This window comes from Robertkochia solimangrovi, from assembly GCF_007279655.1.
Taxonomy (GTDB): domain Bacteria; phylum Bacteroidota; class Bacteroidia; order Flavobacteriales; family Flavobacteriaceae; genus Robertkochia; species Robertkochia solimangrovi.
Genome location: NZ_QKWN01000002.1, coordinates 115344 through 173014, shown reverse-complemented (window position 1 = coordinate 173014; position 57671 = coordinate 115344). Strand labels below are relative to the sequence as shown.

At 41.1% G+C, this 57671-nt stretch carries 35 protein-coding genes (2 of these 35 cut by a window edge); 15 read left to right on the top strand and 20 right to left on the bottom strand.

Annotation, left to right across the window (positions count from 1 at the left end; all coding sequences use genetic code 11):
* A protein-coding gene (locus DMZ48_RS04720) for a tetratricopeptide repeat protein (RefSeq protein ID WP_143953966.1) crosses the window boundary here: on the top strand, window positions 1-1034 show its 3' portion. The gene continues 250 nt to the left of window position 1, outside the view; 1034 of the gene's 1284 nt are visible here — the last part of the coding sequence; the start codon falls outside the window, past its left edge; it ends in the stop codon at window positions 1032-1034.
* A 274-nt stretch (window positions 1035-1308) separates the two neighbouring features.
* On the opposite strand, the gene DMZ48_RS04715 is transcribed toward DMZ48_RS04720, so the two are convergent.
* The 7 genes from DMZ48_RS04715 to DMZ48_RS04685 all read right to left on the bottom strand — a co-directional run bounded on the left by DMZ48_RS04715 (window position 1309) and on the right by DMZ48_RS04685 (window position 11323).
* A complete protein-coding gene (locus DMZ48_RS04715) occupies window positions 1309-2106 on the bottom strand; it encodes an anti-sigma factor (protein WP_143953965.1) in 798 nt (265 codons plus the stop codon).
* Window positions 2106-2636 carry an RNA polymerase sigma factor gene (locus DMZ48_RS04710; RefSeq protein ID WP_143953964.1) on the bottom strand — a complete coding sequence of 177 codons (531 nt, stop codon included), beginning with the start codon at window positions 2634-2636 and terminating at the stop codon, window positions 2106-2108. Before DMZ48_RS04710 ends, DMZ48_RS04715 begins: the two co-directional genes overlap by 1 nt.
* Before the next feature lie 156 nt (window positions 2637-2792).
* The gene (locus tag DMZ48_RS04705; protein ID WP_143953963.1) at window positions 2793-4595 is read right to left on the bottom strand and encodes a prolyl oligopeptidase family serine peptidase; all 1803 of its coding nucleotides are present in this window, start codon (window positions 4593-4595) and stop codon (window positions 2793-2795) included.
* A gap of 261 nt (window positions 4596-4856) precedes the next feature.
* Window positions 4857-5981: a glycoside hydrolase family 88/105 protein gene (locus DMZ48_RS04700; RefSeq protein WP_143953962.1), complete on the bottom strand. Its 1125-nt coding sequence runs from the start codon at window positions 5979-5981 to the stop codon at window positions 4857-4859.
* A 29-nt stretch (window positions 5982-6010) separates the two neighbouring features.
* Entirely contained in the window at window positions 6011-8740 is a 2730-nt protein-coding gene (locus DMZ48_RS04695; protein WP_242009125.1) for a glycosyl hydrolase, read from the bottom strand.
* On the bottom strand, window positions 8709-9965 hold the full coding sequence (locus DMZ48_RS04690) for an oligogalacturonate lyase family protein (protein WP_199287938.1): 1257 nt from the start codon (window positions 9963-9965) through the stop codon (window positions 8709-8711). The genes DMZ48_RS04695 and DMZ48_RS04690 overlap by 32 nt, the downstream gene beginning before the upstream one ends.
* Before the next feature lie 29 nt (window positions 9966-9994).
* Entirely contained in the window at window positions 9995-11323 is a 1329-nt protein-coding gene (locus tag DMZ48_RS04685; RefSeq protein ID WP_199287937.1) for a rhamnogalacturonidase, read from the bottom strand.
* A gap of 405 nt (window positions 11324-11728) precedes the next feature.
* Here DMZ48_RS04685 and DMZ48_RS04680 point away from each other — a divergent pair, with 405 nt between their 5' ends.
* The 4 genes from DMZ48_RS04680 to rhaM all read left to right on the top strand — a co-directional run bounded on the left by DMZ48_RS04680 (window position 11729) and on the right by rhaM (window position 19002).
* Complete coding sequence (locus DMZ48_RS04680; RefSeq protein ID WP_143953961.1) at window positions 11729-14884, top strand: SusC/RagA family TonB-linked outer membrane protein; 3156 nt, start codon at window positions 11729-11731, stop codon at window positions 14882-14884.
* 47 nt (window positions 14885-14931) lie between these two features.
* Window positions 14932-17031, top strand: coding sequence for a RagB/SusD family nutrient uptake outer membrane protein (locus tag DMZ48_RS04675; RefSeq protein ID WP_143953960.1), 2100 nt, complete (start codon window positions 14932-14934; stop codon window positions 17029-17031).
* A 265-nt stretch (window positions 17032-17296) separates the two neighbouring features.
* On the top strand, window positions 17297-18664 hold the full coding sequence (locus DMZ48_RS04670; protein WP_143953959.1) for a glycoside hydrolase family 28 protein: 1368 nt from the start codon (window positions 17297-17299) through the stop codon (window positions 18662-18664).
* Between the two features lie 23 nt (window positions 18665-18687).
* The gene (gene rhaM / locus DMZ48_RS04665) at window positions 18688-19002 is read left to right on the top strand and encodes an L-rhamnose mutarotase (protein WP_143953958.1); all 315 of its coding nucleotides are present in this window, start codon (window positions 18688-18690) and stop codon (window positions 19000-19002) included.
* 21 nt (window positions 19003-19023) lie between these two features.
* Here the strand turns inward: rhaM and DMZ48_RS04660 are convergent, their stop codons facing one another.
* The 5 genes from DMZ48_RS04660 to DMZ48_RS04640 all read right to left on the bottom strand — a co-directional run bounded on the left by DMZ48_RS04660 (window position 19024) and on the right by DMZ48_RS04640 (window position 28760).
* Window positions 19024-21876, bottom strand: coding sequence for a glycosyl hydrolase 115 family protein (locus DMZ48_RS04660; RefSeq protein ID WP_143953957.1), 2853 nt, complete (start codon window positions 21874-21876; stop codon window positions 19024-19026).
* 20 nt (window positions 21877-21896) lie between these two features.
* A complete protein-coding gene (locus DMZ48_RS04655; RefSeq protein ID WP_143953956.1) occupies window positions 21897-23441 on the bottom strand; it encodes a rhamnogalacturonan acetylesterase in 1545 nt (514 codons plus the stop codon).
* Window positions 23442-23455: 14 nt separating this feature from the next.
* Window positions 23456-26302, bottom strand: coding sequence for a glycoside hydrolase family 2 TIM barrel-domain containing protein (locus tag DMZ48_RS04650; RefSeq protein WP_143953955.1), 2847 nt, complete (start codon window positions 26300-26302; stop codon window positions 23456-23458).
* On the bottom strand, window positions 26302-27630 hold the full coding sequence (locus tag DMZ48_RS04645) for a rhamnogalacturonan acetylesterase (protein WP_162558665.1): 1329 nt from the start codon (window positions 27628-27630) through the stop codon (window positions 26302-26304). Before DMZ48_RS04645 ends, DMZ48_RS04650 begins: the two co-directional genes overlap by 1 nt.
* 80 nt (window positions 27631-27710) lie before the next feature.
* On the bottom strand, window positions 27711-28760 hold the full coding sequence (locus tag DMZ48_RS04640) for a GntR family transcriptional regulator (RefSeq protein WP_422395434.1): 1050 nt from the start codon (window positions 28758-28760) through the stop codon (window positions 27711-27713).
* 182 nt (window positions 28761-28942) lie between these two features.
* On the opposite strand from DMZ48_RS04640, the gene DMZ48_RS04635 reads away from it, so the two are divergent.
* The 8 genes from DMZ48_RS04635 to DMZ48_RS04600 all read left to right on the top strand — a co-directional run bounded on the left by DMZ48_RS04635 (window position 28943) and on the right by DMZ48_RS04600 (window position 43254).
* A complete protein-coding gene (locus DMZ48_RS04635; protein WP_143953952.1) occupies window positions 28943-31039 on the top strand; it encodes a bifunctional aldolase/short-chain dehydrogenase in 2097 nt (698 codons plus the stop codon).
* Window positions 31040-31150: 111 nt separating this feature from the next.
* On the top strand, window positions 31151-32431 hold the full coding sequence (locus DMZ48_RS04630; RefSeq protein ID WP_143953951.1) for a sugar isomerase: 1281 nt from the start codon (window positions 31151-31153) through the stop codon (window positions 32429-32431).
* Between the two features lie 9 nt (window positions 32432-32440).
* Window positions 32441-33814 carry an FGGY-family carbohydrate kinase gene (locus DMZ48_RS04625; protein WP_143953950.1) on the top strand — a complete coding sequence of 458 codons (1374 nt, stop codon included), beginning with the start codon at window positions 32441-32443 and terminating at the stop codon, window positions 33812-33814.
* 6 nt (window positions 33815-33820) lie between these two features.
* Window positions 33821-34966: an alpha-hydroxy acid oxidase gene (locus DMZ48_RS04620; RefSeq protein WP_143953949.1), complete on the top strand. Its 1146-nt coding sequence runs from the start codon at window positions 33821-33823 to the stop codon at window positions 34964-34966.
* A 28-nt stretch (window positions 34967-34994) separates the two neighbouring features.
* The gene (locus DMZ48_RS04615; protein WP_143953948.1) at window positions 34995-36419 is read left to right on the top strand and encodes a purine-cytosine permease family protein; all 1425 of its coding nucleotides are present in this window, start codon (window positions 34995-34997) and stop codon (window positions 36417-36419) included.
* Window positions 36420-36489: 70 nt separating this feature from the next.
* A complete protein-coding gene (locus DMZ48_RS04610) occupies window positions 36490-40113 on the top strand; it encodes a DUF4450 domain-containing protein (protein ID WP_242009124.1) in 3624 nt (1207 codons plus the stop codon).
* A gap of 6 nt (window positions 40114-40119) precedes the next feature.
* Window positions 40120-42258, top strand: coding sequence for a hypothetical protein (locus DMZ48_RS04605; RefSeq protein WP_242009122.1), 2139 nt, complete (start codon window positions 40120-40122; stop codon window positions 42256-42258).
* The gene (locus DMZ48_RS04600; protein ID WP_143953947.1) at window positions 42259-43254 is read left to right on the top strand and encodes an exo-alpha-sialidase; all 996 of its coding nucleotides are present in this window, start codon (window positions 42259-42261) and stop codon (window positions 43252-43254) included.
* A 67-nt stretch (window positions 43255-43321) separates the two neighbouring features.
* Here the strand turns inward: DMZ48_RS04600 and DMZ48_RS04595 are convergent, their stop codons facing one another.
* From DMZ48_RS04595 to DMZ48_RS04565, 7 genes are all read right to left on the bottom strand, one after another.
* Window positions 43322-44560, bottom strand: a complete 1239-nt coding sequence (locus DMZ48_RS04595; RefSeq protein WP_143953946.1) for a patatin-like phospholipase family protein — start codon at window positions 44558-44560, stop codon at window positions 43322-43324.
* Entirely contained in the window at window positions 44557-44859 is a 303-nt protein-coding gene (locus DMZ48_RS04590; protein ID WP_143953945.1) for a hypothetical protein, read from the bottom strand. Before DMZ48_RS04590 ends, DMZ48_RS04595 begins: the two co-directional genes overlap by 4 nt.
* Window positions 44856-45530 carry a hypothetical protein gene (locus DMZ48_RS04585; protein ID WP_143953944.1) on the bottom strand — a complete coding sequence of 225 codons (675 nt, stop codon included), beginning with the start codon at window positions 45528-45530 and terminating at the stop codon, window positions 44856-44858. Before DMZ48_RS04585 ends, DMZ48_RS04590 begins: the two co-directional genes overlap by 4 nt.
* Window positions 45531-45570: 40 nt before the next feature.
* Complete coding sequence (locus DMZ48_RS04580; protein ID WP_143953943.1) at window positions 45571-50061, bottom strand: hypothetical protein; 4491 nt, start codon at window positions 50059-50061, stop codon at window positions 45571-45573.
* A 90-nt stretch (window positions 50062-50151) separates the two neighbouring features.
* Window positions 50152-51750 carry an FAD-linked oxidase gene (locus DMZ48_RS04575; protein ID WP_242009121.1) on the bottom strand — a complete coding sequence of 533 codons (1599 nt, stop codon included), beginning with the start codon at window positions 51748-51750 and terminating at the stop codon, window positions 50152-50154.
* The gene (locus DMZ48_RS04570; RefSeq protein WP_143953942.1) at window positions 51725-52075 is read right to left on the bottom strand and encodes a hypothetical protein; all 351 of its coding nucleotides are present in this window, start codon (window positions 52073-52075) and stop codon (window positions 51725-51727) included. The genes DMZ48_RS04575 and DMZ48_RS04570 overlap by 26 nt, the downstream gene beginning before the upstream one ends.
* A gap of 678 nt (window positions 52076-52753) precedes the next feature.
* The gene (locus DMZ48_RS04565) at window positions 52754-54568 is read right to left on the bottom strand and encodes a Xaa-Pro dipeptidyl-peptidase (RefSeq protein ID WP_143953941.1); all 1815 of its coding nucleotides are present in this window, start codon (window positions 54566-54568) and stop codon (window positions 52754-52756) included.
* A 429-nt stretch (window positions 54569-54997) separates the two neighbouring features.
* On the opposite strand from DMZ48_RS04565, the gene DMZ48_RS04560 reads away from it, so the two are divergent.
* Window positions 54998-55666 (top strand): LuxR C-terminal-related transcriptional regulator, encoded by a 669-nt coding sequence (locus DMZ48_RS04560; RefSeq protein ID WP_143953940.1) that lies wholly within the window; start codon window positions 54998-55000, stop codon window positions 55664-55666.
* Window positions 55667-55819: 153 nt separating this feature from the next.
* Here the strand turns inward: DMZ48_RS04560 and DMZ48_RS04555 are convergent, their stop codons facing one another.
* Entirely contained in the window at window positions 55820-56983 is a 1164-nt protein-coding gene (locus DMZ48_RS04555; protein ID WP_143953939.1) for a TlpA family protein disulfide reductase, read from the bottom strand.
* A 368-nt stretch (window positions 56984-57351) separates the two neighbouring features.
* Here DMZ48_RS04555 and DMZ48_RS04550 point away from each other — a divergent pair, with 368 nt between their 5' ends.
* On the top strand, window positions 57352-57671 hold the start of the coding sequence (locus DMZ48_RS04550; RefSeq protein WP_143953938.1) for a SusC/RagA family TonB-linked outer membrane protein. It continues 2692 nt past the right edge of the window; 320 of the gene's 3012 nt are visible here — the first part of the coding sequence; its start codon is at window positions 57352-57354; the stop codon falls past the right edge of the window.

The following is a 57671-nucleotide window of genomic DNA, read 5'->3' as shown; positions in this document are numbered from 1 at the left end:
ACCTGCATAAAGCAACAATGTTACTGGAAAAAGCAAATGAGCAAACGTGTTATGAAAACCCCGGATTCTTACGCGGACTTGCACGGAATTATATTTCCCAACATCGATTCAGAGATGCTCTTGAACTATTAAAAATTGCAGAAATAAATGGCGAACATCTGTATGATACCGAAAAGATGTTGTTCGATGTATACCTGGAATTAGGAAAGGATAAATTGGCAGAAATATACTTAGAAAAAATAAAGGATTTTCGAAAGTTCGATTATCTCATTCGACTTGCTAAATGGAGTGATCATCAGGGGAAACTAAACAGTGCTATAAAATATATGGAAAAGGCCCTGGTAAAGGCAAAAGCTTCAAAAAATGAATCCCTCATTCAATGGACCTATTCCAATCTGGCCGATTATTATGGCCATGACAATAGAATTAAAGATTCCTACCACTGTTATTTAAAGGCACTGGAATTAAATCCTGGAGATACACATTCAAAGAAAGGTATCGCATGGATAACCTATTCATATGAAAACAACCCCAAATTGGCATTATCCGTTTTGGATAAGATTACCGAAAAAGTACCCAATCCTGAATTCTTTCTTTTGAAAGCCGAGATCGCATCCTACAACGGGCAGCAGGAATTATCCAACATCTACAAACGCACCTATGCTCACTTTATCCGATCGAAAGACTATGGGAACATGTACAACAAATACAGTGTCGAGCTTTATACTTCAGAGAAAGATTCATTGGATCAGGCACTGGAAATTGCCCGAAAAGAAATTGAAGAACGCCCTACCGCTCAGTCATACGATCTTCTTGCGTGGACTTATTTCAGGCAAAATCGATTTAAGAAAGCTTATGAAATCGTAAAAAACGAACTGCATGGTAAGACTTCTGAGCCTCATATTCTTTACCATATGGCAGAAATATATAATGCGATGGGCTTATCGAAAGAGGTAAGTTCATTAAAAGAGCAGTTGGCAGAAAGTAGTTTTGAACTCGGACCCGTGATCTCTCGAAAAATCATGATGTTTTAGGTTTTTGGTTGTTTAGATTTCTTCTGAAAGATCCGGTTGCTGATAAAATACTTTAATCAGATCTGGTTCAAAACGGAAAGCCCGATTAATTTCGGGCTTTTTCATTTTACGTTATGAATATGCACACGATTACAGCTGAAATTAAAAGATTCTACAACCATAGAATTTGTCAGGGCTTATTCCCTAAATTTTGAATGAATCTGTGAAAAATATGCACCGGAAATAAGGCAGGAACCGTTTTAGTATATACTACGGATTAACCTTTTTTTAAAGATTAGCTTGCACTCACAACTCCAAGAGCATAGAGTTGATCCATCGTAGGAGTAGCACTTCCACCTTCCGGTTCCAGTGTAATTCCGAATGCTTGTGACTGGTTTGGATTGGCAAGAGCGAAAATTTTATTGTTATCGCTATCATATTGATCCAGTATTCCCATACTTGTTGGTGTTAATGGATCGAGTTTTAAAGACCATACCTGATAGACCTTTCCTTCCGGTGGCTCCGGTAAACCTGAAACATCCACATAGGCGATCTCGTCCTTTTTATTCCAGAAGACTCTTGCAAAAGACTCCGGAGCAATAGCCTGACCTCCTAATGTTATGGTAACGATATCCTTTTGTCTTAAAATTTCTATCAATTCCTCTGTTGCCTCCGCATCTTTCCTAACATCAGAGATCTGTTGTTCCAATTGTATATTCTGATCTCCTGCTCTCTTGATGTCCTGTTGTAAATTGTTGATACGATAATACATAAAGAACATACCTGAAGCCAGTACAATGGTAGCGGCCCAGCCGGTATAGGTGATCCATGAATAAGTCTTTTTACTTTGCAGTGAACGTACCGGAACTTGCTTTCCTGCTGTATGAGTTTTAATGAACTCAAATGAAGGCACAGTTCCCGGAGCCAAAGCCGCAGTATGTCGTACTATCGCTTTTTCGATTTGTTCAATTTCTTCTCTGACCTCCGGATGCTTCAGGATCATAGCATGAACATCACGGTTCTCTTCTTCAGAAAGAACTCCCGCAACGTATAATTCCAGTATTCCGGATGCTATGTACTCTTCAACATTCATCACGTTTGTATTAGTTTTCTAAGTTCAGAGATACAATTTCGATTGTTGGTTTTCACAGTCCCCAGGGGAATATCCAGTTCTTCTGATACTTCCTTTTGTGTAAAACCCTTAAAATACAGTAATTCGATCAACTTTACACATCTTTCTTTAAGCCTTCCCAACATCGATCTTATATAATTAACATCGATATCGATTTCTGTTTTATCCCTGGTTTCTAATATATCTACGTAAAAAGAACTGTCAGAGTTTTTATTTTTATTTTTAAATCCCTTTGATCGCGTCTTGTCAATTGCGCTATTTCGGGAAATATTCAAAAGCCATGTAAACAACCTGCCTTTTTCAGCGGAATAGGTTTCAGCCTTATCCCAGGCCTTAAAAAACACATCCTGAAGTACTTCTTCCGCTATTTCTCTATCCCTCACAATACCAAAGATCACACCGAACAAACTATCGCTGTAGTCACTGTAAATTCTTTCAAAGGCTTTGATATCCTTATTTCGAAATTTAGCTGCAAGTTCTGCCTGATCCATAGGTTCCTATTGTGAATCAATGATAATCAAAATAAATCGGATATACTAATTAAGATACCCATTACAATTCTTGTAATGCTTAACGCATAAAAATAAACGACTTTCTACGATATGCCTTCCAAAGTCAAATTGCCTGAATCAATCGGTATTATAAGGTTACATTTGCCTGATGAGTCTTCGAAATTCAGCATTACTGATTTTGAAAACAGTTCCATGCCGAATCCCTTTTGGAAAAAATACTTCATCAGAAATATCCTTCCAGGTTTTTAGATCATCAGAAGTTACGGCACCATACTTTTTATCGATGTACTTATCAAAGTATACAACCCAGGAACCATTTTTGGTTCGTAATGTTGTTGGACCTTCAGCCCAGTAATTACCGGTGATCGGATTCCCAGCATCTGAATAAGGACCTGTTAATTTTTCAGCAAAGGCAACCCTCAGATTTTTTTTAGCTACGGGGTCTCGGGTTTCATCTTTCAGAAACATCACATAGCGATCTTTATCCTTTATAATACTCGCATCGATCACATTGAAACCAGGCTCATACAATAGCGCTGTCGGAGAAAATTCTTTAAAATCCTTTGTGGTGGTATAGTACATCCTGTGGTTATATCCTGCTTCCTGCTCCGATTGTGTTTCCGGAAACTTACCGGTTATCGTCGTTGCCCAATAGATCATATACTCTTTTTTCGCCGGATCATAGGTTATCTCAGGTGCCCAGGAATTTCTGGCTCCCTCTTCATGCTCCATCACCGGAATGAATTTCTGATAACTCCAATGGATCAGGTCTTCTGAACTCGCATAACCAATCCCTTTGTCTGTCCACCCTGTGGTCCAAACCATATGAAATTTGCCATCACCACCTCTGATAATACAAGGATCTCGCATTAGCCTGTGTTGCCCGATCGCAGGAGTCAGAAAAGATTCATCATTCTTTAAAGCTTCCCAGGAAAGTCCATCTTCACTCCAGGCAAAATGCAATCCGTCCTCCCCGTTACCTTTGAAATAAGAAAACAGGTAAACTTCCTTCTCTTTTAAAATACCATTTTTATAGAACCATTTTTCACAAGCATCCGGCCATTGTTCCGTCATAGGATCTCTTCCCAGTCCGAAACCATGCCCTCCTTCCTGATAAATATGCATCTCCACCTTGCCGGTCTTTTTTTTCACCTCCCCGTAAAGTTCGATGCTATTCTCAACAGGAACAGCTCCATCATCGGTTGCATGTACTAAAAATACCGGTGGCGTATTTTCATCGATATGATAGTTTGCAGAATATTTTTTCATATCGCTTTTTGATGCAGATTTACCCAATAGATTTACCTGTGAACCCTTATGAGTATAGGTATTCTCCATGGAGATCACCGGATAGATCAAAACGGAAAAATCAGGTCTTGCACTATTTGCTGACTTCAATGGATAAACCGGTTCATCGTATTGTACCGTTAATGTAGATGCCAAGTGTCCGCCGGCAGAAAAACCAACGACACCAACCTTTTCTACATCGATATTCCATTCCTCAGCATTATCTCTGACCAACCTGATCGCTCTTTGGGCATCCTGAAGCGGACCAATTCGTTTATCCTTCATGGTTTCATCATTAGGCAACCGATTCTTGAGTACAAAAGCAGCCATCCCGATTGAGTTCAACCATTCCGCCACCATATACCCTTCTTTGTCGATGGACAGATAACTATAACCTCCACCAGGGCATATAACAGCTGCCGGAATTTTACCGGTAACATATTCAGAATCCGGTAAGAATACGGTCAGTGTCGGTTCCGTGATCTTAGAAACTTTAGTGGGGATACCCGCTTCATTCAATTCCACTTTTTCTGAATAAGTATCAGAATATTGAAACCCCGGAACCTCTTCCCAAAGTGGTAACTCCAGCGTTTCCTGAGCATTAGTGAAACTGATTACTGCGATCATGAACAATCCTGTTATATATTTCATGTTTATTATTATTAATAGATTATAGAGGAATTATAGACTCTTTTATAAACTAAATGGTACGAAGTTATTTGTTACGTTGTTACATGTGGCAGAAAGTAGTAACACAGTTAGTTGTAATGCAGTATACTGTTCTGCAATTTCTATAATCTGTTCATTTATCAATTACAATTTACCATCCACTTTGATGTAGCTTTCGGCACCTATAAATCTCCTTTGAAATGAAACCAGGACCGATAACTTAAAATTTATCATCGCGAATAATCATTCAACTTCCAATCGATACAATTCCGTTCCCGCCAATAAGAAGCAGCCTAAACCGTAATCTTCAAAGTCCGGAATCTTGTCATAAGATAATGGTTGTCCGTCCTTAGGTTCTTTTCCGGTCGATTGAACCCAACCGAGAAATCCACTTTCGTGAAGGCTATCTTCAATAACTGCATTCCATGCTTTTTTAATGACCGGAATAAAAGTTTCTCTATCCAGTATTCCCTGATTCACCCCATAGGCCATTCCATAGATGAACAAAACGGTTCCCGTGGTTTCCTTTCCTCCAAAATGCTTCGGATCATGAAGGCTGACATTCCAAAATCCATCCTTTCGCTGAATCGGCACCAGAGCTTTAGCCATGGTTTCCAGGTCAGAAACATATTGATCTCTATGCGGAGCATCATGAGGTATAATTGCCAGTACTCTTGCCAGAGCTGCGATCACCCATCCATTTCCTCTGCTCCAGTAACTATCCTCCCCATTGGGTTCTTTATAAGGAGGATCAAAATCTGCATCTCTCCACCATAACCCGTCTTCGGGATTGAAAAGTCCATTTTCACCCTCCTTATTTCGGGTAAACATATACATTTCATACATCTTCTCAAAATAACGGTCATCACCGGTCAGGACACCCATTTTGGCAAATACAGGCATCCCCATCTGGATGGCATCGATCCAGTCCCAGTCGTTATTTTGCGGGGTTGCCAACAACATATTCATGTTCGCTCTCGTATTCTTTAGTTTTTCCGATGAAGGATCGAGATTATATAGATCGATATAAGTCTGAGCAGCACAATAGTTATCAGCATTTCTGGTCGTATTACCATCCCGAAATCCCCACTGGTGAAAAATTGCCCAGTCTTCTACATATTTATAATAGCTTTCCTTTGGGTAGATCTCATGCAGTGCCATTAACCCTTCATAATACACACCTCGAGTCCATATATTACTGGGGCGTTCCTTATTGGTTATGATCGTCTTACCTACATCCGGCCATTTTTTCATAAAATATCCATTAGCGAGGACCATATCCTTTAAAATTTTATCTCTGTCATAAATATCCTGAGCATTTACCTGGCTCAGCATCATTATAATCCCTAATAAAAAGAGTTTCTTCATGTTATTTATTTAAGTTGGCAGTATTTAAATCAATAAGAGCGCTTTAATGGCTTTACCACCACAGGTCCCAGTAAGCCCGACGGGGTTAAATCCCAGGGAGCCGCATCGAACTTCTGATAATCTTTATTGACCATATTGATCTCATGGAAGATCTTCCATTCCTCACCCCTCAATTCCAGTGCTCTGATACGATTCGCAGGAAGGTTAACTATCTGAATCTTTACTTCATTCACCCCCTTTTTAAAGAGATCGGTCTTCAATCGGAAGGGTACAGACCAAAGCATACCCGCATATTTACCATTGATCCAGACCTTTGCACTTTCCCGAACTATTCCAAGATCAAGTTCCCATAATGGGGCTGATTCCGGTAAGTCTATCGTTGTGGTATATTCCACCATACCCGAAAAAGATTCAGCCTCTTTATTAACCAAAGTCCATGTTTTTAATGTGTCTAATTCAGCATTCGGCGGTAAATCAGGTCCGCCTGTTCTGAATTGAAGCTTCCAGGGACCATCCAGACTATAAAAATCATAATCATTCGCTTCCGCATAGGCCCAGGTCGCTGCGACCGGTCTTTCTGAAGTTTTCAGAAAATAACTCTCTCCGGGTGCAATATTCAATTTCAAAGTAGTTCCTCCCCCATTTTCAATGACCATGGCTTGTCCTTCTTTTCCGGTTAAAGGATCATAGATCGAAACATAGGATACCTTCTCTTTTAAAGTGACCTCCTCGACATTGATTCCTGTGTGATTAACGATAAAGTATATTTTTTCACCATCGAGATCCCTGCGTATGAATTTCAATCCTGACTGCACCATCGGTTCTCCGTAAATAGCATTGTTCTTTAAACTCGCAATAGGATCACCACTAACTTTAAGATCCTTCAACAGTTCTTTCAACTTTCCTTCTCTGACCTTGTAATCATGAAATCCGGGTACAGATCCGGGATAATCTTTAAAAATTATGCGCGCTCCCTGTGACTTAAGTTCCAGTAATTTCTGTAAGGTTTCCAAAGGAATGTATTGACACGCCGGTATCACCATAGCCTGATATTCACCTCCTGGTGTTAGGATACGATCATTCTCAAATCTCAACGTTTGCGTAAATCTGTCGGAGATAAAATCGACTCCATAACCTTCATCCATTAAAGCTCTATTGATCGTATAGAAAGAAGTATCCAACAACCATTCATCCAGCGAATGGATCTTAAATTGAAAGAAGGTATTTCCCTTTAAGAATGAGTTCCAGGTATCATATACCGGATAATATAACAATACTTCATTGTCAGGTGTTCCCTGCTGCAAATATTGCTGGCAATTCTCGATATAGGAAAAGAGTCCGTCAGCATGTTCCCATATCGAATTATTATAATTGAAATTCACCGAAGCATAGAACTTCCAACCCGGCCATTGAGCAGAAGGCGGTGAATAAGTGGATCCGTGTAGAAAAACATGATTTATCCCGTTGAGAAAAAGATCCTCGACTTCAGGTTTACATTGAGAAAGAGCAGTCATGAAGTGCTCTCGTAACCAGGTAAATGTTTCTGAGGAAACCAAAGGCTTTCCTGAAATATGTGCTGCAGAGGATGAGAATTTCAACATAGCAGGATCTGCATCTCCCGGTCTGATATTCGCTGCTTCGCGTCTTAACCCGGGGATATCATAAGGCATAGATCCAAAGGTTTCACACTCCGGGATATCTGCTGCGGCATAGAGGTCGATTAGATTTCCTGGTGATCCATGCGCCTGAAGCCTCGATTTCAATTGATGTTCGTTTGCCCAGGCGGTCCAGGGACGATCGAATTCCTCTAAAAGGAGATCGGATATGGTTTCCCGGTAATCCCCAAGAATCCTATTACTTTCAGGATCATCCCTTTTTTCAAATATGATGTTTAGGTGAGGTTTCAGATCATAACCCCGACGTTTTTCAAATTCAGTCAGGAAAAGCGGTGTAAAATCAGTTCCATAGACTTCATAGCTATCATTAAAAACACTACGCAGGCTACCGTCCAGTTTACTGAACGCTTCATCAAAAGGTTCTACATAATCTTCCAAAGCAGCTTTTGAATAGTGATCGACAGTGTAACCCTCACTTCCCGGGGCCGCACGTTTAACCTGCTGCCCTGTCAGGGCTTCATATACCTTATACAGCACATAAGCTTCCTTTTTTGCTTTGAACTTTAGTTTACTGTTTTTGATCTCGGATGTCAGATCGATATACGATCCTGATTTTCCATAAGCATAGATTCCCAATAATTTCATAGGCCTCCCCTTTTCCACCGAATCACCAACAGCTGCTTTAAAGCTTTGTCCTTTATCCAGTATGGTTTTGACACCGATCAGCTTTCGGGCTGCGAATTCCGGTTCCACCTGCGGACCACCATAAGGCCAGCCGGTTCCCAGCGTCATATCAACACCCATATGAAGACTATCGGCTATTTTTAGCGTGAAATTTAGCATGGCGATCCATTCATCAGATAAATAAGGTATGGTATTCCCTTCCTGCCCTTTAACTCCATAAATGGGAGTGATCTCCACTCCGCCTATCCCTGCTTTTGCAAGCATCTCCAGGTTATACCGAATGCCGATGGAATCAACTGCATTGCCCATCCACCACCATCGTGTCCAGGGTTTCCTGCTATTTGATTCATTTTCCACTGAATGCTGTGCACGGATACCACTTAAAGGTACACACATCATCAGTATTAAAAAGATTACTGTTATGGTATTAATCGATCGTTTTCCGGAGTTTAACCTCATAGATTTGGGATTTACCTTCAAAATTTGCCCTAAATATAATTGCTTTACCGTCTGGTGTAAAATGAACATTGGGTTCCAGATCGTAATTGTGATATTTCATATTCACCAGTTTTTCGGAGCGGAAACTGTTCCCATCAGGAACAAAATGATACAACCACATCCCATCCTTCGCATGAGCCACCTGAGTACTATCGCCTCCATCTCCTGCAAAACTTTGCCTATCAGGAGCCATGGCATAGTGAATTGACCATTCATTTCTTTTGAGTTCGTAGCGGGTTTCCGTAGAGTCCGTTAATTGACGACCTGCCAGATAAAAGGTTTCTCCTCTGGGAATCTGCAGATCGAACCAGATGTGTTCACCATCCGGACTGAAGAATTCATGACCGGCAATCTCCCTGTAGACCGATCGTTTATGCATAAGTTTCGATTTACCGGAATTCAGGTCCAATGTCCAGATTCGGTCAACCTTATGCCAAGGGCCTTCATGACAATACATCAGCAGATTAGGATCCGAAGGAGAAAATTGTAAATGGTTCAGCCAGGCATTCTCTGTATACACAATCCTGAGTGTACCGGATTCCGGGTCCAGCGTAAAAATATGTCGGAGAATCTTTGCCTCATAAATGTTATCAAAGTTTCTTCCTCCTTTCATGGTATCCAGTACCTTATGATCTGCTTTTAAGGCCATTACTCCAGCCAAAAGATTTTCGGTAGCATTTAAGGCAGCAACACTGGCATAGGTGCTATCCGGGAACGTATAGACTAATTTTTCTTCACCCGTATCTACCGAACTGGAAAACAACTTATTTCCTTTATGAAAATAAATTTTATGCGTCTTCTTTCCAAGAATCTCTCCGCGTATTTCACCTGGTGATCCGGTAATTTTACGGGTATCACCATTGGTAAGATTCACACTGAATAACTGTCGTCCATCAGCGGTATCTCCATAGAAGACCATCAGGGTATCCCCTTTGATTTTATCAAAATAGAAAGGATAATTATGAAAATAAAAACTACGGTTGTCACCTTGCCGGTTTGTTACTTTTCTAATCTCATGACCGGTATCGGCATCGATCCATATTTCGGGCATTTCAACCCCGGGAAAGCCTGTTTTCAAGACCGGTAACTCATTTTTAATTTCCGTTTTACAGGAAAACAGACAACCGATCAGGAATAAACCCAATACATTTTCAAAAAATTTCCTGAATTTTAATAGTACCATCATTTATCGGTATTAACGCTCACAGGGTTGGACTATTCCGCTCGTATATTCACCTTTTTAAGGGTAACTCCCTTAATCGCTTTTGTATTTTCTTCTGCACCCTTATCCGATTTCAGTGAAAGATCCTCGAAGTTAAAACCGGAAAGTCCATATTGATCGGAATCTACAATATTGAATACAATATCGCAGCTAAGCTCAAGATTCTTCATAGTGATATGAGCGGCTTCCGATTTTCGTATATCCTTTTCTCCTTTAAGATCGAAAAACTGAGTCCACGGTTTTATAAAGATCATACTCCCCGCATTACCGGTAATATTCTCCACGGTGATGTATTCATATTTCTGAGTGGTATCCGGACGCATTTTTAACCAAAGTACGCGGGTTGCATTCTTTACTTCAGACCTTCTGAAGAGTACATTATAATTATGGATAGATTCGCTTCCGCAGGTAAGTGCACTATGGCAAAAACCATAGGTATTGTCTTCAATGAGAATATTTCTGTTCTCCCCATTCGTCGGATCCTCATGGGCAAATGGTCCTTTACCACCTTTTAAAGATACCGCATCATCATTCACAGACATATAACAGCCTTTGATCAGGAAGTTGGTGCAGACATCGATATCCACTGCATCGGTACTGGGAGCCTTTACAGGTTCCGATGGTGAGGTAATCGTCAGATCCAGCAATTTAACATTTTCACATTTATAGAAATGTGTGGTCCAAAAGGGAGAGTCCTTTAAATGAACATCAGAAATCATGATATTCTTACTATTCGAAACAAATACCAGCCGAGGTCTCATTTCATCTTTATTGGTACATTCCGGATTCCACTGTCTGCGCAACCAGAAGGCCTTCCAGTAACGAAGTCCGTTACCATTGATCGTACCTTTACCGGAAATGGTAAATCCATCGAGTCCGTCAGCATTGATCACCGCTGGAAAATATTTTAGGGATTGTCCTTCAATACGGGTCATCAATACGGGAAAGTCACTGATGTCATCACTCCCTTTCAGTACTGCTCCCTCCTCCAGCCAGAGATGCGTATTTTGTTTAAAGAATAAAGCTCCTGTCATATAAACTCCTGGAGGTACCACGATAACACCTCCACCGGAAGCACTGGCTTTATCGATCACGCTCTGAATCTTTTCGGTCTGAACCAACGTACTGTCTTCCACTATTTCATAATCAGTCAGTCGGTATTGTTTACCAAGGGTGGAAAGATTCGGTTTAGAAATATCCCTGAACCAATCAGGAATCTTCTGTCCATCCGGAAATGTATCCTGTGCCAGAATATTACCCCCAAAGATTAAAAGCATTAACAATAGTATTCCTGAGGTTTTCACTCCTATCATCTTTCTCATTAAAGTTTGTATTAATTCGGTTGGTAAAAAGTAAAGATATTTTCTCAATACATGGTGTTCATCCTGTTCCATCCTGTTAAATCCAATTCGCGCTGAAATTTAACGACTCCGGTGAGCGTGATATGATTCTTATAAAATAAGACTCTTTAATTTATTAAATAATCAAATATGCCTCTCCAAAAAATATTTTCATCAGAAAAACCCCTTTGAAATTATCGAATTTAAATTCCATCCAAAATCGCTGTCAACCCTAATAAAATCTTGATAAACAAAGTATTAGATGGTACTTTTCGGGCAAACAAAAGCGTACAAATCACTATAAAACAACTTGTTAGCAGCATAGCACAGGATAGTATCGCAAGGTGATATAAATATTTTTGGAAAAGATTAACCAAACTAACTTTTATGAAAATCAAATTCATTCTTTGGCTAGGTACACTACTTTTAATCTTTTCATCAGGTATTCTGTATGCGCAAAATAAGAGCGTAACGGGTACTGTAACTGACGCTGACGGTGTTCCGATGCCGGGGGTAAATGTTCTGGTAAAAGGAACACAAAGAGGTACAAGTACCGACTTTGACGGCCAATACAGCATTAACGTTTCACCAGGTGAAGTGTTAGTTTTTACGTATGTAGGTTCTCAAACGATTGAGAAAACTATTGGACAGGCAGCTGTCTATGATGTCATAATGGAACCTGACAGCAACGAATTGGATGAGGTCGTTGTTATCGGATATGGAACCCAGAAAAAATCTGATGTTACCGGCTCTTTGGTGAGTGTCGGTGCTGAAGAACTGATGACCCAACCGGTAAACAATGCTTTTGAAGCATTACAAGGTAAGGCAGCCGGTGTGGATATCACAAGTAGCCAGCGTCCGGGTACTGTTGGTTCCATCAGAATTCGCGGTAACCGATCATTAACGGCAAGTAACTCGCCTTTATATGTTGTAGACGGTGTGCCATTGATGTCACCAAATGCTATTGAAACACTTAACCCAAGAGATATCGCTTCCATCGAAGTATTGAAAGATGCGTCGGCCACAGCCATTTATGGTTCCAGAGGGGCAAACGGGGTGATCATTGTTTCAACCAAGCAGGGAAGACCGGGAAGATTCACCCTTAACTACTCCGGAGTGGTAACCACTTCTGATATCGTTGACAGGGCTCCTTCCATGAGTGCTTCAGAATTTATCGAATTCCGTAGATGGGCCGCTTATAATCTGGATCCAAATACCTATGCGCACCCGGATTCACCGACTTATGACAATGACTTTATCATTTTTGACAGCGCACTGGATGGTCAGACTTCCCGTGACAATGTCCTCAGCGGATGGGAAGGTGGTAGCTGGGATCCTTCAAGAGTGGTGAACACCGACTGGACCGATTTCGTTACTCAGACCTCTGTCACCACTGAGCACAACATCAGTGCAAGCGGTGGTACCGATCGAATGAATGCTTATGCATCGTTTGGATATCTCGATAATGAAGGAACTCAAAAAGGTCAGTATTACGAAAGATATACCGCTAAATTAAGCACTGAAATTCGTCCTACGGACTGGTTCACGCTTAATGCTAATATGAATATCACCTGGAGTGAACAGGATTATGGAATGTCTACGTTGGGTGGACGAAGTGGTTCGGTACCGGATGCGATCTACGGAACTGCCAAGTCGATCTATAATATGGCCGTTCCTTATGATGCGAACGGAAATCTTGTGATCAATCCAGGGGGTGAAAACGGTGTGTACACCATCATGAACGAATGGGAAAAAAGTACACAACTTTCAGAAACCATGCGTGCAATGGGAAGTTTCTCTGCTACTTTTGATTTTGGAGAAATGGTAGATGTGCTGGACGGACTTACTTATAAATTCAGCTTCGGTCCGGATTTCAGACATTGGAGAGAAGGGGTTTATATCGACGGCCTCTCTTCCCACAGAATCAATTCAGACGGATCGCCAGGAGTGAATTATGCAAGATTGCGAAACCGTCGTGACCTTTCATGGACCCTTGACAATATCATCAATTATAATCACACCTTCGCCGAAAAACATAATGTTGGCGTAACTCTTTTACAAACCGCTTCTTCCTGGAATATTGAAGAATCTGCGATGAGTGCCAATAATATCCCGAAAGAATCCTTCCTTTGGAATAACTTCGGATCGATAGATATATCAGAACCTTCCAACAATGCATCCATGAGTTCAGGGATCAATGAACGTCAATTGAGTTCCTATATGGTACGTATGAACTATGGTTTTGATAACAGATACCTGCTAACCTTTTCAGGACGCTGGGATGGAGCTTCTCAGTTAGGAGAAGGAAGAAAATGGGATTTCTTTCCATCAGCAGCACTTGCCTGGAGAGTGAAGCAGGAAGCCTTTATGACCGATGTAGACTGGCTGACCGATCTAAAAGTACGTTTCGGTGTAGGAACAACTGGTAATTCTGCCGTATCTCCCTATGCGACAAAAGGAGATATCGCTCAGATTTTCCTTCCGTTCAACGGGATCAGCAATCAGGTTGGATATACCACGAATGAACCCTATTACTCAAGAGATCAGCTCACTATGGCAAATCCTAACCTGGGATGGGAGAAAACGACCCAGTACAACCTGGGAATTGATTTTGGATTCTTCAATAACCGAATCAATGGTAGCCTGGATATGTATAAATCCTATACAAAAGACCTGCTAATGCTGGTTAATATTCCAACGCTGACCGGTTTCCCGAATACCTATGCGAACATTGGAGAAACCAATAACCGTGGGGTGGAATTAACCTTAAATGTTACCCCTATCGAAACCGCAGGTGGATTCGCCTGGGACTCCAATATCAACGTGGCATGGCAGAAAGACGAGATCGATAAACTCGCTTATGGTGAAAACGATATGGTCGATAACGCCTGGTTTATCGGTCAATCGATCGCGGTTCAATATGGCTATGACAATGAAGGATTATGGCAGGATACTCCGGAAGACCAGGCTGAAATGGCACTTTGGAACGCCAACGGTTATTCCTTTACTCCTGGTAATGTGCGACCTAAAGACCAGAATGGAGATTATGTTATGAATGCGGATGACCGTGTAGTTCTCGGAAACAGTAACCCGAGATGGACCCTTGGATGGAACAACACTTTTACTTTTAAAGGACTTGAACTTTCGATCAACACGTACTCAAGACTGGGTTATATGGTGAATCTGGGTGGACAGGCCATGACGGCGCATGCCAATCAGATCGATGTGGATTACTGGACCCCGGAGAATACAGATGCTGAATTCCAGAAACCAATTCTCGGACAGGCAACATCAGGTTCTCAGGATGAGTTTTCCGGTATTCTCGGATTCAGAGATGCCTCTTTTGTTAAGATCAGAAATATCTCACTCGGATACAACCTCCCAGATGACCTTTGCAGCAAATACGGAATGAGTAATGTTAAAGTTTATGTTCAGGCTGTGAATCCCGGTAGTATCTATCAGTCGATCGACTGGTATGATCTCGACGTGAGTAACACGATATTCAACCGAAGCTTTTCACTTGGAATCGATATCGGAATATAAATGAAAGTTTCATCGAAAATAAAAGATACACTTTAAACTCATTGAATATGAAGTATATAAAACATATAGGAATTTCACTTGCACTCATTACAGGTATGTCGATTACCTCATGTAACAAGGATTTTCTCAACGAAGAATTAAGCAATCAGTATTCAACCGAATATTTTGATACTCCTGAAGGACTTGAAGACCTGGCCATTTCCCTATATGGGAACATTCGCTGGCATTTCGGATATGAATGGGCCTACGGAACCACACTGTATGGAACTGACGAGTTCACTAATGCAAACGACCTCACCAACGAGATGTGGAACACCTATGACAACCGTCTGGGTCCGATCGGAGCAACACCTTCCACAGGTGCTGCCAATAATAACGCAACCTCCCCTGCTGCCCTTTGGGATGAGATGTATTACGGAATCTCTTCCGCAAACATTATTATTTCGAAAGCAGAGGAAGTTATCGAAGATGTAAGCACCCGAAACCGAATTCTGGCGCATGCCTATTTCCTTCGCGGATACAATTACTATCGTCTTACCGCTCAATACGGCGGTGTGGTACTGCAAACAGAACCTGCAGTTGGTATCGTAAGAAATTTTGAGAGATCCACTGAAGAAGAATGCTGGGAACAAGTGATCTCAGACCTGAGAAATGCCTATGAGCACTTTGAAGGTGAAGTATATACCTATGGAAAAGGAATTACCTGGACCAAGGCTACCGCTGCACACTTTCTGGCAAAAGCATTGTTATTCCGCTCCTCTGAAAGAAATGACGACTGGAACAGTTCCTATGTACAGGGTGACCTCGAAGAAGCCATAGAAGCTTGTACCTATGCGATAAATGCCCGTGGAGGACTTACCGATAACTACAGTGATCTTTATGCGAACTGGACAGGGGTTGATAATGCGAACGAACAACTGGATGAGATTCTGATGGCCGCAGGTCATAACCTGGATGCCTCTACCACCGGACGCTTCGGTAACCGTACCTCCAGCTACTTTAACCCACAGTTTTCGAATTTCTCCGGAGGCTGGGTTCGAAGAGGTGCATGGATTGGCGGACTTGACTTTCAAAGATGTCGTCCTACGGAATACAGTTATGCGGTTTTCGACCACGTGAATGACGCCCGCATGTGGAAAACTTTCAGAACTGTTTACGGAACCAATAATATCCCTGCTGAAGACACCGGAATCGTTCTCGGGGATCCATCGATCGTGATGATCCTGAACACTCAGAATGATCATACCTATGATAGCTTTACTTTCGGAGCCTTTGTTCAGAATCCGGATTTCACCGATATCGAAGGACGCCTTCCTGAATGGAACTATGGTAATCGCCAGACTCCTAACGCCGGTAGTCTGACAAGTGAAGCCGGACAATGGATTCCGAATTCTCTGGTATTATATCAGAATGGTGAATATGTGGCACCCCAGTTCAAGAGCCAGCCTATCTGTAATTTCTTTGCCGGAATCAATAAAACCATGGACGGTTCACGTAATGGTGAACGCGGTGATGCACATCGTGATGTAACCATGGCTCGACTTGCGGAAACTTACCTGCTGAGAGCTGAATGTTATGTGCGATTAAACCAATATGGTAACGCCATGACCGATATCAATGTAGTAAGAAGAAGAGCACAATGGAAAGCGGGTGAGAACCGATCCTATTATACCGATGGGTCCATGGCATTTGAAAACAATCCGCTGAATATTGATTCTGCAGCTGATAATTATATCTACTGCAATCTGAATATGAATACGTATTACCTTTCAAACCCTGATGTTGAAGTAACGACCGATGAATCCAACCTGGAACTTACCTCCTTCCCGAATAACCTTCCGGCAGAAGACGAGGCGGTTCTTGCGAAGATCGGTGCAAGCAGTGAATACGATCGGGCATTGAACTTTATCCTGAATGAACGCACCCGTGAACTACTGGGTGAATGGCAACGTTGGGAAACACTCTCACGTACCGGAACCCTGGTATCCAGAGCCCGAGCCTTTAACCCAGAAGCTGCTCCGGGAATCACCGAGAACAAACACGAACTTCGTCCAATTCCACAATCCTTTATCGATGGATTACTGAATGAAGATGGTTCCAACCTCTCTGATTCACAAAAGTCAGCCTGGCAAAATCCGGGATATTAAAACTGAATATCTTTAGTTAATTTGATCCACAGAACTTTATAGTTCTTCATACTCAAAAAACGCTCCGTCCTGATTAGGCGGGGCGTTTTTTACATTCATTAGCAGCACCAGTGCCACTCATATCATCGGTGTCACCTCTATACCCTTTGTATCCTTAATGTCACCCATATCACCAGTGTCACTATTGTCACTTGTATCAGGTAAGTACAGGATATGGAGCCTGAATATTCTTAGTACTATTAAACATCTTTAAAACATATCATTAATGCTTAGATTCATTGTCAGTTTCACACTTCCTGCCTTACTCCTTTTCTCCTGTAATGAACAACCTTCAAAGGTGCATATATACGAGTATGATGTGGAATCACCTTTCGGGAATTTCGTTGTCAAAACTCCTGATTTTAGCGACGTTTCTTCTTTTAACATTACCGAATTCGGTGCCCTGAAAGATGATCAATTGGCCACTACAGAAGCCATAGCACTTTCTATTGAAAAGGCAGCAGCAGCAGGTGGCGGAAAAGTAATCATCCCTGAAGGAGAATGGCTTACCGGGAAGATTCACTTAAAGAGCAATGTTGACCTTCATCTGGAGCGTGGAGCAAAACTTATTTTCTCCGATAACCCGGAAGATTATCTCCCTCCTGTTCACACGACCTGGGAAGGACTCGAATGTTATAACTATTCGCCACTGATCTATGCCTATAATTGTCAAAACGTAGCTATTACGGGTGCGGGGGAACTTTACGCTAAGATGGATCATTGGAAGACGTGGTTTGGCAGGCCTCCGGGGCATATGAACAGTTTAAAACGACTCTATGAGCTGGCAGTAAAGGATAGCCTGGTTGAACATCGTCAAATGGTGAATGACTCCGCTCATTTTCGTCCACAATTCATACAATTTAATCGCTGTGAGAATGTGTTACTGGAAGACATCACCATTCGAAATAGTCCGTTTTGGGTGATCCATCCTTACCTTTCCAAAGATGTAACCATACGTAACGTGAATGTGCAGGCACATGGTCATAATAACGACGGGGTAGATCCCGAAATGAGCCAGCAGGTATTGATAGAAGACTGTCTGTTCGATCAGGGCGATGATGCGATTGCCGTTAAATCCGGAAGAAATCAGGATGCCTGGAGATTGAACACGCCTGCTAAAAACATCGTTATTCGTAATTGTAAAGTCTTGAACGGACATCAGCTTCTGGCAATTGGAAGTGAATTATCCGGTGGAATTGAAAATATCTCCATATCAGACTGTGAAGTCGCTCCGAACGCAAAACTCAATCACCTGCTTTTTATCAAGACCAATGAACGACGCGGAGGTTATGTAAAGCATATATTTATGAACAATATAAAGGCCGGATCGATCGCAGCCGGAATTCTGGGTATTGAAACCGATGTTTTGTATCAATGGCGTGATCTTGTACCAACCTACGAACGTCGACTAACACCAATCAGCAATGTCACCATGAAAGATATTAAGGCTACAAACGTAGATTTTATCTCCAGGGTATTAGGACAAGAGGATCTTCCGGTTAAAGATATCCAAATGGTCCGTATTTCTACTGATACCGTTAGAAGTGAAACACCGAACATACATGAAGCTCTTGAAAATTTTAAGACTGAATAACGATACAAATAACTGGTACAATTATGACAAAGCACGCATTCACCATGAAACTCAAGGCTGGATTTGAGGAAGAATACAAAAGAAGACATGATCAAATATGGCCCGAACTCAGTGCGTTACTTTCAGAACATGGTATTTCTGATTATACGATCTATCTCGACCCGGAGACTCTTATACTATTTGCGGTACAAAAACTATCATCGGACTTCGATCCGGCTGCAATACCCGATCATCCACTGGTGAAAAAATGGTGGGCTTATATGGCGGATATCATGGAAACGAATCCTGATCATTCTCCCATCGAAAAACCGCTAATCGAGGTGTTTCATATGGATTGATCTGATCCAGCAATCCTATGCTTATTTATGATTTGTTTCCGGCACTAAGGAGTACGGTACAGCCCCTTCGTCAGTCTGAATATAGATATAATCCAGAGCAACACCCGGATCGACCATATAGATTTTTAACCGATGTCTCAATTTCTTTGACAGATCAACTTCCAAGGTTACCGAAGCACTATTTCGCAATACATTCTGTTTCCATGTTTCACTTCTCCCCTGTGTTTCAAAATTCACAATCTGTATGGGCCCGTTATCCCATTGTACTGCTATCCTTACTTTATTCTTGTTCGTTACCGGATGCGTCGGCAAGCTAAACAAATGTAGATTTCCCTTCTGGTAAGCCGATTCTAACTGAACATCATATAGAAGTGTCGGTTGTTCTTCAACATTTAAAGTATCAACTTCGGCCCAAGCCAAGGGAAACGCCTGTATTACAGAACCGCTATAACCAAGGTCATCGATACGTTTCCAGTATCTTTCTCCTTTTTGTGTATTACCGGTAAAATTTGTTGCGTGAATCGAAACCCAATGATTTTTTTCCAGAAAAACCCGATCAGTGGATTCGTAAAAATCGCTAACTTCCAATTCGATCATAGTGGAGGATTTCCCCAAGACCAATTTAAACGAAGTGGCTTCCGGCTTTCCAGATTGTTTCCATTTGTCCTCATCGATCGTAACAAGGATACGGTACTCCTTTTGATCCTTTTCCGGTTTCAAGGTTCCTGAGTCGGAAGACAATTTCACCCATTCCGGCAATCCTTTGACCTTCCACTTTACCAGGTCAGGTTTTACCAAATACAGATCGATAAAACTCCTGTCTCCATAACCTATATAAAATGTTGGTAGTTTTGAATCTTCCTCCCCTTCAATTTTAAATCCGTATGAAGACTCGCTTTTCTCCATCACTTCCTCAAACTGAGGTTGCCCATAGACCGGCAAATTTCTGGGGGAATAATCCATTATATAATTCCATTTCCCATCGGAGATACTATTGTTATACTGTGTTGTGATTTTTAGTATACTGTCATGATAAGCCATTGACCGATCCCTATGATCCTGAACAGATAATCTTCCCTGTCTGCTGTATTTGATCGCATAGTTACGATGTAATTGTTTTTGATTCATGAACATAGCGCCCTTGACCGGATAAGCCACAAGTTGAAAATATGCATCCCTGAGATCCCTGGAAAGTAACCTCCCGATACTGTCCGTTTTTCTTCCCAGATGCGTATATCGTACCATACGCCTGGCGATCTCATCTCCAAATTCAGAAACCTGATAATCTGATTCCTTTGTTTTAGTCGTTGGCTCAGTTTGACTCCAACCCATAAACTCGGGTTTACGTTCGAAGGCAAGGTCGAAATACTCTTTCCTCAATTCAGCTATAGTATTTCCTGCCGCTCCGAAAATTTCCGTATAAAACTTTTTGCCGTGTTTTCTAAGTACCTCAGGAGCCGTAAATTTCTCAGGATTGAAGGCCATATCCATGAACAATTGCATATTATATTCTGCAGGTTTAATATCCCCAACATTCAGGATCCAAAGATTACGGGCTTCCAGAGAATATGCCTTCATCATCTCTTCCCTGATCAGCGAGGGATGTGTCGTACTCAGCCATAAATAATCATGAGGACGCCCCCAATAGGAAGCATGGTAATACACCCCTGCTCCTCCAGACCGCATCCGTTCCTTCGAATTGCTCAACCTACGTATATAACCATAATTATCATCAGTCCATACCAGCGTGATATCTTCAGGAATTTCAAGTCCGTGATCATAAAGTGATAAGACTTCTTTATAAATGGTAAATGCCTGTGGCATTTCGGTAACCGCTTTGTCTGAATATCTGCTTAATAATGAACGTTGATCATCGATCACCTTATTCAATACGCCTGCAGCTTCGGCTACTGAATTCACTCCTTCCATACCGCTATCGTGTACACCACGCATACCCACAGTATAAATGGCATCCAGTGATACCGTTTCCTTTACTCGCTCTTCCCAGTACCGGTAAACACGCTCTGAATTTCCAACATAATCGAACTTACCGAACTCCTTTTTCCATTCGTCCACATTATTTCGCAACATAGGTTCTGCGTGAGAAGTCCCCACGACAATACCATAGGCTTTAGCCATTTCAGCATTTCCGGGATAATGAAAAAATGCACGGGTAACAGGATGCATGGCAGGCCAGATGGTATTTGCCTTTAAACGTAATAGCAATTCAAATACCTTTTCATAGGTTTTGGGTCCGATATCCCCAACTTCCTTTTCGAAATTCTTTGCTGCCCAGGGCTGTAAGCCCCAGTCTTCATCATTGATGAATATTCCTCTGTATTTGATTCCCGGAGATTCGCTGAAAAATTCAGCTGAGGGTATTCTAATCTCATTTCGGGGAGCCACAGGAACGTCAGCCCACCAGTACCAGGGAGAAACTCCGGTGTAAGCGGCAAGATCTGCAACACCATAGGTAGTACCTCTTGCATCCGTTCCTCCAATAATCAAAAGTGAATCAGAAACAGCTTTCCGGTAATAACTTTCCCATTGTGAAGTGAAGTTTTGTGGTAAATCCTGATCCAGAAATTTACGGATCAAACCTGAAGAAATACCTCCGATAAGAATCTGTTTTCCCTTCCCATAAGAGCGGTTTGATGGCGAAACACGAATACTACCCCCTAAAACCTTCTCGATATCCCTTGATAATAACTGGGCTGCTACTGAATCTGATCGTGGACCGTAAGCATCATATATGATCGCTACATCCTGATCTGCTCGATCCAACGAAAAGAAGGCATCCTTCTGCTCTTGTCCGGTAGCGTATAACATCCCGGCAAGAAAGATCAACAGCCACCCAATTTCCGTTTTCACCATATTACCTGTTATTGTTAAGCTTAATTTTCTAATGTAGATTCCTGAATTTTCCTGATCTGGTTATCACTGGTCACAAATTTTGCCAGCTCGAGTTCTGTATCCTGCTTGATACATGCTGCAACGATACCCGCATTAAAGATGGCTCCCATCCCATCGGTATGTGTATGGTCTTTTGGAAAGAAATTTGCGATCTTCTCAGGTCCGATCTTTTCATAGGCCACAGCTATACTGTCATTCAGATCGATGAAACAGGCACCTGCTTCCTCAGCAGCTAGCTTTGCCCATTTACCATAAGATTGATCTGCCCTTTCCACATGACCGTTCTCCCATTCATTTCTTGGAATATGACTAAAAACAACAGGAATAGCTCCCTTGTCTTTGGCCTCCCGAATAAAAGTTTTCATATACCATCCGTAAGAATGAACCTCCTCTTCAGTTCCATCTTCCTTTGTAACCACGATCGTTGAATCGCTTACGCCCTGGATGGAGCCTCTGTATTTGGGTTTATCGATATAGCCACCATCATTATGACCGAATTGTATAAAAACATAATCTCCTTTCTTTAACGAATCAGCAACCCCTTTCCATAAACCTTCATTAAAATACGTACGGGTACTCCTCCCTCCCCGGGCACGATTGATGACCTGTAACCGAAAGGTATCCACATACTTTGGCAAAGCCACGCCCCAACCCACAGCCAGTGAATCTCCATTGCGGGCGACTGTAGAATCACCCGTAAGAAATATCCGGGTCTTTTTTGGATAAACGATCTCAGGTTCTTCCAACAGGTATTTCTTAAGTGAACTATCGGACTGCTTAACAGATTCAGCAATAATGGTAGCCGCTACTATCGCACCTCCGGCACTGGTATGTGTATGATCTTTATGGTAGAAAAGTTTTCCATAGATATCCTTTTCACCAATGGCTTCCATCCTGTTTGCCATTTTATCATTAAGGTCGATAAACAAAGCCCCTTCCTGTTCGGCTATTTTCTTCGCCCAGAGTCCATAAGACTCATTATTCCTGGGCACTTTACCATTTTCCCATTTATTCCTTGGAATGGGTGACATGACGATAGGTATACCACCATTATCCAATGTTTCCCTGATGATCTTACGAATATACCATCCGTAGGTGTGTACTATTTCATGTTCCCCGGTAAGCATATTATCAATCTCTTCCGATTCCTCGCCAATACCTTTAATAGTACCCCTGGCTCTGAAATCATCATTGATCGGACCGTCATCATTATGTCCGAATTGTATCAATACATAATCACCGGGTTTAAGACTGTCACGAACCGGGTTCCATAATCCTTTTTGAATAAAAGTACGGCTGCTGGTACCTCCCAGCGCATGATTTTCAACATGAACTTTTGTGGTATCAAGAAACTGTCCGATAAAGTCACCCCATCCCCATAATCCTCCGGCCCCGTCACCGTGACCGTTCTTAACGGTGGAATCACCTACGGTATAGACCGTAGGAAGTAACTTAACCTCTTCACTGTTTCTGCATTGTATAAAAAACACACTTATAACTACAACTAACGCAACCGTACGTTTCATATCATTTATTTTAATTATCGGAAATCGAACCATAGTTTCATGGTTATACCATCATCTCCACTTTTAATTCGAATATTAGAAGGCTGACTATGCGGACCATGTTGCGATACCGGTTTAAAAGATTTCATAGCCGGTATTTCATACATAAAGGATATATCCCCTTCCGGAAAATCCGGATACGCATCTGCACCTTTAAGAGCATATTTTGGTTCATCCGGAGTAAGCAACCTCAGAAATACTTTTTCTGATTCACTGAATACTTTAAAACTATGAGTACCCGCTTCAATACTTGCGCCAATAAGATCGGCATGATACCCCTTAAACTCCGGATAGATCAGATTCTCGAAACTTTCCCCCGTAATAGTATTGTTATAATCTTTATACCACAGTCCGTAATCGGTTCCCCGGAGTCGGTTTTTCCATACCCGATAAGGACCTTTACCGAACCATTTCATTCCGGTTACACCATCTTCAGGATAGCTAAATGTGATACCGAACTTATCGATCTCCCCTTCAAAAAAAGCTCCGTCAAATCCGCTGTTTCTCCCGGCATTCTTTAGTGCGGTTAATTCCATTTTCAACCTTCCGTCCGGATACATCGTCCATAGTATTGTATCAATTCCTCCACTATAGTGCACCAGGCAATAGACAGCCTCTCCTTTTTTACCCGTCTCCACTGATTTGACCGCTGCCTTCATACCCACAGGCTTAGGCCCCTCGTTAAAAGGCACCAGGTCTCCATTTCTTTTGATAGCTGTGATCATACCGGTGGTTTTATCCAGACTCAGTACAATAGCTCCTCCTTTAAGCACAACCTGATTCAAGGTTTCTGCAACCTCAGCACCTGAAGCCTTATCTTTCAGCAAGAGCTTTTCTGTAAATACCTCAGGTGAATGGATCGGCCAGGTCCAGGTGTTTATCAATCTTCCCGAATGGTCAAAGGCAGTGATTTCAAGCCAGTCACCTTCAAAGAAATTTTGTGGAAGCTCCAGCGTGACCTTTTTGGTTTCACCCGGCGCAATGGAAGGAAGATCGATATTCCCAACTTTTAGGACAGACACATCCACCTGCGAATACAATGCATTCTCAGGGAGTTTAACCACTTTGTATTCCAAATTACAAGTAGAAATATCAGAATAGATATAATCATTCTTTATAAAAAGTGCTCCGTCATACTTTGGAGTTATACGAATAGGGTCTATCTGGATCGGCGACCAAATATCTTTTACCGCATAGAAACTTCCCTCCTTCTCTCGGTGAGGTCCGAGTATTCCATCCGGTGCCAGTGAACCTTTAGAATCGAACTTTCGGGGCCCGGTCCAATCGGTTCGTAATACCGCTTCATCTGAAAATGCCCACATGAATCCACCGGCAAAAAGGGGACTTTCCTTAAACCGATTCCAGAAATCTTCTAATCCGGAACCATGTCCGTTATCATAGGTCCCATGCATGAATTCCGTTGGAAAGAATACATTTTCGCCCCCGACAAAACGGTGAACTCCCGTCAGGTATGTAGGATAATGATGCGTATCCCAACCGTCATGATCTGCCCAGGGGTGGATCACGATTCTGTTTTGAATATCATATTGCGCAAAAACCGCATCGAGTTCATCTCTCCATCCGCCTTCATTCCCCTGATCCCAAATTATCACTGAAGGATGATTGGCATCTCTGAGCACCATTTCACGAATCAGTTTCTTACCGGTTTCCACGTCATAAGGATTCTGCCATCCAGCCAACTCATCAAGTACGAAAAGCCCGAGCGAATCACAGGCTTCCAGAAAATGAGAATCCGGTGGATAATGCATACGAACAGCATTCATATTCATGTCCTTCATCAGGTTCACATCCAGATCACTGATCTCCCTGTTTGTACTTCTTCCTGATTCCGGCCAAATGGTATGACGGTTGATACCTTTCATGATGATTTTTTTCCCGTTGACATAGATACCATCTTTGCGAATCGCCTCCACCGTTCTGAATCCGAATTTTACTCCCTGCTCATGCAATACCTCGTCATTCTTTTTTAACTGTAACTCCAAAACATAACGATTGGGATCCTCCGGATTCCAAAGTGCGATATCATCCCAGGATAAGGTGAATTCATTTTGTCCTTTGGCAAGTTCGATACGTTTATTTTCCGAAGGTCGGGACCCCGGTTCTATCTTTTTAATAGACGCATAGACAACTGCCTTAGAAGGTAGATTGCTCTCCATAAGCCTTACCTTCATATTTCCATCCATCCCGGCATCCACCAGAATCTTTCCCAGATTATATTTCGGTTTTATCGCTAACCATACCGGTCGATAAATCCCGCCAAACAACCACCAGTCTGCTTTTCGTTCTGCATTGTTCACATCTGCGTTGTCAGAATGCTTCTTTACATGAACTTCAAGCAGGTTCTTCTGACCATATTTCAACAGATCACCAACTTCATATTCAAACTGATAAAAACCTCCCTGATGTACAGGGCCTGCAGATCGTCCGTTGATCTTTACTTCTGTATCAGTCATGGCACCTCCAAATACGATAGAAACCTGTTGTCGGCTATATACTTCCGGAACTTCAAATTCATACTTATAAAAACCTTCTTCCTTACTGGGTTCTTCCTGATTGAGCTCCTTGTACCATCGCCCGTACGTATAGGTACCGAACCCCTGTAATTCCCATTGAGAAGGCACATCGATTGTGGTCCATTCACCACTGTTATTTCCATCCGTAACCATAAAATTCCAGGAGACCGGTTGTTTAAAATCCTTTCCGGATAAGTAAATTATTTGGGTTTCCTGAGCCTTTACGATCGTAGAACTAGCGACGATAATTATCAATAGTAATGGTAAGATCCTGAAATAGAGTTTCATTAGTTTCCTTCGGGTTTTTGTTGTTCGAAACGAAGACTTAAAGGTAAGGTCCAATTTTCAAAACGGTTAGGGGATTCTGGATTAAATTTTATGGGTTCTCTGTAATAGGTAACCAAAGAACTTTCCTCCTCCTGCAAATCATTTAAGATACATAAGGCTATTTCATTGGCGCCAAAATTGTTGAAATGCGTGTTGTCTTCAAGCGTCTCAGTTTGTCCCGGAAATGTTCCTGCCGGATACTGAACAAAGGCTTTTCGGGATGCATCATCCCCCCAGGCTTGATATACTACCGTTGTGATAGCTGTCAGATCCACCAAAGGAACACCGGCATCCTTCGCAACTTTACGCATGGCATCCGGATATTCCCCATGAGTATCCTTTAAGGTTCCATCTTCATTAAAAAAGCGTCTTTGTGTCGGAGTGATCAATATAGGATTTCCACCTTTTTCTTTAACCTGGGCTACGAATTCAATCAGCAAGTCCGAATAATTTTTCCAGGGACCGGCATCAGGTCCTTTTTGTTTTTCATCATTATGACCAAATTCAATCATCACATAATCTCCTGCATTAAGCGTTGAAATGATCTTTGCCCACCTTCTCCTTGCTTTAAAGGAACTTAGCGAAGCTCCGGAAGCTGCATAATTAGCCACGGCAATATTCGGATTCAGATAGCTGGTGATAAATTGTCCCCAGGATGCCCAGGGTTCCAGATCCTGATCGGTCACGGTAGAGTCTCCTGCAAGGAATAACGTAACCGATGATTCAGCCGGCTCTATCACCAATTTATTTAAAAGTGTACCTTTTGAAAATTCCAGTGTCAGTTTCTCATCATAATTAAGAGCTGACAACTCACGCTCTTTGAGATTTACGATTACCGAATCGTTGATTTTGGTTCCGTGAACATTAACCGTGAAAGTAAAGGATTGCACCGTGCCGGTCTTCAAAGCAGTTTCGTTAATCATGATCCGCTTGGATTCCGCTTTAATAACCGTTGGTGAATTGTGATCCGTATGAATTATATCAGCGGTAATCCGATAATTTCCTTCCGGAAGTGCTACAGAAAAATAGAAAGGATCACTTGAAAGTGCTCCTTTCTTTTCCAACATAACTGAAGCTCCTGTATTGAAATCAAAACCAAATTTACCTGGAGAATATTCAGTGGATGTATCGATATGATGAACTTTAGTTTCCTTAGTTCTTTCTTGGGCTGTTGTACCAAAATCGAAAACCATGGCACCTTCCTTGTACTGAGCTACAGGTTCAGAACAACCTGAGAACAGCATGATCATAAATAAAAGTGCTAAATTATAATTGAAAGTTCGAATCATCAGATAGTATATACATTTAAGGTCAACTAAATTATCGAACCCGAAAGTATATACCATCCTGTACTATGATGATAACGATGTCAGAGCGAGTTACGCTCGATATATCTGAAATTATTTCTTATTCTTTCTTTCTTGTTTTTCAACAACATATAGGCAGCTAGTTCACCCATTGCCTTAAAGTCGGTACTGATTACGGTAATCCCGAGAAGTTCCTTTAAGGGTGTGTCATTATAAGATATAATTCCTACGTCCTGCCCCAGTACCAAATTTTTTTTGCGTACCTGTCGGACCAGATTTACCAGATCCATTTCCTCAATGGTGATATAGATATCACGACTCTGAAATTCCATATCATCATAGATTTCATCAAGCACTTCAAAATCAAATTCGAATTCAACACAAAATTGTCTGAAGCCATGTAAAATTCGTTTTGGATATGGATGCGCCGATTTATCGGGATAAACCAATATGATCTTATCATACTTCTGAAGCCGGTCAAGACCCTCCTTGAGGGCGTTATAGATATCTTCCTGGAAATCCTGATAGATTGAACTGTAATTCCCATCCACAAAAGGTTTGGCATTATCAAGAACGATCAGTTTATCCTTTGGTATCTTTGAGATTACCTTCAATACCGCATCGGTATAACTCGCATGGCCCTGCTCTTCCGTTCTGAAATGCGGCATGATCACATAATTATCATAAGCACCAAGATTCTTCTCCAGGGTTCTTATGAAGAGTGACTCATCACAATGATAGATGAACATATTTACATGTGCATTCACCCCAAGGGCATTCACAAAGGAATTGTAGATCATCATTTTGTAGGAACTGGGTTTATTTACCAGGAAAAAAATATTCAGCTTAGAGATCAGGTCGGTCTTGGCCGTATAATATCCCTTACCCTTAACGGAAACGATTACCTTTTTTTCCTTGAGATGCTTATAAGCCTTTTCAACGGTATCCCGGGACAAGTAACAAGTTTCACTCAATTCATTGATCGATGGTATCTTCTGTCCTATTTGTAGTGTTCCATTGCTAATATCACCTATGATCGAATCGACAATCTGCTTATATTTCGGCACCCTCGAATTCTCATTAATCTGAATTGTAATTTCAGGTTGTTTCAAAGCATAATTCATTATTTAACAAATTTTCATCATTTTAAGTATTAAGTAGTGCGATAAAAATATAGAATTATTATCAAATTACTAATTTCACAAGAAACTCTTTTTTATTTTACAGCACACTACAGGATAGAATGGTTTTTTTTAACATATACATTTGATTCAGAAATTCAACAAAACCAAAAATGGATAAAACCTTTAAGTACGTAAATTACCTTTGGGATGAGAAAAAAGCTGCGGATTTGGCGAACGATGAAGTGGCCTTATTTTTATATCGTTCCAATATACTGGGAGCAGACTTGAGAATCACCAATTACGGGGGTGGTAACACCAGCTGTAAAACCATTGAAGCCGATCCTTTGACCAATGAAGATGTGGAAGTTATGTGGATTAAAGGTTCAGGTGGTGATATCGGTACACTTACCAGAGCAGGCATTGCAGGATTATATACGGAGCGTTTGAGAAATCTTAAGAACGTATATAAAGGACTTCATGACGAAGATCGTATGGTTGGTTTATTTAATCATTGTATCTATGATCTTGACAGCCGGGCTCCATCGATCGATACACCACTTCACGGTTTACTCCCCTTCAAACATATTGATCACCTTCATCCCGATGCACTTATCGCTGTAGCTGCAGCTGAGGACAGTGAAAAGATAACCAAGGAGATCTGGGGTGACACCATGGGCTGGGTACCCTGGCAAAGACCGGGATTTGATCTCGGACTCCAATTGGAAAAATGCTTACTTGAAAATCCCGGGATACGCGGAATCGTTCTGGGAAGTCATGGTCTCTTTACCTGGGGGGACACCTCCTATGAGTGCTATATGAATAGTCTTGAGGTAATCGAAATGGCCTCAGCATATATCGAGAAGAAAATCAAAGCAAACGGACAGGTATTTGGCGGTAAAAAAGTTAGTAGTTTAGCCCCTGCCCAACGCATTGAAAAAGCCGCTCAGATTATGCCGCTGTTACGCGGACTCTGTTCTTCGGAAAAGCCAATGATAGGACATTTTACCGATAGTGAAACCGTACTTGAATATATCAACAGCTATGATCTTATAAAGCTGGCCCCGATGGGAACTTCCTGTCCGGATCACTTTCTGCGTACAAAGATCCAGCCTTTAGTTCTGGAACTTGATAAATCAGAAGATTTGAGTGATGCAGATACAGTATTAAAGAAACTGGAACCTGCCTTTCTGCAATACCGCAAAGAATATGCAGATTATTATGAAAGCTGCAAACATGACAACAGCCCAGCAATAAGGGATCCTAATCCGGTAATCATCATCTTTCCCGGAATCGGAATGTTCTCCTTTGCAAAAAATAAACAGACCGCCAGAGTTGCCAGTGAGTTCTACGTGAATGCGATCAATGTAATGCGTGGAGCGGAAGCCATAACCGAGTACACCTCACTTCCTAGACAGGAAGCCTTCGATATTGAATACTGGTTACTGGAAGAGGCAAAACTTCAGCGCATGCCCGCAGAACAACCGTTATCACGAAAAGTGGCTGTCGTTACCGGAGCTGCCGGTGGGATCGGAAAGGCGATCGCTGATAAACTCGTAGCTGAAGGAGCTAATGTACTCCTTACGGATATAAGTGAAAATGCGTTAAACGACGCGCTTAAGACCTATAAGGCCGACCAGGTCGCTGGCGCTATCTGCGATGTCACTAAAGAAGAATCGATAGTGAAGGCCTATGCAGAAGCCGTGATGAATTTTGGAGGCGTTGATATCGTGATCCATTCCGCCGGACTCGCCATTTCAAAATCATTGGAAGATACTACTCTTGCCGATTGGAACCTTTTACAGGATGTATTGGTGAAAGGACAGTTTCTGATGGCGCAACACGGTGTTTCGATTATGAAAAAACAAGGACTTGGAGGAAATATCGTAAACATCGCCAGTAAGAACGGACTCGTTTCCGGTCCGAACAATGTTGGATATGGAACTGCGAAGGCAGCCCAGCAACATATGTCAAGGTTACTGGCAGCGGAGCTTGCGGATGCTAAGATCCGAGTAAATACCGTAAACCCTGACGGGGTTATTATAGGAAGTAAGATTTGGGAAGGCGAATGGGCAGAAGGCAGAGCCAAAGCCTATGGAATCAGTGTGGAAGAATTACCAGCACATTATGCCAAAAGAAACCTCCTGAATGAAATAATATATCCGGATGATATCGCTAATGGTGTCTTTGCACTGGTTGCGATCCTGGACAAATCCACCGGTAACATTATCAATGTTGACGGAGGAATGGCAAATGCATTTGTAAGATAGTGTAATGTTGTTAGGTAGTTAAGTTAAATCTTCCATAGGTTGTCTCAACCTATGGAGATTTGTTTTAAGTATATTTGACCACCTCTCGCCTTTACCAACCAAAAAATAACTATGAAGATCACTACTGAAAAACTACAACAAATTAACGCAATCGATAGAGATACCCATCAGGATCAGTATAATTTCCTGGCATCTGCCCTGAACAAAAAAGGGGTCGATTCGAATGAAATTATCAAAAAGCTATCCGATTTTCAGGTTGCGATTCCGAGTTGGGCCCTGGGTGCCGGGGGAACGCGTTTCGGACGTTTCTCATTCTTTGGAGAACCCTCATCCTTAACGGAAAAGATCGAAGATGTAGGGCTTATTCATGGTCTTACCAAAAGTGCCGGTGCAGTTTCACTTCATATTCCCTGGGATATACCGGAAGATTATAAAGCGATCCGTGAATTGGCCGCTAGTCTTGATATCAAATTTGATGCTGTAAATTCAAACACTTTTCAGGATCAGCCCGGAGCTAATCATACCTATAAATATGGATCCCTTTGTAATTCAGACAAAGAGGTTCGTGAGCAGGCAATTGCGCACAATAAAGAAGTGATCAGCATCGGAGAACAACTGGGTTCTAAGAGTATCACCGTCTGGTTAGCAGACGGAGCTTCGTTTCCAGGGCAATCCAATTTCCAGCGTTCACTGCAGCATACAGAGGATAGTCTTAAATCCATATACAGTGTTTTACCCGATGATTGGAAGATGTTCATTGAATACAAACCCTATGAACCCTCATTCTATAGTACTGTGATTCAGGACTGGGGCACCTCATTCATGCTGGCTAATGCCTGTGGTGAAAAGGCCTATACACTGGTTGATCTCGGACATCATTTGCCTAACACCAATATCGAACAGATCGTATCAACTTTAATGTGGAAAGGCAAACTCGGTGGCTTTCATTTTAATGACAGCAAATACGGAGATGACGATCTTACCGTTGGCTCCATCAAACCGTATGCATTGTTCCTGATTTTCAATGAACTGGTCTATGGAATGGAGCATAATCCTCAAAATCCGGAATTGTCCTGGATGATCGATGCCAGCCATAATCTTAAAGATCCGCTTGAAGACCTGATACAATCTCTGGAAGCCATTATCAGTACCTATGCCAAGGCGCTACTGATCGATCAGCATTTGCTTCGTGAAGCGCAACTTGCCCACGATGTGGTCAAATGCCAGGAAATTCTTCAGGATGCCTATAACACTGATGTCAGGCCTTTGGTAAAAGAAGCCAGAAGTAGAATGGGCGGGGCTTTAAATCCGTTATTTGCTTATCGTGAACTTAAGATCAGAGAACAGCTCATCGGTGAAAGAGGAAGAAACACAGTAGCTACGGGCTTATAAGATACAAGCATGAGAAAGGAAGTTACTGCAGTTTTCGATATCGGTAAAACCAATAAAAAATTCTTTCTGTTCGACAGTAATTTTCAGGAAGTATACAGAGAATATACAAAATTCGATCCTATTGTCGATGAAGACGGCCACCCCACTGAGGATTTGGATAATCTTCAGCAATGGCTAAAGGACCTGTTTCACGAAATCCTGGAAGCCAAAGAATATGAAATTAAAGCTATAAATTTTTCATCTTACGGAGCCAGTTTTGTTCATCTGGATGAGAATGGAGAAGCAATTACTCCCATTTATAATTACACGAAACCAATTCCAAAATGGGTAATTGAAAAGTTCTTTGAAAAATATGGTCCGGTTGATGATTTTTGCGCACGTACCGGTTCATCAAATGAAGGTATGCTCAATTCCGGAATACAATTATTCTGGCTCAAATACGCACAACCTGATGTCTTTAAAAGGATACGCTATTCACTGCATTTACCACAATATCTCAGTTTTATCTTTACAGGTATACCCCTCAGCGAATACACCAGTATCGGATGTCATACCTCCCTATGGGATTATGAAAAAAAAGATTACCACTCCTGGGTCTATCAGGAAGGCTTACATACGATTTTACCCCCGATAGTTTCTACGGAAACCAGTATCAATATGAACTACAATGGAAAAAGGATCAAGATCGGTGTGGGTATACATGACAGTTCTTCTGCCTTACTTCCCTATGTACGGAGTTTAAAGGAACCCTTTATTCTGGTATCAACGGGAACATGGAGCATTTCTCTGAATCCATTTGCAACTACGCCCCTATCTGAGGAGGATATCAAAAGTAATTGTATCTTTTATATGCGAATCAATGGAAAAGCAGTAAAAGCTTCACGATTATTTCTAGGCAATGAATATCAACTACAAGTCAGGAAACTCGATCAATTATACCATGTTTCTGAAGATTATCACCGTCAGATTCTCTTCGACGAAAATTTATTTCACAGGTTGAGTAAAGATCTTAAACCGATGTTCCGGTGGGAATATCTGGAGAATCAAACGGAAATGCCGTACCACACTATAAATTTTCCCACCTATGAGGAAGCTTACCATCAACTGATGATCGAACTGGTGCTGCTTCAGGTTAAGAGTATTACGATTGCCAGCGGAGGAATGCATTTTAAGAATCTTTATGTCGATGGCGGATTCACAAAGAACGACGTATATATCAATCTGCTTACCCACTATTTAAGAGATATGGAGCTTCGCACTACAGATGCTTCACTTGGCTCGGCACTGGGTGCCGCCATCTGTATTTCCGATACGGAACTGAATTCGAAATTTCTCAAAGAGAATTATGCATTAAAAAAACATGTACCGCTTATCATTAAATGATGACCTATGGCTTTACAATTCAATTATAAATATCCCTCTGTCGATGACCTGCGTATTCGGGCCAAGTCCAGAATACCACGCTTCGCCTTTGAATACCTTGACGGAGGATGTAATGAAGATGTCAATCTTTACCGCAATACCGCCGATATCAGAGAAATTCAATTGGAGCCGCGTTACCTGAAAAACTATAAGGATTCAACCACTCAGGTATCGCTATTCGGAAAGACCTATGATGCTCCCTTTGGTATCGCCCCGGTTGGACTTCAAGGACTTATGTGGCCCAATTCTCCGGAAATACTGGCGAAGGCAGCATTTAAACATAATATTCCATTCATTCTGAGTACCGTAACCACAAGTAATATTGAGCGCATAAGTGAACTTACCGAAGGAAATGCCTGGTTTCAGCTATATAATCCGTCAGAAGATCATATACGAAAGGATATTATCAATCGCGCAGCCATAGCAGGTTGTCCTGTACTGGTATTGCTTTGTGATGTACCCACTTTCGGCTACCGTCCCAGAGATTTCCGAAACGGATTAGCGCTACCACCAAAAATGACCCTACGAAATATTCTTCAGATTCTTGGAAAGCCCGGATGGGCAATAGAAACCCTGAAACACGGCCAACCTAACTTTGAGAATCTCGTACCCTATATGCCTGAAGGTCTCGACCTGCAGCAACTTGGTAAATTTATGGATCAGACGTTCTCCGGGCGATTGAATGCTGAAAGAATAAAACCGATACGGGATCAGTGGAAAGGAAAACTAGTATTAAAAGGGGTAGCCTCAGAAGCTGATGCCGCTATGGCTGTAGAACTCGGTTTCGACGGTATTATCGTATCGAACCATGGTGGCAGGCAGTTGGATGCCGGAGAGTCCTCCATCGCCTCTTTAAGCACTATCGCTGAAAAATATAAGAATCAACTCGAAATAATGATGGACAGTGGTTTACGCTCCGGTCCCGATATAGCAAGAGCATTAGCCAAAGGCGCCAAATTCACCTTTATGGGAAGATCCTTTATGTACGGGGTAGCTGCCATGGGTAATCAGGGCGGTGACCATACCATTTCCATGCTTAAGGTGCAATTGAAACAAGTATTAGACCAGCTGTGCTGCGAATCGCCCGAAGATCTTCCGGCCCATTTGATATAAACAAGACTTTAAACACCCTGAACGACTTATGACACAATATAACATTGACGAAGATATAGAACACATCGCAGGTGGAGAATTCGAACGCGAACCTGTACCCTCTTCCAACCTTAAAGGATGGAAAAGCTTTCTGGGTATGTATGCCGGAGAACATGCTGCAGGAACAGAATTTGTGATCGGCCCTTTATTTCTGACGGCTGGAGTGAGTGCTTTCGACCTCATAATCGGACTCCTCCTTGGAAACATTCTTGCAGTCTTAAGCTGGAGATTCCTGACGGCAGAGATCGCGGTTAAATATCGTTTAACCTTGTATTACCAACTGGAAAAGATCTGTGGTAAAAAACTGGTGACCGTTTATAATCTCGCTAATGGTGTGTTATTCTGTTTCCTTGCGGGTTCGATGATCACCGTTTCAGCAACTGCTGTAGGTATACCCTTTGATATGGAAATGCCGAAACTTACCGATACCATGCCAAATGGATTAACCTGGATCATTATCGTACTTATTATTGGGGCGATCATCTCAATCGTTGCAGCTAAGGGTTATGATACCGTATCAAAGGTTGCAAACTGGGTTTCACCCGTGATCGTACTGGCATTTCTCGTTTGTGGAATCGTTTCCTTACAACAACTCGATGTACATAGTTTTACGGATTTCTGGAATATCCTGGGGGAAGGATCAGATCCCTTTCCCGGACAGATAAAATTTACCTTCTGGCATGTGGTTATCTGGTCCTGGTTTGCAAATGCTGCCATGCATGTTGGTATGTCTGACCTCTCTGTATTCCGATTTGCAAAGAAAGCTTCCATCGGATGGACTTCTGCAGCCGGAATGTATGTGGGACATTTTATGGCATGGATAGCTGCAGCATTGCTTTACGCAGTATACTTGAAATCTCCGGAAGCCATGCAATTTCTGGCAAATGGAGAAGCACCTACCGTTGCGCCCGGACCACTGGCCTATAATGCTATCGGTGTCTTTGGAATCATCGCGGTGATCCTTGCCGGATGGACAACGGCTAATCCCACTATTTACAGAGCCGGACTTGCATTTCAGGCAATTATTCCGAAGGCTTCAACTTTCTGGGTTACTATCCTAGCCGGAACGGTGGCTACTATCGCAGGTTTATTCCCTGCATTTGCTATGAAACTCTTAGATTTTGTGGCCTTATACGGATTCATCCTCTCTCCTATCGGTGCAATTATCGTATTCGATCATTATTTTGCCGAAAAGACCGGAATCCATCCGTTCTACGCAGACAAGGCACAGCTCAGTTTCAATTTCGCAGTATTAGGTGCCTGGGCTTTGAGTTTCGGAATATTCTATTTCATCTCTGTTAAATTTGATATTTTTCTCTCGTTCGTCACCTTGCCCACCTGGCTATGTTGTGGGGCACTTTACCTCATCTTTAGCCGCTATTATCAACGCAAACTGATCTCGGTTAATCCCTGAATATTAAAAATCAAATAAAGCTTCTAACGGATGCAATAATTAAACACACTACAATTCTTAAGCACGCATTTTGAAAAGGATCGTTACAATCATCACTCTCAGCGCATTTTTCCTGACCACTTTTACAGTGAAAGGACAATCAAAAAGCGTATGGCATGATACGATCCGTGAGCTTCATTATGCTCCGCAAGGCAAAAGCTTTAAGCTGATTAAAGGCACTCGTAAATTTAATCGTGCCCTGTATGGTACAAATACCGGCTTTCGCGTGGAAGCCGGAGACCTCCCGGAATTTGCTATGTATATGCCGGGTATGGGTGGTAATTTAAAATTTGGAATAGCCATAGCCGACCGATCAAAATGGATCACTGCATGTGATTCTGTAGCCACACTTTATACCCCGGGTATGATGACCTATAAAATTTCGGATAGTCTCCTCGGCAAGGGTATGCTGTCTCTTACAGTTATCGCTTCTGCGGAAAAGGAAGGGTTGTTGGTCAAATTGGAAGGCAACGGACTTTCAGGAAAGGAAAAGATCTACTGGACCTATGGAGGAGCCTCCGGAAAAAAATTCCACAGGGATGGAGATATCGGTGCAGATCCGGAATCAGTCTTCTATCTGCAACCGGAATATTGTATCAACAATGAATTTGAAATCCAAAAAAATTATTTTACAGTTCATTACGGATCTGAATCTAATAAAAAGCAAACCGGGAATAATCGAAAAATCTATGGGACTTTTCCAGAGGGAAGCACGCATATTGGCTCTGCAAATGCTATCACAGATCCAATCATAGCTTTTAAGACTTCCAAAGATACTGTTCCGGTGATCACCGGAAGCGTTAAGACTACAAAAAATACTATGTATTGGGCATTCACCACAGATTCCGTTACTTATAAATCCCAGGAAGAAATAGCATTCGCATTTCAAAAGTCCGTTGGCCAGATTCAGAAGATCTCAGATCGGGTTATCCTGGATACACCGGATGACTATTTGAACACCCTGGGAGGTACACTTGCCCTTGCTGCAGACGCGATTTGGGAAGACCCTGCGTATCTTCATGGATCTGTAGCGTGGCGTATGCATCTGAATGCCTGGAGAGGAGCCTATGTTGCTGATCCTTTAGGATGGCATGAACGAGCAGAAACCCATTTTACCAGTTATGCCAATTCTCAGGTACTACAACCTGTGACAGGCCCGGTAGTTCCCGATCCTGCTAAAAATTTTGCCCGTCAGGAAGAGAAAATAGGAAATTCCATGTTCAGTTCCGGGTATATAAGTCGTCGTCCCAACAACAACTCCGTGGCCCATCATTATGATATGAACTCGGTGTTCTTCAATCAAATGTTACGGCATTATAAATGGACGGGAGACACCACCTTTATCAAAATAATGTGGCCCTACATAAAACGTCATATCAATTGGGAGAAACGAAACTTTGACTCAGATGACAATGCTTTATACGACGCCTATGCAACCATTTGGGCAAGCGATGCCTTACAATATTCCGGAGGTTCGGTTACCTATGCATCTGCATACAATTATTCAGCGAATTCGATGATGGCTGCGATCGGAGATCAACTAGGATTACCCGGAGCAGCAGCATTTTCCAATGAAGCTTCACGTATAAAAAAGGCTATCGAAAAGGAGCTCTGGATTCCTGAGCAAGGGATCTATGCAGAGTATAAAGACCTTCTAAATCACCAAAACTTACATAACGCTCCGGGTATCTGGACCATCTATCATGCTCTTGATGAAGGACTGCCGAATGACTTTCAGGCATACCAGCTTTTGCGCTATGTTGATAATGAAATCCCCCATATTCCGATTCAGGCAACCGGATTAAAAAGAAATGATCTCTTTTTGGTTTCGACTTCCAATTGGCAACCCTATACCTGGTCGGTGAACAATGTTGCTCTTGCGGAGAACCTGCATATGGCTCTTGCCTACTGGCAGGGAAACCGTCCTGAAAAAGCATTTCAACTTTGGGAAAGCAGTCTTATCGAAAGTATGTATTTAGGAGCTTCTCCCGGTGGCTTTCAGCAACTTTCCTTTTACGATGCCATGAGAGGTGAACTTTATCGGGATTTTGCAGATCCAATCGGTATGGCTGCAAGAAGTTTAGTGGAAGGTTTATTCGGAATTACGCCAGATGCGATTACACAGACACTGACGATCAGTCCAGGCTTCCCTTCATCCTGGGATCATGCTGCAATCACAATTCCTGATATTACGGTGAAGTACGAAAAAAAAGAAAAACTCACTTCCTTTTATATCAAAAATAATTTCTTGTCAGCTTTGAATTTGAATCTCGAATTGAATCCAGAACGCACAGAAGTTGAATTCATAAAGGTTAATGAAAAATATATAACCTCCTGGAAAATTGAAAAGGATGCCGTAGGAAAACCAAAACTAGTCTTATCAATACCCCATGAAAGAGAATATACTATAAACATCAAGTGGAAAGGTGATCGATTCAACCATAACGATCAAAACCTGAAATTATTTCCGGGTGCTGTCTTCACATTGCCTTCTGAAAACACATCTTTTCTTGAAGTTTTCGATCCACAACAGGTATTAGCCCACTTTCAACTGAACCATTCAAAATTTGAAGGGAAGCTTCGTAATGTAAACGGACATAAAACCTTTTTCCTGAAAGTCAGTCAAGGAAATTTCAGCTGGTGGCAACCTATAGACCTGGAAATATCCCCGATGCTGGAAATTCTCTCCACGGCTACAGATAATGAAAAAAACAGGATTCAGGTATTAAATAATGTAACGGAGCCGCTTGAGGCAACAGTAGTATTAAATCATAAATATCGGTTTAAACATGATTTTCCGCCTGGAAGGTCAGTCCTCAAATTAAATGACGATCAGGCTCTTTCCTTCGGAAACAACCTCCTTGAAGTTGAAATAAACGGACACGAAAATCAATTATATACCTTTAAAACACGAGAGGATTATAATACTGATAATCAAATATTTAAGAGTATTCATTTAGATAGCTACTTAAATTTAAATCTAGAAGACATTTTCAACCAGGAATATCTCGCACCACGACCTGAATCTCCCACCTTACAGTTACCGCTGCAAGGTATTGGGAATTGGTGTTATCCGTTGATCCAACCGAAGATCGATATTTCCGGTTTAAAGAAAAAAGCTTCTTTAAATGAAGATACTTTCTATGTAGAAAAGATTCCGTTTCATTTTAATTCTCAATCAGACAAAAACGTTGCACTCACCTCTTTATGGAATAATTTTCCGGATTCCCTGCAAATACCCTTATCCGGAAATGCCAGCCATATCTACTTGTTAATGACAGGTACGACAAACCCCATGCAGACCAGAATGGTTAACGGCATCATTAAAGTTACCTATACCGATGGCTCCACCGAAGTATTGGATTTGAAGAACCCGGAGAACTGGTGGCCCATTGAACAGGATTATTATATTGATGATTTTGCGTTCACGACTGGTGCAGAGAAGCCTGTAAGGATTCGAATGGCATCCGGTGAGCTGCAAACCGATCAGGAATATACCTACATCAAAGGATATACGGAATACGCTATTGAAGGGGGAGCAGCAACCTTGTTAGACCTCCCCTTACATCCTGATAAAACCCTTGAACATTTAACGATCACCCCGGTGGCTAATGATGTCATTATCGGACTCCTGAGTCTGACACTATTAAAATAAGTTTCTATGAAGACCGTTACATGCATTAAAAAATATACGATACTTTACTTATTTCTGATTCCTTTCATGAATCATGCTCAAGAGATCGACCGTAAAGCATTGGTTACCCGCCATCAAATTCATATTTCTTCTCCTGACACACTGGCATCGTTAACCGTGGGGAATGGCCATTTTGCATTTACTACCGATATTACCGGTTTGCAGACCTTTCCCGAATATTATCAGGGAGGCATTCCTTTAGGTACACAGTCTGATTGGGGTTGGGATCAAAAGCCCAATACGAGCAATTACAGATTCGATGAAACTCTGAGGGATTACGACCAACATGATCGTAGCGTTCCTTACGCCGTTCAGGTTAAAGATGATCCAAGAAAACGGGAAGCTTCCGATTGGTATCGGGAACAACCACATAGGGTTCATCTTGCTAATCTAGGTTTTGAAATCAATAAAGAGAATGGAGATCTTATCACTCCACAGGATCTGGAACACATCGATCAGTCATTAGACCTCTGGACGGGTACTATACGGAGCCAATTTAGTGTTGAAGAGGTCCCAACGGCAGTTGAAACGATTGCCGGTATGCAAGAGGACATCATAGGTATTAAGATCTCTTCTCCGTTGATCACAAAGAATCAGCTTCGTTTACGCCTGAGATTTCCATTCCCTTCAGGAACCTGGAAAGATACGGGAACTCAATGGACCGGTTCTGCAAATCATACTTCAGAACTGATAAAAATATCTTCTCAAAAATACCGGATAAGACGACACATGGACTCCCTGAGCTATGAGCTGACTGTAGCATGGAAGGGAACTGCAAAAATAAGGGAAAAAGAAGCTCATTATTTTGAGATCATCCCTCAAAGTAAGGATTTTGAATTGGTCTGCAGGTTTACTGATCGCAAAACGGAAGCGCCACTTCCAGACTTTACACAATTACATGAGAACAGTGCAAGAGAAAAAGAAAAGTTCTGGATGAATGGTGGAGCAGTCGATTTTTCCGATTGTACAGATCCAAGAGCTGCAGAACTGGAGAGACGCGTTGTCTTGTCTCAATACCTGACCTCCGTTCAGTGTGCCGGTAAGCAACCCCCTCAGGAAACCGGGCTCACTTTTAACAGTTGGTTTGGAAAACCTCATTTGGAAATGCATTGGTGGCATGGCGTACATTTCGCACTCTGGAATCGTCATAATCTTCTGCTACCTTCCCTGAAATGGTATGAACAAGTATCCGGAAATGCCCGTAAAATTGCACAGAGACAAGGTTACGAAGGCGTCCGATGGCAAAAGATGACCGATCCCCTCGGAAATGAAAGCCCCTCTTCGGTGGGAGCTTTTCTGATCTGGCAGCAACCACATTATATCACCTTTGCAGAATTGATGTACCGTAAGAATCAAGATCCGAAAATACTAAACCAGTTTCGGGACCTGGTCTATCAAACGGCAACTTTTATGGTATCCTATGCCTTTTATGATAAAAAGACCGGATATTACAATCTCGGTCCGGGGTTAATTCCAGCGCAGGAACGCTTTCCGGCAATCGAAACCTTCAACCCAACTTATGAACTTCAATATTGGGATTGGGCTTTACGTACCGCGATTGCATGGAAAAAAAGATCCGGTGAACATGTTCCGGAACAATGGCAGGAAGTAGTCAACAAACTAGCCCCATTACCTCAGCAGAATGGTGTTTACTTAGCGGCTGAGAGCGCACCGGACTCGTATACAAATCCACGATATATGACTGATCACCCTTCCGTTTTAGGGGCCTTCGGAATGCTTCCGGATTCGCAAAAACTCGATCATACTTTAATGGCTAAGACTTTTGAATTGATTTGGAATAACTGGTCCTGGGAAGAAACCTGGGGATGGGATTTTCCCATGACGGCGATGACCGCCACCCGATTAGGTAAACCTGAAAAAGCAATCGATGCGCTGTTGATGGATATCCAAACCAATACTTTTCTTCCTAACGGACATAATTTTCAGGATGAGCGTCTTACCTTATATCTCCCCGGAAATGGTGGCCTGTTAACCGCTATTGCCCTGATGTGTGCAGGGTGGGAAGACAACGATATTGAAAACCCGGGATTTCCAAAAGATGGTACATGGAATGTAAAATGGGAGAACCTTCAAAAAATGTTTTAAATGAAAATATTCAGATGTCTTTGCATTCTTTTATTCGTTCAACTGGTCTGGTCACAGAATGAAACCAATTTTGCTGATAAACCTGTATTCAGAGACCCGGTCTATGATGGCGCAGCAGATCCATGTATTGTTTGGAATCCTAATGATGAATTGTTATATATGTTCTATACCAACCGTCGAGCGAATCAGGACTCCATTCCTGGGGTGAGCTGGGTGCATGGAACGGATATCGGTATCGCTGTTTCAAAAGACGGGGGAAATCACTGGACCTATCAAGGCATCTGCAACATCGATTATAAACCGGATACATCGCCGACGTATTGGGCTCCGGAAGTTATTTTAAATGATGGAACCTTTCATATGTACCTCACTTATGTACCTGGAATTTTCACCGATTGGTATCATCCCAGACAGATTATTCATCTGACCAGCGACAATCTTACTGAGTGGACTTATCAAAGTACCCTGGAACTGGCTTCTGAACGATGTATCGATGCCGATGTAATTGCCTTACCGGAGGGAGGGTGGCGAATGTTCTATAATAATGAGAATGATGGAAAATCGATCTATTATACCGATAGTAATGACCTATACACTTGGAATAATAAAAGTAAAAAAGCGGTTGCCGAACGAGGCGAAGGTCCGGTGGTTTTTCATTGGAAAGGTAAATACCGAATGATCTGTGACAGCTGGAGAGGATTATCAGTGTACAGCAGTGATGATCTTTCAACCTGGTCAAAACAGGAAAATAACATTCTGAAAGAACCGGGTAAAGGTATCGATGATGGCGTAAAAGGTGGCCATCCGGATGTGTTGGTATTAGCAAATAAAGCTTATGTATTTTACTTCACACATCCGGGACGAATACCAGAAAATGAAGGTTTGGATATACCAGAAACACGTCGAAGCAGTATTCAGGTCGCCGAACTCGAACTGGATATGAATTCCGGGTTCATCACCTGTGATCGGGATAAAAGAATCCATTTAAAAGAATAATATACAGTGTACATTCATCAATATTTTTATAGACCATTGCTATTTACATTGATGATCCTTTCGTTATTCAGGTTACTTTCTCTGCTTCTACCATAGAGGCTCTGATCTTTTTATAGCCTTCCCAATCGAAATTCTTAATGAAATCCAATCCGCGTTTTGCTCCAAGGAAGAACAATTGTTGTTGACGTTCAGGCTTCATCCCGAAATTCAGCCAATTGAATTCTTCATCGGCATTGATACAACAGATCAAATGCTTGTAATCTGTGTTCTTTAGGATGAACTCGTAGTCATGGATTTGTCGCATCGTGCTGATCAGTGCCCCGCAAAAACCAGTCAGACGATGGGTATTATTACTGTAATTCTCACGATAGGTACTTAAACGTACTCCAAAGGTTGGCCGGGTCGGGATTCTGTTTACATGAAAGGTATTGATAGGAAAATTGGATAACATTCCTCCATCCACAAAACGAACGGTTTCCGGCACCTTACCGGTATAGCTGGCGAGCTTCTCCCATTGTTCATCATGTTTACCTGCATTCGGCATTTTTTGAACCTCATACGGATAGAAAAAGAAAGGGATAGACATGGAAGCCCTTATAAATCGGGAAGGACAAATATTTTCAGGATCTCTCCAGTACAACGGGGCCATCTCCGGAAAATCAACTTTGGTATGTGTAGTGATTTCAGACGTAATTATAGCCATTTTCGGGGGTGTTATACGATAATCCGGATCCAGCCTATGAAAGAGTCGGGGTATATCTTTTCGAAGCGTATTCAGATCCCGTAAGTTTTCTATGCTGTTTTGCTTTAGAATATCGCTTAACCAATCTTCAAAATGTTTCCCGGGATTTATCCCCAGTTTTAATCGAATCGAATCGTAAAGAATCTTCAGGTTAACTAATAAATACCACCACACTCCTTTTTTATTTTCGATCTTTCGCTGGATAAGTCGCTTCAATCCGGAAGGGCCATCCACAAAATCAAAGAAATTCTTATTGGAAACAATATCCAGGATCTTCAGAGACGAAACTTCTCCGGGCTTCGCCAATGCTGCCATTAAAAGCGTATTGATGGAACCCGCCGAAGTCCCTGCCAGGCTATAAAATCTTATTCCTGCCTGTTCAAGAATGTAGGTATAACCTGTAAGTGCAATACCCAGCATCCCTCCTCCTTCCTGAACGAGATCGACATATTGATTTCCTTCATCATCGTAGATATCCGAAACGATTCGTCCACTTTCTTTAAGTCTGACAGCTTCCGCTATCAACTCATCCATACCGGCTGTTTTTAAAAAGTCTGATTTCATATGATACGCTTTAATAATGAAATCACCACGCCTGCAAACCGCTCCCCATCTGCGACGATCTTATTGATCTTATTGTTATGCGAAGTGGCCGATTTCACGATCTTCATCAATGCAGCAAAATCCTTTTTATCTTCTGGCTCAGGAAATATTTCCTGAATCTCCTGCTGTGTGAGATGAATCATGGTCGACATTTCCCCTGCCAGATTTTCATTGGCTGTATTTGATGCGGATTCTGCAGCTTCCTTTACCTTCTTCTCAAATGCTGTCCAATCTATCTTATCTGCTTTCTTTGCACTCATTTCAATTCATTTAAAAGTTCATTGATCTTTTTCTCATACGACTTTATCAGCCCTTCAATATCATCAAGTCCGTTTTGTGCTCCCTCTGCCTGGTTTGCAATATCATTCGTGATCGTCTCTGTCTCGGAAATAATCCTGTAGATCTCATCCTGTTGTATTCCTGCCATATCGAGATAGCGTTGCCTGTTCTCATCGATTTTTGAAGCGGAATACAAATAGGAGGTTAAGGCATTATTCACCCCTTTTATTTCCGTATAGCGCTGAGAAATGGAGGTCTTCAGTTCAAGCTCCATCTTGTCCAAAGGTGCGGTAAGCCGCTCATACTGTTCATTGATCTTTACTTGCAACTGAGGTGCTGAATACAGTATGAAATTAACCTTATCCTCTTCCGAATCTGAAGTCACGACTTGATTCCAAACCTCCAGAATTTGTGGATCAGAGAAGAAATTTGTCGCAAATTCAGGCAACCATATCTCCCTCACAAATCGTTTGACCTCCTTTCGTTTCAATTCAAAATATATTTCCAACAGCGCCAGATGATCATTTTCCAGCTTCTGGATCTCATATCCTATTTCTGAAGACAGCTGTGGAGCCTCTTTCGGTATACTTGCACAGCTAATCCAAAACATGGTAAAAGCGATACAAACAATTAAAGTCACGAATCTTTTCATACTCCTGCATTTAATGGGTTAAACATTTTATACTACCAACTCAGGCTCGTTGCCCCCCTCTGGAGAGCATCGAACTTATAAAAGGTATGATCACTCCCAGTCCTCCCAAAGTACCGATTAAGGCCTCAAAATCTTTGATCAGATCAGGTTCTCCCAGTAATATGAACACCGAGACCGCAATGATGATCAGATAGATCACTATGCGCATGGTATTCCAGGTGTCTTTACCCTTGTTATTCTTAAATTGTAAGCGCATCGCCTCATTGATCGAAACCGAAGTAGCTACAAAATTTCTAAAGCTTCGGTTAAAGATCACCGGACGATCCTTCCAGACGATCAACCCTTTTTTCATGAGGGAAAATAAAGAATGGGAGTTCTTAGTATTTAAGAAATTATCCTTTGCCAGATCATACAACATATAGCGTTCCCGTGTTGGTAAGGAATTCCATATATCTGTATAATATCCATGAGCAAGATTCTGTGTATGTAAGATCATACGTTCTTCGTTCAAATAGAGTCGTCCGAACTTGACATAAAAAGTCTTCTCAAATACTGATATTGTGAGTCCCGGAAGAAAATTTCCATAATCCAGTTCTTTTCTGATCGTTTCGCGACATTCACTTATATCCCTTTCATAGTGCTTATTCTTAAGATCCAGACCCTGCTCAGTCCATTTAAGAGCTGATATAGCTTTAAACTCATCCACAGGAAGAAAATCCGCTGCCTTATTTTCCGTAATTCCTGCGATAAACTGTGGAAAGGCACCTAAAATATTTCTCCAGGTCTGGAAATCACTCGCCTGGTCAAACAGGTTATTGCTTTTAATGGTTTCCTTTACCACCACATCATCATCATAGAGATCCATAAGCTGACTGGGATACATCTCCGAGGTAATTATGATCTTCCTTTTTAAAGAAAGAAGATGAAGAATAACCTTGAGTTTAAACCGGTTGATCTCCGAGGAAAAGGAATTATATTCCAGATTTTGAAGAATATACGAGTCAAAATGAACCTGTGATTTTTCCAATTTAGGGCAATCTGCTGTTTTTATACGATCCAGTAGTGAATCGATATCTCGTACTTTCAAATCTTCATTCGATACCTTATAAAGGTTGAGGAAGGAGTAAATCCCCGGATTAGAACCAGTTGCTGCCAATACTTTTCGCGCAACTTCATTTTTATCGGTAAAGGGAGGCCCTACAATAATGGATCCTCCATTTTTGGTAAAGGGTTGTTTGATGATAGATACCAAGGCATTTTCTCTCGATTTTATGTTCATAGTCTCTGCAGGGTCACCGCGCTTCTTTTGCAATGAATCTGGTAGATGCTGGATCATACTGACGGGTTTCAGATACATAAAACGAATACCAAAGAATCGGTTCACATAAAATCCAATGAGGTTGTAGATTCCAAGCATCATCATGCCAAATATGAATAGTTCCCAAAGTATAAAGACCACCGAATTAATTCCTGGCCGCGTATCAGCCGCTGTTGCAAACACTTTGCCCTCGAGCACTCTTACGTATACTTCGCTTTTATTCCCCTTTGCCGTAGAAAACCAGATAGAATCTCCCGCTGTTTCATACGCAAAGGGTTTTACAGGATATTCCTTCTTATTGAATACGGGTTTATAATGCCAGAAAAGGTCATGAACTGTAATACCTGCATCTGAGCTTACGTTAGGAATAATTTCCTTGGTAAAATACTGCCGCTCCATAACCGTGTCATATATGATCTCTGAATTATCTGGCAGATACAATCCGGTTCGCATATGATAGTCCCGGAAATCATTATAAAAAATCAAATCATTCTGATAGGTGTCAGTATTTGAAACTCTCTGAGGAAGCTTAGTTGCAAAATCCTGATATTTGGCCAGATAGTTTTCTGCAGTGAAATATTGATTTGCCCTAATCCAGATTTTGTTATTCGTTTCCATATTCTTACTATGAATGACAAATGCAGGTACGATCACTCCTATCAGTAACCATGAAAACAGAAAAAGCTGGTATGCTGTCTGTAAGGAAATTGCATACCTTTTTATCAATTTAACACAAGATCGATTGCAGAAATCTCTTGGAAATGTATAATTAGAACATACATGATCGATCACTTTTTCATACCATTTCTTATGCTGAAGCCTATGACCTTCCTCTGATTCTGATGGCAATTCTTCATTAAAGCCATTGACCAGAATAAAAAAAACAAAGACCATTTGTAACAGGATAAGGCCCAGATAACCTAAAACTCCTTCTATGGTTGAACAGAGTAAAACATTCAAAAACAGTACAACAAGAAAAAAAATAATATGCACAAAGTTGTCTCCTTTGGATTGTTGCTGCATACTATGATATACGATTATATAGGACCAGGTAATTATTAAAACACTTGAAATAACTGTAGTATCAAATTCAAAATGAGCCATGAAATTAAGAAGCAGAATTATCAGGCTTATTATAAAGAAGAAAAAAGCGAGTTTTAAATATTTCGGATTACTGAATTCTCTTACTTCTTTATAATCTTCCTCTTCAGGTTTTTTCGGTACAAGGAATTCAAACCTGAAGTCGGTGAATTTACTCAGTTTTAATTTACGCTTCTTATTGCGAACGGTTATCATGGAAAGTATCGCAATAAATAAAAATATAACCAGGATCATCAGAAATGAAAAGGACAGGGATTCGGTAAGTTGAAATCGTAATAGATTCTGATCATACAAAGTGATCAGAGAGAGGTTGGTTCCCATTATTGGCGAAACATGATAGAAATAATTTCCATTTCTGTAATAGATCCGACCTCTTGTATCTATTCTTGAGTTTATGGCAGCCTTAAGATTGTCATTTTTCAGACTGGTGTCATAAAAGTTCTCCAGGGTAGACCGGTTCTTTTCCGAATGAAACCAAACTTCACCGGTAGGATCGATCACGGCGAACTGGTAACCTTGTGGTAGAATGGTATTTTGCAAGGATCCTAACTGAATACTTCCCACACGATAAACTGGCTCAGATTGCATTAATTCAAAATATTCAGGTTCTTCCTGAATGATGTATACAGCCTCTTCCCTGTTATCCTGCATAGAGACTACCGTGCGCATTACATAAGGTAACTTATCCTTAAATAACCATACATTTTTCTTAGGGGATAATACAAAATCCTGATAATAGGAACGGTTATTCAGTTTCCAGGGCTTGGCCATTGGTTTTCGAAGAACATTATAGCTTTTTTTTACCCAGGCACTATCGTCAATTATGGTTAAATACTTCATATTGTAACCAACTTTTAAACTATCGAGTCGCAAGGGAAGGTATAATCCTTGATAATCAATTTTATTAAACAAGGTGTTCTCTAATACATCTGAACTGTCTGACCGTAAAATATTGATGGGTAATTTAAGCTCATATAGCTTTTTAATAACATTCTCATTTTCGCGATTAAATCGATAACGAATCTCATTATTAAGATCGCCTAATTTTGAAGGTATCGTGTAATAATAGGCATATTGATACCGCAATAAAGTAATCGTAATAATGAACAACATAAACGCCCCTACCATGGTTGTGGCACCTGCCGCAACCACATCTTTACTGAAGATACGCTCATCTTCACTGATGTATCGAAGTTTAAAATATGGTAACCCTAACAAACATAAAATGAGTAACGCAGAGAGAAAGATCAATACCCATGGACTTAGCTTTCGGTTAGCCTCCAAAAATTTCTTATAGGGCATAAGTGCCGTAACTTCAATGTGGATCCGAAAGTCTTTCTGCAACTCAGATTCAAACAGGTATGTTTTTTGAAAAACCTGATAGACCGGGTCTTTAACTGGCCATTGTTGTACAATACCTAAATTCGAACTTAAAGTACTGTCATTTTCTTTTCTTAAAGTAATTTCTTCTCCCTGAATTCCTTCACTTATAATAAAGGGCTTAAAAAAAGCTTCATTATTAATTTTATTCAAAGAATCAGTTTCAAAAGTTAAGGTGATACAATATTTTTCAAATTCATCTTTTAAATAATCATTTATCATTGATTCTTTGAGATTATTTTTGATACTTAATACCATGGAATTTTTAAGTGAATCTTCTTTTATGTAAGTATCTTCCTTACCCTGCTGGATTGCTAAATCTTTTAAATAGGCTTTTTTATTAGTATCTAAATATTGTTTAATTGAATCCAGATTTTTTTTCATTTCAGAATAGCCTTCATACCAAAATGCTGAAAACAGTAACTTTTCATATTGAATTTGTTGAAACTGATTTTGCGATAGAAGTGCTTTAGATTTGGATTCCGGAGATTTATTAAGGGCCTTATGGATTAATATATCATTTTCAATTTTCATAGAGGCCATCTGAAAGTACGTGTCCAGTTGCTGAAATTTAAATTTCTTGAGATTTTCAGCATTCTGTTCGATGATGCTATAGTAATAGAATCCTAACATACCTATGACCACGAGCGCCAGGGTAATTACCTTCCATAGGCGCTTATTACCGGTAACCGGTTGTCTGATAGCTTCGATTATGGTTTGAATAGATGCCATACTAATACAATTACAATTATCAACAACATTGTATCATCAGGTTTTGAGGGACCCCGGCGTCATCATTTGACCGTAGCAGAAAAGAAGTGTTCAGGTGGTTAGTTGCAGGTCTTTCAGGAATTGATTGGAGAATACTTTTTGCATTTTAGGAGAAAGCAACGAATTTCGCTGTTGCTTCCATTCGGTTGCCTTGTTACCGAACATATAATTCACCAGGCCTGGAAATGCCCAATCGGAATTCTTTCCCCAGTGTATCGTAAAGGGTATATGATTCGCCTGTAAGGTTTCGATCATTTTAGTGCCGTATTCCCTGAGACTCAATAGTTTTTCCGATTTCTTCCACAATACCCCGTCAATCTCCAGCATACAGGTGATCGGAAACTTTGTGAATCCAAGGGTAGCTTCGGTTTGTTTCACGAATCTCATGGCAAATATTCCCGGAATCGGCCCCTCTTTTCTGGTCATCGCCTCCAGCAATTGATAGGCTTTCGAAGCATCTTTATGATCTACGCCAACGGAACAAGCAAAGGCAGGACCTTGATATGGCGCATCCCAAAAGGTCTCATAAAGAGTCCCTAAAGTTTCTTCATCGACATCCGGTAAGATGGATTTTTCCAATTTTTTGATGAACCATGGGATCGATTGTGGGAATTTTTCAGAGATTCTCACCAATAGATAAATAAGGTCTCGGTAGATCGATGTTTCAATAACGGGAAAAGGATCAGGATAAGCGGTACTATACGGTTTCTTATACATCAGTTCCACTACATATTGCTGGTCATCAATATAAGGATTCATGAAGACCTTATAATGATAAGGGATTAATGGTTTACCCACTGTACTGGTCTCTCCGGGAATTTTAAAGGAAGAATTGGTAAAATCCATAGTATCCGCCAGCTGTAGCGCAATGTTTTTATCGATTTTACGTACATATCTTTTTAAAAGAAACAGATTTTCGGCCTCAATCGCCACCCCATGAATAAATCCAAAAGCCCCCAGACCCACCAAAGCCGCATTGAACAAATCATCATCACGGATAATTCTTGAGTTGATGGTATCTGCAAATCCCTTATTCAATGCAGGGCGGCTGGATCTTTCAAGATAAACAATATCTCCGGGTTGATCACCGATGATCAGGTTGATCCCTACCACATAATCCTGCACCGCACCCACATCAAGAGCGGAGCCATGAACTCCGGTGGAAATACAACCGGCAATCGTTTGCCCGTTACTTGCTCCACTTGTTTTTAGAGACTTTCCGTGAGAGAATAAAACCTCCGATATTCTTTTTATCGTATTTCCACATTCGAAGAAGAAAAGATTTTCAGCTTTATACAATGAACCTGCTTCCATATTTTCAGGCAGAACGGGTATATGCAAATTCATCTTTCTATTATAGTGCATATGTTCCTTTTGATGTGCTATATAGGAAAGTGACCAGCGAGCGCCATATGCCCTGAAACCTTCATTTTGCGAGGCTGCTATGCCTATCAACCTTTGAACCTCGGTAGCTGCATCCTTATATCGGTCAAATTTTGAAGGCATATTCGTCGAGCCTTCTAATTGGGTTATATGAAGTTTCTTTAGAGGAAAAGGCCCATTGTTATGAAGGGTATCCCAGGTTTCTTTATCAAATGTGGTCGTGATAGCCATTTCATTTTCGTTAATTCTGTTCTTCCATACATACATATTTCACACGCACCTGCCGTTTTTTACCAAAGGTTACTGCACTTAAAAGTATTCCTCTAAAGGTATTTCTGTATTCCAGCGTATGAATACCTTGTCTGTTACAATTCTTAATGAGCAACGTAAAATCTTTATCAGTAGCCTTTATCGTTATGGTTGTATCCACTTCATGTACGTTCATATCCCGATAATAATCCATCCGTTCACCAATAGGATCCGGCTCTGGAGTACCGTAAACGCTTCTTACTCTCACCGTATAACAGGAAGAGAACAACAGGCTGAACACCGCTATAAGAACTATTATCAATATCAGAGATCTAATTTTCATCTTCAGAAGTTTATGGATTCCGAAATACTAAATACCACGGATTTCATCAAGTACATGAAAATTATAAATGGGGAGCTCGCAATCGTAACTTACTTCAACTCAATCCAAAAGTAGTTATTATCAAAAAGCAAAAAAAGGGGTTATTTCCCTGTTTTACAGGTCATTAAAACTATATTTCATAAAAATACCCCATAAAAAAACCGGATAACCATGGTTATCCGGCTAAAACCGGCCGCTGCCTCTTCCCTGACAATTTTTTCCCCCTCATGTCAGTTCAGAAAACAACGACCTTTGCGATATGTTTACTTCACTAAGTTCCGGTTCTTGATCGCTAAACCGGATTAGATCGCATGTACTGCTAAATATGTTAATCCCGGACAATTGATTTCAGCTCCCGTTTCTCTGAAGAAACGAGAATTTTGGATCAAACCGATAAAAAAGATTTTTTATGTCGGGGAAATACCGAGTGCAATTTTAATGTATAAAGTACATTTAAAAAAGTAAAAAACGGCTAAAAAAAAGCCATTAGCACTATCCTATACCTAACTGTCGTAGTTTTCAAACCGATAAACTTCGGTTATTTCTATAGGATTAATAGACTAACGTGATGATATATAAAAACTGCCCTACGACAAAAGTCGTAGGGCAGTTTTTCAATTTCTTGTTACCGTTTTACTATTAAAGCTCCTTATTTCCCTGAACTACAGGTAATGTTAGCGAAGTACCATCAAGATCGATGGTAAGTTCGGTTCCTGGTTCGGGATGTAACGTAAATTCTTTATCGGAAGAAAAGATCATGAGTCCGATCTTCTGACCTTTTGCTATAATCTGATCATCCGGCATCAGGTCGAAGGTTACTTCATAGAATTTCCCCGGTTTTAAAGGCTCACTCTTTGTAAGTGACTTATAATTTTGAGGATCTGCCCAACCTCTGGTTATGATATTATCGGTGATGACCGTTCTTCTTCCTTCAGTCCATGGCAAAGACACCAGCCAAACCGAAAGATTTGCCGCCGGCTTACTACTGGCAAGCTTTATCGTTACTTTCGGAACTCCGGAGATATGCATATCTTCAGAAAGTTCGGAGGTAACATATAACAAACGATGATCGGTGATTTCGGCTTTGGCTAACGATGAACCATCAAAAGAATAATTATCGATCAAAGTTTCCGTACCCTGTTTTGCAGGTTTGGTTGTAGAAAGTGATCCCAATTTCGGAGCTCCTTTACCTAAATAATACGTAACATCGGATGCATCAGGGTTGGGATAATTTTCATAGGCTGTAGGATTCTCACGATCATCATGCTCTCTCACGATCCACGCTTTAGCATCGTTCTCCACTCCATTATCGATACCGTGAAGATAATGTGTAAACCAACGGTTCATGATCTTCATCGGTGGTGGTCCTCCATGACCGTTCTGATGGTAATAGATCTGAACCGGCAATCCCATTTCTTCTGCTTTTTTGTAAATTCTATAACTGTGTTCCGGCATTACATTCCAATCGTTAAACCCATGTGACATGAGTAAGGCAGCTTTCATTGGTTTCATATCATTGAGATAATCCCGTCCAGCCCAGAAATCATTATAATCGCCGGTAACACGATCCATTCCATTCTTCATTTCCGTATCACGGATCATCTTATCACTATAGGCTCTTTTTGATTCATCCCCACTATGGATAAAATCATAAAGCACATCAATATCTTCTCCCAAATAACCACCCGGAGAACGAATAAGTCCGTTTGATCGATAATAGTGATAATAAGATGTATTGGGAGCTATCGGAATAATCGCTTCCAGACCTTTAACTCCGGTCGTTGCGGCTGCCAATGGCAGTGTACCGTTATAGGAAGTACCAGTCATACCTACCTTGCCGGTAGACCAATATGCTTTCACCTCTTCATTACCTGTTCTGGAAGTGTATCCTTTTGCTTTGCCGCAAAGCCATTCAATAACAGCCTTGGGAGCCAGTGATTCGTTATCACCTCCTACCGTAGGAGAACCATCGGATAATCCGGTACCCGGTGAGGAAGAATGCACCACGATATATCCTCGGGGAACCCAGGTCTTTATCTGAGAATTTGAAATAACCGGACGCTCTCCTACTCGCTTTACATCCGGATGTCTGTGCGGCTTTGGTGTAGCACCCACTTCCTGACGAACATCCCAGAATAAATCAGGATCGTTACCGCCAACACCCGCATAATACGGACTGGATTCATAAACTACAGGTAATTTTAAACCTTGAGTTTCTGTTTGTTCCGGACGGGTAACATCAACATGCATCCTATCCTTTTTACCATCACCATCGGTATCAAATTCGGTTTCTACCCACAGATCATGACGGATCCATTTTTCGGGGTCATTGAATGCATCAACAATCTGAGCCTCACCATCCTTAAAAACGGGACCCACTTCTTGTGCGAGTAAGATACTACCGTTACCAAGAGTCAGTAATAGTAGCAGGGCAAATTTCATAGTTTTTTTCATTGTAATTTTTTTCATCGTTACCCATCATTTACGGAAAACCGAAATTCTGAAATAACATTTAACATCGGTTGTTTACTTGATTGTCATCAAAAATAGCGGAATATTTTTAACCTTTTCCTGTATGAAAACATTCTTTGAATTTTAAGATATAGTTTAACATTCTTTTTAACAATCCTTCAACCTGTATAATTCGCACTTGCTATCACCCTGTTTTCAGAAAAACTTACCGAACCATGCGACAACACATACCATATTAAAGGCAGTTTTGACACCTAGGTTTAAGGGATTTCATTTTATGATTCGTTAATCATAAAACACATGCCTATATAATCACTAGTTAACTTTATGATCGATAGGTAATTAAATGCTCACCAAGTAAATGGCAGCTAAAGGATCATAAAGGTTTACATAATAAATTAAACAAAATTGATGGATACGAATCAGATATTAATTGCCGATGACCAATATTTGAGGCTTCTTGGACTTAGATCACTGCTATCTGAATGTGATGGTTTAGAAATAGTAGCAGAAGTACACAATGAAACATCTATTTTACAAGAGGCTTATAAGGCAAGCCTGATTTTACTGAATTTAGAGTTGCTGGAATTCCAGACCGAACAAATTGTTTTGAATCTTAAATCAGAATATCCTGACAAGAAGATCATTTTGCTGACTAACTTCAAGAATGTATCTCTATTGATTACTGCAAGAAAACTGAAGCCTCATGGACTTCTAAGTACCTGCAGTATCTTACCGGAATATAAAACCTGTATGGAAGAAGTGATCAGGGGTAATTATTATGAAGATCCTTCCATCAAATCTTTTTTAGAAAAAAACCAAGAGGAAATTGAATATGTTTCTCATTTACTGAACAATCTCGATAGTTTGACCAGAACTGAAAAAAAGGTTCTGAAACAACTCACCATGAATTTAAATAATTCAGAAATTTCCAGGACTTTGAATAAGAGTCCGAAAACCATTGAAAATCATCGGACAAATATTTCCAGAAAACTGGATATTTCAGGTTACAACAGCTTGACCTATGTAGCCCTGAAATTCAAGGATCTGATCACCGATTTAAGTTATGATCCTCATTGAAATTTTGAGTTTTAATTTCAAGAGGTGGTATCAATGAACACAAAACGATTAAACTTGTATAGATCACATTCAAAGTAGCATACTCAGTCATTGCCGGCTATTGATCACCACTGCTAATGACCCTGGATATTTCTGAAGTCGGGACATCACCAATTACTTCTGGAAAATCTCCTTGAGTTTTTTTTGCAACTCCTCCCCTCTTAGATTTTTAGCCAAAACCTTACCTTCCGGATCTAAAAGCACCATATATGGTATTCCGGAAAACGTATAATCACGCATTAATTGTTTTGAATCCTGAGCCAGTAATACAGTACCTTCTATTCCATCTGCTGCCACCGCTTCCCTCCATGCATCCTCTTTTTTATCGATAGACACACTGACAACTTCAAATCCATTTTCTTTATATAATCTGTACTGTTCCTGAACGTTAGGTGCTTCCTGACGGCATGGTCCGCACCAGGAAGCCCAAAAATCGATCAACACATATTTTCCACGAAATTCAGACAAAGTAATTTCCTTTCCATGAATGTCCGGAAAAGTAAAGTCGGGTGCTACTTTACCTTTATCCGTTCTGGAAGCATTATCAATTTTGGTCAATAATTCATTGTTTGCTTTTTGCACGAATTCAAGATCCGGATAGGCAGCAGCCACTGCTGCGTATTTTTCAGTCATATAATCCTGATGTTGTTTCCAGGAAAGACTACCTATTGCACGAACCACAGTAGGTTGGTCGATAAACATATCAATTATGTTCTTTAGTTCCCGGTCGTAAAAATTACCTAAATTATTCCAACCATCCGCTGTATGCTTTTCCCAGGCTTCACATCCAGACTGTGATGCCCGATATTGTTCCTGTCCCATAGCTATCATCTGCTGATAGTTCTGGTAATTGGCAAAGTGAATGGCATTCAATACATTATTTTTGTCTCCGCCTTCTATGTGCACATGTGGCGGGTTCTTAATTTTAATCTTTGCTGTATCCACCCCTCTGAAATTGATGATCAGATCTTCATCATCAGCATAAAACTCTACAGTTTGTTGTTGATAAACGTTTAACACATAAAAATCAGCAGTGTCAGTTTTTATTTGGAATTCATAATTACCCTGCTGATCGGGTTGGATCTGCTGAAGCTTTTCAAACGCCTGGGTATCCGGATCGTATCGGGTCAGATGAATTCCAAATTGATCCTGTGGATCGGTAAACATAATATTTCCTTTAACCATCACCGACTTACTGATTTCCGGGGGTTCACCATAATGTTTACAGGAAACCAGCCCTATACCTAAAACCAGTGTCAGCAGCAAAATAGTTCTCATAAGATTATATTTAGTTTTGATGATAAAAATAGGGCGTGCAACCCATTCGAATCTGAGGGATTTTCCTCATTTTTTGGGTATTATATGGGATCTTTTTTAAGGGTTGTGTTCATAGAATTTGAACACCTTCTTTATTGAAGAAATAATCATTTCAGAAACTAAAAATAAACCCCTACACTATACTTACACCTTTATATATTATGCATAAAAATAAAGGTTAACATAGTATTAGTATTGGTTAATATATGAACTTCAACTCAAAGTCATAATAGTAGTTTTATAAATGTGAAATCTACACTTAAAATTTAAGTGCTGGAATTCAACTGCTCAACTATCAAAAACATTTAAACAACTGTAAAACTAAAATTATGAATGTGTTAAAAATGTTCTACTCTGCAAGGAGCAATGGTATGTCTGAAAAGCGTACCGTTTTATTCCTTTTCCTTGCATTAACCTACGGGGCAATTATGGCCCAGCAAACGGTTACAGGAACCGTTAAAGATTCACAGGGCATCCCTATCGTCGGAGCTTCAGTGATGGAAAAGAACACGAGTAATGGAGTCGCAACCGATTTTGACGGAAACTTCTCGATTACCGTTCCAGGACCGGAATCGGTTTTGGTAGTCTCTTATATTGGATTTGAAGCTAAAGAAGTAACAGTAGGAAGTCAAACCAATCTTGATGTCAC

Bases quoted from the DNA above. Each gene is read 5' to 3' on its own strand.
- DMZ48_RS04715 (WP_143953965.1), bottom strand. From the start codon at position 2,106: ATGAATGTTGAAGAGTACATAGCATCCGGAATACTGGAATTATACGTT.
- DMZ48_RS04710 (WP_143953964.1), bottom strand. From the start codon at position 2,636: ATGGATCAGGCAGAACTTGCAGCTAAATTTCGAAATAAGGATATCAAA.
- DMZ48_RS04705 (WP_143953963.1), bottom strand. From the start codon at position 4,595: ATGAAATATATAACAGGATTGTTCATGATCGCAGTAATCAGTTTCACT.
- DMZ48_RS04700 (WP_143953962.1), bottom strand. From the start codon at position 5,981: ATGAAGAAACTCTTTTTATTAGGGATTATAATGATGCTGAGCCAGGTA.
- DMZ48_RS04695 (WP_242009125.1), bottom strand. From the start codon at position 8,740: ATGAGGTTAAACTCCGGAAAACGATCGATTAATACCATAACAGTAATC.
- DMZ48_RS04690 (WP_199287938.1), bottom strand. From the start codon at position 9,965: ATGATGGTACTATTAAAATTCAGGAAATTTTTTGAAAATGTATTGGGT.
- DMZ48_RS04685 (WP_199287937.1), bottom strand. From the start codon at position 11,323: ATGAGAAAGATGATAGGAGTGAAAACCTCAGGAATACTATTGTTAATG.
- DMZ48_RS04680 (WP_143953961.1), top strand. From the start codon at position 11,729: ATGAAAATCAAATTCATTCTTTGGCTAGGTACACTACTTTTAATCTTT.
- DMZ48_RS04675 (WP_143953960.1), top strand. From the start codon at position 14,932: ATGAAGTATATAAAACATATAGGAATTTCACTTGCACTCATTACAGGT.
- DMZ48_RS04670 (WP_143953959.1), top strand. From the start codon at position 17,297: ATGCTTAGATTCATTGTCAGTTTCACACTTCCTGCCTTACTCCTTTTC.
- rhaM (WP_143953958.1), top strand. From the start codon at position 18,688: ATGACAAAGCACGCATTCACCATGAAACTCAAGGCTGGATTTGAGGAA.
- DMZ48_RS04660 (WP_143953957.1), bottom strand. From the start codon at position 21,876: ATGGTGAAAACGGAAATTGGGTGGCTGTTGATCTTTCTTGCCGGGATG.
- DMZ48_RS04655 (WP_143953956.1), bottom strand. From the start codon at position 23,441: ATGAAACGTACGGTTGCGTTAGTTGTAGTTATAAGTGTGTTTTTTATA.
- DMZ48_RS04650 (WP_143953955.1), bottom strand. From the start codon at position 26,302: ATGAAACTCTATTTCAGGATCTTACCATTACTATTGATAATTATCGTC.
- DMZ48_RS04645 (WP_162558665.1), bottom strand. From the start codon at position 27,630: ATGATTCGAACTTTCAATTATAATTTAGCACTTTTATTTATGATCATG.
- DMZ48_RS04635 (WP_143953952.1), top strand. From the start codon at position 28,943: ATGGATAAAACCTTTAAGTACGTAAATTACCTTTGGGATGAGAAAAAA.
- DMZ48_RS04630 (WP_143953951.1), top strand. From the start codon at position 31,151: ATGAAGATCACTACTGAAAAACTACAACAAATTAACGCAATCGATAGA.
- DMZ48_RS04625 (WP_143953950.1), top strand. From the start codon at position 32,441: ATGAGAAAGGAAGTTACTGCAGTTTTCGATATCGGTAAAACCAATAAA.
- DMZ48_RS04620 (WP_143953949.1), top strand. From the start codon at position 33,821: ATGGCTTTACAATTCAATTATAAATATCCCTCTGTCGATGACCTGCGT.
- DMZ48_RS04615 (WP_143953948.1), top strand. From the start codon at position 34,995: ATGACACAATATAACATTGACGAAGATATAGAACACATCGCAGGTGGA.
- DMZ48_RS04605 (WP_242009122.1), top strand. From the start codon at position 40,120: ATGAAGACCGTTACATGCATTAAAAAATATACGATACTTTACTTATTT.
- DMZ48_RS04600 (WP_143953947.1), top strand. From the start codon at position 42,259: ATGAAAATATTCAGATGTCTTTGCATTCTTTTATTCGTTCAACTGGTC.
- DMZ48_RS04595 (WP_143953946.1), bottom strand. From the start codon at position 44,560: ATGAAATCAGACTTTTTAAAAACAGCCGGTATGGATGAGTTGATAGCG.
- DMZ48_RS04590 (WP_143953945.1), bottom strand. From the start codon at position 44,859: ATGAGTGCAAAGAAAGCAGATAAGATAGATTGGACAGCATTTGAGAAG.
- DMZ48_RS04585 (WP_143953944.1), bottom strand. From the start codon at position 45,530: ATGAAAAGATTCGTGACTTTAATTGTTTGTATCGCTTTTACCATGTTT.
- DMZ48_RS04580 (WP_143953943.1), bottom strand. From the start codon at position 50,061: ATGGCATCTATTCAAACCATAATCGAAGCTATCAGACAACCGGTTACC.
- DMZ48_RS04575 (WP_242009121.1), bottom strand. From the start codon at position 51,750: ATGTATGTATGGAAGAACAGAATTAACGAAAATGAAATGGCTATCACG.
- DMZ48_RS04570 (WP_143953942.1), bottom strand. From the start codon at position 52,075: ATGAAAATTAGATCTCTGATATTGATAATAGTTCTTATAGCGGTGTTC.
- DMZ48_RS04565 (WP_143953941.1), bottom strand. From the start codon at position 54,568: ATGAAAAAAACTATGAAATTTGCCCTGCTACTATTACTGACTCTTGGT.
- DMZ48_RS04560 (WP_143953940.1), top strand. From the start codon at position 54,998: ATGGATACGAATCAGATATTAATTGCCGATGACCAATATTTGAGGCTT.
- DMZ48_RS04555 (WP_143953939.1), bottom strand. From the start codon at position 56,983: ATGAGAACTATTTTGCTGCTGACACTGGTTTTAGGTATAGGGCTGGTT.